Here is a 56,626-nt window from a genome sequence, read left to right as displayed (position 1 = left end):
CATGGCGCAGCCGCCGGGCAAGCGCCTCGGCACGCTGACGCTCCTTTCGGGCGGCGAGCAGGCGCTGACCGCGGTGGCTCTGATCTTCGGCCTGTTCCTCACCAACCCCGCGCCGATCTGCGTCCTCGACGAAGTCGATGCGCCGCTCGACGACGCGAATATCGAACGCTTCTGCGACCTGCTCGACCGCATGGCGCGCGAAACCAACACCCGCTACCTGATCGTCACCCACAATGCCGTCACGATGGCGCGCATGCATCGCCTGTTCGGCGTGACGATGGTCGAACGCGGCGTCAGCCGCCTCGTCTCGGTCGACCTCGGCGGCGCCGAGGAACTGCTCGCGGCGGAATAATCATCCCCATGGCTTCGCCACAGGGAGGAGCGAATCAGGGCGCCGTCCCCACCACCAGCATCGCGGCGAACACCAACAACCCCGCAAAGCGATTGCTGCGGAATTTCGCCAGCGCATCCTCTCCGTTCGCGGGTTCGAGCGTCACCACCTGTCCGGTCAGATGCACCGCCGCGGGCAACAGCGCGGCGAGCGCCAGCGAATCGGGGCGCACAGCCCAGACGGCGCCGCCCCAACAGGCGAGCGCGGCGGCGTAGCAGATCGCAACCCCGCCCTTCACATGGTGGCCCATCGCGCGCGCGCTCGACTTCACGCCGATCAGCATGTCGTCCTCGATATCCTGCAGCGCATAAATGGTGTCATACCCGATCACCCACGCGATGCAGCCGGCATAGAGCAAAGGCAGCCCGAGCCCGTCCGGCCCGCCCACCGCGACCCACGCGACGAGCGCGCCCCAGCTGAACACCAGCCCCAGCCACGCCTGCGGCCACCAGGTAATGCGCTTCATGAACGGATAGCCCGCGACGAGGATCAGGCTCGCGAGCGCGACGATCTGCGCCGGCCGCGGCAGCTGGAGCAGCACCAGCAATCCCACCAGCGACAGGGCTATGGTCCACAGCAGGGCATAGCGCACCGACACCGCGCCGCTCGCCACCGGCCGCGATGCGGTGCGCGCGACCTTCGCGTCGAGGTCGCGGTCGACGATGTCGTTATAGACGCAGCCCGCCCCCCGCATCGCGATCGCGCCGAGCAGCAGCCAGAGGAAGAGCGGCCAGTGGCTCACCGCCCCGCCACCCAGCGCGACGCCGAAAGCGCAGGGCCAGTAAAGCAGCCACCAGCCGATCGGCCGGTCGAAACGCGCGAGCAGCGCATAGGGCCGCGCCGCGGCGGGGAGCAGCGCGACGAAGCCGCGTAGCTGGCTGTCGGGGGGATGGGTCGCCGTCATCGATGCGCGGGCGATAGCAGGCGGAGCTTCGCGAATAAATGCCCGATCGACGCTGCCTTCACTCGCGCCGGCGTGCGCGCCGTCAGTCGCAATCGGCCCTGTCGCCGGGCGACTTCACGCCCGACAGGTCGCGCGCCTCGCGGATATTATAGGCCGCGGTCGAACGGATGGTCTGCGGGCCGAGCCATTTGCCGAACAGCAGCGGCTCATATTCATAGGTGACCTCGACGAACATGATCGCCGTGCCCGCCGCCGCGGTCACCTCGCGGCCCACCGGGCCCATGCCTGGGAAATCGGTGCCGGTCGCGCCGGTGCCTTCGACGCCATAGGCCGAGGCGACCTCCATATTGCCGAAACAGCGCTGCCATTTGATCGTCTGGCCGCCATCATTGTTGCGCTGGAGGCTCGACAGGATGATGCGGCCGTTATTCTCGAAATTCAGGCCCGCCGCCTGCCGCTCGGCGCCCGCGAACACTTCGTTGATATCGACCTCGCGCACCTGCGGCTGCGTTAGGTTGCTGCCCGCCGCGATACGCGCCGCATTGTCGGCGGTGTTGAGTCCGAGCTGGCTGACGCGCGTGTGCGCCAGCGTCAGATTGGCGATTTCCAGCCCGCCGAAACCGACGAGCACGAGGAAGGGAATGGCAAAGGCCATTTCGAGCATCACCGCGCCGCGGACATTGCGCGCGAAACGGCGCGCGACGATCCGCGCCCGGCGACGAAGGGGGCGGGGCAGGGTCATCCGCACGTCTCCGCGAGCACTTCGCCGTCGGCGGCGAAGGGCTGGTTGCGCAGCAGCGTCGTCGAGGTCAGCGTCTTGGACTGCGGCTGGCCCAGCATCCTCCACACCGGCAGCACGCGGTCGAAACGCATCGACACCGTATATTGGACGACGTCGTCGGCGCCGCCGTTGCCCTGCTTGCCGCCATCCTCCCAGCAATCGTCGGGCGAGGGATCCTGGACGCCGTTGCCGTTGGTATCGACCCAGCGCAGCGGCTTGATGTCGCTGTAATCGTCGAACGTGCGGCGGTTGAAACTCACGGTCGCGTTCTTGAAGACCTTCTTCACCTCGGCCTCGACCCGCTCGTCGAGGGCCTCCTGATCGGCGGCAAAGCCTTCCAGCGTCGCATCGCGGCCCGCCTTGGCGACCACGCCTTGCAGCACTTGCTGCCCATACATCTGCCAGCAGTAATCGAAGATGCCGAGCAGGATCAGCAGGAACACCGGCGCGGTCAGCGCGAATTCGACGAACGCGGTGCCGCGCTCGCTCCGCCGCAGCCGGCGCAGCAGGGTGCGGACGCCGGTCATTGCGACAGCCTCAGCTTGGAAATCTGTCGTGCGATCGCCTGGAACTGTTCGTTGAGTTCGGCGGCATTGTCGGCCTCGAACGCCGCGCCGGAGGAAGCGCAGCTGTTCAGGCTGGCATCGCTGCCTATCCCGAAGGATACGACCCAGATGGTGATCCCCCGCTGGCGCGCCGCTCGGCACAATTGCTGAAAGCGGTTGTTGTGATGATCTCGAAGCTCGCCGTCGGTCGTTCCGCCGACGCGGTGCATCAGATACTCATAGCCCTGAAAAGTCAGGTTCCCCATGTTCGGCGCCATCGCGCCATCGGTCATGAAGACGATGTGGCGGCTGATCGGCCGCTCGTTCGGCGCCGTCGCATTTTCGTCAGCGAACAGGCCTGTTGGCGAGAGCAGCCGCGCGCCCCAAATCATCCCGGCATCGTGATAGGTGCCGCCCAGCGGCTGAAGCGACTGGACATAGGTATTGAAGGTGCTGCGATTATCAGCGGTCATCGTCGTCAGCTTCATGGCGGGGGCCGGACAGACACCCCAGCCATCGCCCCAATATTTCGAATAACGCTGCCACCGGCCTTTGGAACTGGTATCCAGCGTGATGTTCCGGCTGCCATTGCTGTTGAACTCGTTGACCGTGATCGGGTCGCTCGAGGCCGGCTGATTGGCCGGATGGCTCGCTCGCGCAAATGCGATTTCGGGGATCAAAAGTCGCCACTGGGTATCGACATCGGCGTCGGGTACCAGGTCGATATCCATGTCGAGCGCGTCCGATGGCGCGGTCTCATCGGAATCGAATTCAGCCGTGGCGCGTTCGATGAGGCAGCCGCCCCAAGTATAGCTGACGCTGGTTCCCGAATCGCCCGTATCGGTGACGATAGCCGCGCCGGTCTTGGCCAGACTGACGTCGAAATCGCGATCCTCATAGGTATATCGATTGTCGAAAACGTCGGTTTTCGTCTCGGTCACCGTCGTCTCGTAGGTGCGCGTAAAATAGCCCTTGCGATATTGCTTGCGGCAGGTGCTGTTGCTGCTCCGCCACGAGTATCGATAGGTACGGAACGTATATGTCTGTTCTTTATCATAGGTCGTGACGCGCGTGTCACCGTCGACATATTGGCCCGTCTGGTTGTAATCCGGCGATCCGCTCGGCGACGGCGTGGTATTTGCCGGCGGGGTCCGCGATTCACATGCCGAACTGCTGCTTGCCGATACCGTGCCGTCGTTGGTCCAGCTTGAATCGTAGGTCGTAGCGCTGTCGGTATATTCGTCGCTCGTCTCGGTCCCCGTTTCGGTATAGACTTCGCGGAATATCGGCGTCCGCGACGGCAGGGTCACGTTATTGGCAAGCCACGCCGGATTTTCGGCGGAAAGGATCGCGCCGACATTCGCGGTCGAGCTGTACGGCACGACGCCAAAGCGCAGCCGTCCGTCGCCGATATCGGCGGTCGTCAGCGTGTCGAAAAAATCCATCGTCGCGTCTTTGAGCGCGGTGATGCGATCGACCGAATCGCCCGAATTGGTCTGCGCCATCGATCCCGTGACGTCGAGCACCATCATCACATCGACGTTCGAGATTTCGAGCTTCGCGGTGCAATTCGCCGACAGGCGGAACTGGTCCTTGCCGAACATGAACATGAGTTCGGTGGGCAAAACCGCCGAGGCCTGTCCGGCGACGTCCGAGGCGTTCAGGGCCTGCGAGGAGAAGAGAATGCCCGACGCGCCATATTTGGCTTCGGGAAAGTTGAAGTTGAACATCTTGTTCGCTTCGGACTGCGCCGCTTCGGAATAGCTGGCGCCGCCCATCGCGCGCCGCCCGGCGAGCACGCCCGCGTCGCATGCCTGCTGCAGGCGCAGCTGCGTCATATAGGCGCGGCCGATGTCGACCGCCGACCCGACGATGCCGATCACCGGCACGATCGCCGCGGCGGTCAGCATGAAGGCGTTGCCGCGCTGGTCGCTAATGAGCGATTTGGTGCCGGCTCGCAGCCGGCCGATCCAGGTCCCTCGCATGGTCTAACCCCTCTTCGGCCCGCAGCACTCCCCAACCGATGTGCCGCTGGTAATCTCGCACCTAGGGGAGGACTGCTTACCAAAACGCTAATCGGCGCGGCGCCGACGGGCGCGGATCGGCGCTTTTGACCCGGATCGGGACAGGGAAGCGCGTTTGGCGGCAAAAGATGCACAACAGGCCGCCTTCTGTTATCGCGCGCCCCATGCCCGCGACTCCCGCCTGGCCGCCCGCCAGCACGCCCCGCCTGTTCATCGACCTGCCGCTCGGCCCCGACGCCGCGCCCGTGATCGACGGGCCGGCGGCGCATTATCTGCTCGGCGTCATGCGGCTGAAGGCGGGCGATCCGGTCCTGCTATTCGACAGCCGGACGGGCGAATGGCTGGCCACCGTGGCCGACGCCGCGAAGCGTTCGGCCACGCTGCGTATCGAGCGGCAGACGCGCGCGATCGAACGCGTGCCCGACCTCTGGCTCTGCTTCGCTCCGGTGAAGAAGGCGCGGCTCGACTGGATCATCGAAAAGGCGACCGAGCTGGGGGTGGCGCGGCTGCAGCCGGTGATCACCGAACGCACGATCGTCGAGCGCGTCAAGAGCGAGCGGATCGAAGCGCAGATCATCGAGGCGTGCGAGCAATGCGGCCGCACCGCGCTCCCCGAACTGGCGCCGCCGGTCAAGCTGCCGCAGCTGCTGCGTGACTGGCCCGCGGAGCGCGCGCTGCTCTTCGCCGACGAAGCCGGGGGGCGCCCGCTCGCCGATGTCGCGGCGCCGGCCCCCGCCGCGATCCTCACCGGCCCCGAAGGCGGCTTCACCGGCCGCGAGCGCGACCTGCTGCTCGCCCACGCCGCGGTGCGCCGTATCGCGCTCGGCCCGCGCATCCTGCGCGCCGAAACCGCCGCGATCGCCGCCGTCAGCCTGTGGATGGCCCAGCACGGCGATTGGGCGAGGCCAATCGACGCAGGATGATGCCGCGGCTGCTGGGGGAGGAGCCCCAGACCGCTGCTATCCCTCGACCGGCCCCTCGAACTGTTCGATGACCCAGTCCTCGGCCTGCGCGCCGCCGATCCATTCCTGCATGCACGGATGGCTGATGACGGCCTGCGCATAGGCGGCGGCAAAGCGCGGCAGCGGGATCGAGTAAGTGACGAAGCGCGTGACGACCGGCGCGAACATGATGTCGGCCGCCGACCAGTCGCCAAAGAGGAAATCGCCTTCGCCGCCGAACCGCGCGCGCGCCTCGGCCCAGATCTGGAAGATACGCACGACATCGGCCTGGACTTCGGGGAGCAACTCGGCGGCCGGATAGATACGGCGGATGTTCATGCTGTGGTTGCGGCGCAGCGCGGCGAACGAGCTGTGCATTTCGGCCGCCATCGACCGCGCCATTGCGCGCGCGGCCATGTCCTCGGGCCAGAAATGCTTGGTGCCGCCGGTCTTTTCGTTGAGATAGTCGATGATCGCGAGGCTGTCCCACACGACGATATCGTCGCCGTCCCACAAGATCGGCACCTTGCCGCCCGACGGCGCGAACTCGTCGCCCTCGCGGCGGTTCGACCAGTCCTCGTCGTAAAGCGGGACGGTGACCTCCTCGAAGGGCAGCCCGCTATGCTTGACCGCCAGCCAGCCGCGCAGGCTCCAGCTCGAATAGGCCTTGTTGCCGATGAAGAGTTTCATGGAGTCTCCATATTCCCCTCCCGCTTGCGGGAGGGGCTAGGGGAGGGCCTGTTCCGGCCCGAAGGTCCCCATGACATGCCCTCCCCCGACCCCTCCCGCAAGCGGGAGGGGAGAAAGTGAGCCTCAAACCTCCACCGCCTCCAGCACCGCGGTGCGCAGCTCGGCAATCCCCATGCCCTTTTCGCTGCTCGTCGCGATCACCTGCGGATGCGCGGCGGGATGCTTGCGCGCCTCGGCCTCGGTCGCGGCCTGCACGGCTTCGAGTTCGGTCGCCTTGATCTTGTCGGCCTTGGTGAGCACGAGGCGATAGCTGACCGCCGCCGTGTCGAGCATCTCGAGCACGTCGCGGTCGACGTCCTTGATCCCGTGGCGGCTGTCGATCAGCACCAATGTGCGTTTCAGCACCGCGCGCCCGCGCAGATAATCGTTGATCAGGAAGCGCCATTTCTTGACGACATCCTTCGGCGCCTTGGCAAAGCCATAGCCCGGCATGTCGACCAGCCGGAACGCCAGCGGTTCGCCGACGTCGAAATAGTTGAGCTCCTGCGTCCGCCCCGGCGTCACCGACGTGCGCGCGAGCCCGCCCCGGTTCGTCAGCGCGTTGAGCAGCGACGACTTGCCGACGTTCGAGCGTCCCGCGAACGCGATCTCGGGCACGCTCGGCGCCGGCAGGTGCTGAAGCGCGGGCGCCGATTTCAGGAAGGCGATCGGCCCCGAAAACAGCTTGCGCGCGCGCTCGGCCCGTTCGGGGTCGTCGCCGGGATCAAGATCGACTTCGCTCACTTGGCCGGTGCCGCCTTCAGCTGCGGGAACTTGCGGTACATCCACTGCTGCTGCGCGATCGACAGGATATTGTTGGTGATCCAGTAGAGCAGCAGGCCCGCCGCGAACGGCGCCATGATGAACATGAACAGCCACGGCATGATCTTGAACACCTGCTGCTGCACGGGGTCGGTCGCCTGCGGGTTCAAACGGAACTGCAGGAACATCGTGATACCCAGGATTACCGCGAGGATGCCGATCGACAGGATCGACGGCGGGGTAAAGGGCAACAGGCCGAACAGGTTCAGGATATGCAGCGGATCGGGCGCCGACAGATCCTTGATCCACAGGATGAACGGCTGGTGCCGCATTTCGATCGTCAGCATCAGCACCTTGTACAAGGCATAGAAGATCGGAATCTGGATCACGATCGGCAGGCAGCCCGCCAGCGGATTGATCTTCTCGTCCTTATAGAGCTTCATCAGCTCCTGCTGCATCTTGGGCTTGTCGTCCTTATAGCGGTCCTGCAGCGCCTTCATCTTGGGCTGGACGAGGCGCATCTGCGCCATCGATCCGAACTGGCGCTGCGCGATCGGGAACATCAGCAGGCGGATGATCAGCGTCAGCGCCATGATCGCGACGCCGAAATTTCCGACCATGCGGAACAGCCAGTCGAGCAGCTTGAAGATCGGGACCTCGAAAAATTCGAACCAGCCCCAGTCGATCGCGTTCGACAGGCGCGTGATGCCCTGATCGTCCTGATAGCGCGACAGCGTGCTGACTTCCTTGGCGCCGGCGAAGACGCGGCTGGTGGTCGTCACCTGCCGACCCGGCGCGACTTCGACGAGGTCGCGGGCAAAGGCGGCGCGATAGGCTCCGCCCGGCAGCGAATTGAACGCGGCGGAGACTTTTTCGCCCTTCGCGGGGATCACCGCGGCGAGCCAATATTTGTCGGTAAAGCCAAGCCATCCGGCCGAGGTGTAGGACAGCGTGTCGCCGGTCGCCTCTTCCAGCTCGTCATAATTGGTGAAGTTCGACTTGCCGTCGAGATAGCCGGTCGGGCCGACGTGGATCGTCCAGCTGTCCTGCTCGTGCGGGTCGGTCGGCTTGCCGGTGCGGTCGATATAGGTGCCGCTGCGCACCGCGACGGGGGCGGCGCCGGTGTTGGCGATCGTCTGCTTCGCGGTGATCAGATAATCGTCGTCGATGCTGTATTCGATGCGGAAATTCTGGCCCGCGCCGTTGGTCCAGTTCAGCGTTACCGGCGTCGTCGGGGTCAATTTGGTGCCCGTCGCGGTCCAGACCGTGGTCGGACCCGGAACGACGATGCCCTGCGCCGACCAGCCGATGCTCGCGAAATAGGCCGCCTTGGTGCCGCCGGGCGCGAACAGGCGCACGGGGGGCGAATCCTTCTTGATCGTCTGGCGATATTTGCTGAGCGTGATGTCGTCGATGCGCGCGCCGACGAGGTTGATCGACCCCTTGATCGCGGGGGTGTCGATCGGGATGCGGTTGCCCTCGGCCAGCACGGCCTCGATCGGGCGGATCGCCTGCGCCGTGGTGGGCGCGGGCACGCCGGGGGCGGGCAGGGCCGCCGGCTGGCCCGGCGTCGCGGCCGGCGCGGCGCCGTTGGTGCCGGCGACGGTCGTCGTCACATCGGGCTTGTCGGGAGTCGGGAAGAATTTCTCGGAGACGAAATTCCAGCCCAGCAGGATGGCCACCGACAACAGGATTGCCGCGATCAGGTTACGCTTGTCGTCCACGCTCTTCGGTCTCTCTTCGTCTCAAAAAAATCGGGGATGATGCCGGCGCCGAAGGCCTATGGCACCGGGTCATAGCCGTGGCCCCCCCAAGGATGGCAGCGCAATAGCCGCTTTGTCGCCAGCCAGCCACCCTTGATCGCACCATGGCGGCGCAGCGCGATAATCGCATATTCGCTGCACGACGGCGCATAGCGGCAGGTGGGGGGAAGGATGCGCGACGGACCAAGCTGCCAACCGCGCGCGATCAGGATCAACAGGCGGGCGATCATGCAGGAAGCCCGGAAAACGGTGGAAGTTTATTCGCGATTGGCCCCACTTCGTCACCCCGGACTTGATCCGGGGTCCATGCGGCGCCGGTGGCAATGGACCCCGGATCAAGTCCGGGGTGACGATAAGAGGCAGTGGGCGTAATCACGACGCCTTCGCCGCGAGCTTCTTCGCCGCGCGCTTCAGCGCCGAATCGAGATGCTCGCCCAGCTCGGCAAATTCCATGTCGTTGGCGCCGGGGCGGCCGATCAGCACATGGTCGGCGCCGGCGATTCCGGCCTGCGGCAGCGCCGCGCGCGCGAGTTCGCGAAAGCGGCGTTTCATCCGGTTGCGCGTGACCGCGTTGCCGACTTTCTTGCTGACCGTATAGCCGATGCCCAGCGCATCCTCATCGTCGCCGCGCGGACGGACGAGCAGGACGAAGCCGGGCATGGGAAAGCGAAGGCCGCGATTCGCGGCCAGAAATTCGCTACGTTTTGAAAGCGTTCGCACCAGACGCGCTGGCGGCGAAGCGTGGGCGATCAGGCCGACAGCTTCGCGCGGCCACGGGCGCGGCGGGCGGCCAGGACCTTGCGGCCACCGACGGTGGCCTTGCGGGCGCGGAAGCCGTGACGGCGCTTGCGCACGAGGCGGCTCGGTTGATAAGTGCGCTTCATCGCGGTTTTCCCTAGATCTCGTCAAATGCTGCAACAGAAAAGGGCCGCCAAGCGTGGGCGGCCACTGTTGGAGGCGCGGATAAGCAAGAGTCGGTCGAAAGTCAATCGCCATCTGGCGTGTCCAGCGCCGCGCGCGCGCGGCGCCGCGCGGCGCTGACGCGGCGCATGATCCGGTCGGCCCAGGCACCATATCTGGGGTGCCGCCATTTGAAACGGACATAGACGCGCTTCGCCCACGCGCTGTTCTGCAGGCAGAGCATCAGCCCCAGCGGAAAGACGATCAGGAATCCGGGGCCAGGCAACGGCCCGATCGCGATGCCCGTGATCATCAGCAATATGCCGAGCGCGAACAGCGCGGTACGCATCTGCGCATTCGACCGCATTCGCTGATAAAGGCTCCGCTTCGCCATAGGGGGCGATGTGGGGGAGCGGGCGGCGTGTTACAAGGCTAAAGCAGCTTGGCGGGCGAGGGCGGCGATCGCGAGCGGTGGCTTTGGGGTGGGGAGCCGACGTTAGCAAATTGCCGTATATTAGGGTCTGTCAGTAAGGCCGAACACAGGATGACCTACCATGCATTATCGCTTTGGATCGAAGATCGCTCTTATCGTGTGTGCGGGGGCGTGTGTGATCACTTCGCCTGCAAGAGCTAATAGCGACGCAAAAAATTCCGACGAAGATGCGTTGGTTCGTGATTTCCTCCTAGGCGATATGACTGCGTGGAAGTTCAGTTCATTCTGCTTCAACACTACCCTGCGAGGCCTCGACGCCAAGACGATGGAATGGCAGCAAAAGCTGCCCGGTCCGGATCGTAGAAGCGACGAAGAGCGAAAATATCTGAAAGACTTAAAATCAGTTTCAGCGGAGATGGCGCCGCTCCCGACGCGAGTGGTGTCGGCGGAGGGGCTTGATGCCGGCAGGTTCAGCGTGCGGACCGCAAAGATTGAGGATTGTCAGGCTTCCGCAACGTTCAGACTCTACCGCGTCGTGAAGAAAAACGGGAAGGCATTTCTGTCAGGCGTTTTGGCTACGCCGTGTGCCGGGGTGCCGTTTGGAATAAGCTTTCGGAAGCGTGGCGCAAGATGGGAGAGGCTGCACACGGCATACTATTATTCCGCAATGGGACCTCCGGGCTGCGGTTATATATCCAAGGCGGTCCCAGGGGATCCGACGGATTCCTTGATCATTCTGGAGAAGAAACCCCCCGTCTGATCATCGACCAAATGGAATGGCCGCTTCTGGTCGTTAGCTGTCGATCCGGTCATCCTGCCCGAAAAGACGGACGCCTAGAATTTTTTGCCGGTGATCCGGCTGATTTCCTTCGCCACCATCGCCTCGACGAGCGGCGGCAGGTTGGTGTCGAGCCAGTCCTTGAGCATCGGGCGCAATGCTTCGAGCACGACATCTTCCATCGTGCGGCCGGCAGCCGCAGGTGCGGCGGCGACGGGGGGGGCGGCTGCGGCCGGCGTGATGGCGGCGGTCAAGGCTTCGAGCGACTGGCGCGCGGCATCGGCGCTCGCTTCGGAGACCAGTTCCTCCGCCTCGGGGGCTTCCTCGGCGGCCGCACCGGCAGCGCGATCTTCCTGATCCTGAAGGTCGAGGATATCGTCGGCTTCGGCGACGCGCACCTCGCGCGCCGCGCCCGGCGCCTCGTCGCGGGCGATCACGCGCCGAATCGACGACAAGATATCTTCCATCGACGGTTCCCGCGACATATCGCCCATCACCAAGCCCCCTCAGCCCACGAAAACAGGGCAGTTAACCATCTTCTTACCGGTTCGGGGCGGCTTTTGCCAAGCCTTATTGTGGCGCGAGCGACGGCGGGCCTTCGGGAACCCCCGCATTCGCCGCGGCAACGGCGCGCGTGTCGGTCGCGACCTGCTGCGGCGCGGGATCGTCGGCCCAGTCCCAAAGCTCGCCCTTCACGCGCTTGTAATTGACCTCGGGGTCATAGAGCGCGCCGCCCTCAAGCCCCAGGTCGCGCGCCTCGGCCTTGCCCATCGCGGCGAGCACCGAGAAGGCCGCGACATAGGAATTGCGCTGCGCCGAAACGAGCTGGACCTGCGTGTTCAGATATTCCTGTTCGGCGTTCAAAATGTCGAGGATCGACCGCGTGCCGACGCTGTTTTCGGCGCGCACGCCCTCGAGCGACAGCGCGTTTGCGCTCACCGCCTGCTGCGTCGCGGCGATGATGCGTTCGTTCGCCTGCCACGCGGCATAGGCGCCGCGCGTCTGGGCGATCACGCCGCGTTCGACCTCGACATATTGTTCGATCGCCTGGCTGCTGCGCGATTGCGCCTGACGCACCTGCGCCGAGCGGCGGCCGCCGGTGAAGATCGGCAGCGTGACCTGAACCCCCGCCGCCGCGCTCGACGTTTCCTGCGTGACGCTGACGCCGGGAACGCCGCTGTCGAGCGAGCCGAGATAATTGTTGTAGCCGCCATTGAGGATCGCCGACACCTTGGGCGCGCGCGACGATTTGGCGGTGCCGATGTCGGCTTTCGATGCGTTGACCAGTTCGTTCGCCGATTCGATGTCGGGGTTGCTGTTGAGCGCGATCGCGACCGCGTCCTCGGCGGTGGTCGGCAGGTTCGGGAGCTGCGGCGGCGCCTCCAGATCGACCGGTGCCTCGCCGACGAGGCGGATATAGCCCTCGCGGCTGGCGATCAGATTGGCCTCGGCGGTCCGCAGGTCGCCCTCGGCAAGCGCGAGCCGTGCTTCGGATTGCGCGACGTCGGTGCGGGTCAGGTCGCCGATCTCGAACCGGTCGCTCGTCGCCTGCAAATTGGTGCGCAGGACCGAGACATTCTTCTGGTTGAGCTGGACGATCGCCTGGTCGCGGATGACGTCCATATAGGCACCGACGACTTGCGAGAAGATGCTCGCCTCGGTCGCGCGAAGGTCGGCCTGCCCCGCCTCGACGCGAAATTTCGCGGCGCGCACCGCGTTGCGCACCGCCCCGCCCTGATAAAGCGGCACGGTCAGCTGGCCGCCGGCGCTCAGCGAGCGCGCGGGCGCGTTGAAGCTGTTGCCGGGAACGATGATATTTTCGTCGTAGCTCGCCTGCGTCCCGATATCGGGAAGGCCATAGCTCTTCTGGATCGGGACATTTTCGTCGTTCGCGCGCTGGCCCGCGCGCGCGGCGGTCAGCGTCGGGTTGTTTTCATACGCCTTGGCGAGCGCCCCCTGCAATGTTTCGGCCTGCGCCGTCATCGGCAGCATCAGCGCGCCCGCGGCAAGGCCGGCGAGCCAGCGGGCACGACGAAGGCACTGTTTCTTGTCGGTATCGGTCATCGTGGTGTCAGCCTGGAACAAGGAGGGGTGGGCCCGATCGTCAGAATCGGAAGCCCGCGGGCGCGGCGAAGCCGGGTAAGGGTGCGACGTCCATGTCGGCGAAGCTGCGCAGCGCGACGGTGCCGCCGACCTTGACGCCTTCGACCAGCCGCGCGACCGCACCTTCGCGGCGCGCGGCGACGAGGCGGCCGCCCTCGGCGAGCTGCGCGACGAGCGCGGCGGGAAGCGTTTCGATCGCGCCTTCGACGATGATGCGGTCGAACGGCGCGGCGTCGGGCGCGCCGGCCGCGAGCGGGCCCTGGACCCAATGGATATGGGCGTCGGCGACCGCAGCCTGCGCCGCCGCCATCAGCTGCGCGTCTTCCTCGACCGCATGAACCTCGGCGCCGAGCCGGGCGAGCAGCGCCGCGGTATAGCCGGTCGCGCTGCCGATGAGCAGGATGCGCATGCCGGGGCGCACGGCCGCGGCGACCAGCATGCGGCCGGCAACGAGCGGGGCGTTGAGCGCGCGGCCATTCGCCAGCGCGATCGCACGGTCCATATAGGCGACGCCGGCGAGCGCGGCGGGCACATGCGCCTCGCGGGGCACCGCGCCCATCGCGCCGATCACCGCGGGATCAATGACGTCGTTCGTCCTGAGCTGGCTGTCGACCATGGCGGAGCGCATCTCCGCCGCCGTGATTTCGCTAAACTTCGTCGCCATCAGTCTTTTCCGATTCCCTGGAATTTGAGCCTGTGCGGGGCCGCTTTAGCCGAAGCCATGCTGTATTGCAATGATAATACAGCCAAGCCGCCGCATGCTGCCGCGCATAGCTGGCAACAGGGGTGCCGCCAACCCCGCATCGCCCGCGCGGCGCGGCGCTTCCGGCGAATCCTTGACAAGCCAGCGAAAGCCCCTCACTAGCGGCGCCGTCCAACACCCGGCCCATCCCCCGAGGATGCGGCAGTTCGGCATGAGGCCCGATGGCGGAGTGGTGACGCAGCGGACTGCAAATCCGTATACGCCGGTTCGATTCCGGCTCGGGCCTCCAAAGTTCCCCAGATTTCATGCATGCCCCCCCGTCGGGGGTTTAGCGCGCTTTCTTGACGGTAACCTGACGGCGTTCGCCGCGCCGGGCCTTTGGCCTTGCCGTTTCAGCGCCGCGCGGAATAGAAAAGCGGCTCCACGAACAATGAGGACCCCGCATGGCCCACGGAACCGCGCGCATCGGCAGGGATCGCTATCGCACCGAGATCAACGTCAGCGGCCACGCGCTGGTCGGCGACGAAGGGCCGGGGCTGGGCGGCAAGAATCTGGGGCCCGCACCTTATGATTTCCTGCTGGCGGGACTTGGCGCCTGCACCGCGATCACGCTGCGCATGTACGCCGACCGCAAGGAGTGGCCGCTCGACTCGGTCGAGGTGGGGTTGCGGCTGGTCAACAAGGACGGGCTGCGCATCGACCGGGTGCTGACGATCGCCGGGCTCGACGAGGAGCAGAAGGCACGGCTCGCCGACATCGCCGAGCGCACACCGGTCACGCTGACGCTGAAAGGCGGCCTGCCGATCGACACGCGGATCGCCTGACCGGACCGCCACTGGACATTTTGCCCCACCCCACTTATATACCAGCCGTTATGGAAATCGAAGCCGCCACCGCTGCCACGCCGCACAAGGGCCGTCCGCGTGAATTCTGCGTCGACGCCGCGCTGGCGGCAGCGCTGCGCGTCTTCTGGTCGAAGGGCTATGAAGGCGCGTCGATGGCCGATCTGACCGAGGCGATGGGGATCACCAAGCCCAGTCTTTACGCGGCCTTCGGCAACAAGGAAGCGCTCTTCAACAAGGCGCTCGACCTGTATGAGCGCGAGAAGCTCGATTATATGCAGACGGCGCTGGCAGCGCCGACCGCGCGCGGCGTCGCCGAACGGCTGATGTACGGCGCGCTCGATATGTATTGCTGCCCTGAAAATCCCAACGGCTGCCTCGGAGTGATCACGTCGGTCGCTTGCGGGGCGGAGGCCGAGTGCATCCGCCAGGCCGTGCTGGAACGCGGCGCGGCGGCGAAACGCGCGATGCTTGACCGTTTCGCGCGCGCCAAGGAGGAAGGCGACTTTCCGCCCGACACCGACGCCGAGGGGCTCGCCGCCTTCCTGACCGCGGTGAACCAGGGCATGTCGGTGCAGGCCGGCGCAGGCGCGACGCGCGCCGAGCTTGAGCGGCTGGTGGAAACCAGCCTGAAGCTGTGGCCGGGGCGTTGATCTGAGCATTTACCCGCCGAAAAACCGGCGACCACTTTTTCGGTAAACGCTCTGAAAGAAAAATTTCTACTGCCCGGTACAGAATGCGCTTGACGCAGCGCAACATGACTTATATACCACTCAGTATACAAAGAGGCTCTCCCCCGAGACCGGCCGCCACATGACAAAGAGCGTGCGGCGGCCGGAACTGTCACCATCGAATCATTTCCCGGGAGAGGGTCTTGCTCCGGTCGGGCGCCCGGTGGCGTTCGCCCGCAAGATATAAACAGGGACCCCGCGCGCGCATGGGATGCGTGTGACGGGACGGAGCGGTCGTCTCTTCGCAGAGGCACTCCGGCAACACGGACCAATTGCGACACCAGCCGGAGGCATGCGCTTCCGGCACCGGCCGCCTGCGCCCCCCTCCCCTCCCCCGGGGCGCGGGCGGCCGAAACGAACGAAAAGAAGAGGGCATTCCATGACCGTCCACACCCCGATCGAAAAGCTCGACCCCGCAGACGCGAAGGTCCGCCGCGAACTCAGGACCCTGCTCCATCCCGGACGCGGCCGCCGCGCCGCGTGGATCGGCGCGTTCCTCGTGCTGATCGTCGGCGCCTGGTGGCTGCTGCGCGACGGCCCGCCGCAGGCCACCGCCGCGCCCGCGCCCGTGCTGACCGTCGCCGCGCCGATCGCGCGCGACGTCACGCTATGGGACGAATATATCGGCCGCTTTGAAGCGTCGAAGGCGGTCGAAGTGCGCCCGCGCGTTTCGGGCGCGATCACCGCGATCCACTTCACCGACGGGCAGATCGTCCGCAAAGGCCAGCCGCTCTTCACCATCGATCCGCGCCCCTATCGCGCCGCGCTCGCCGAAGCGCGCGCGTCAGCGGCGAGCGCGCGCAGCGACCTTGCGCTCGCCAGGCTCGAACTCGACCGCGCAAGCCGCCTCGTCGATATCGAGGCGGTGTCCCAGAGCGAGATCGACCGGCTGCGCGCGCGCGTCAATGCGGCCAACGCCGCACTCGCCGGTGCCGATGCCCGTATCGCGGCGCGCGCGCTCGACGTCGAATTCACCACGGTTCGCGCGCCGCTGAGCGGCCGGATTTCGGACCGTCAGATCGACGCGGGCAACCTTGTATCGGCGGGCGATGCCGGCGGCACCCTGCTCACCACGATCAATGCGCTCGACCCCATTTATTTCACCTTCCAGGGGTCCGAAGCGCTGTTCCTCAAGACCAAGCGCGAGGGTGGCGACAAGGGCGCCGACGTCGAAGTCCGGCTGCAGGACGAAAGCGATTATCGCTGGAAGGGCCAGCTCGACTTCACCGACAACGGGCTCGACCCGCGGTCGGGCACGATCCGCGCGCGCGGCCGCTTCGATAACCCCGAAATGTTCCTGACCCCCGGCATGTTCGGCAACATGCGCCTGTCGACCGGCCGGACGGCGCACGCCTTGCTCGTCCCCGCCGCCGCGGTGCAGACCGACCAGGCGCGCAAGATCGTCTATGTCGTCGGCCAGGACGGCATGGTTGCCGCGAAGCCGGTCGAGATCGGTCCCGATGTCGATGGCCTGCGCGTCATCCGGTCGGGCCTGACGCCGACCGATCGCGTCGTCATCAACGGCTACCAGTTCGCGCGTCCCGGCACCAAGGCGGTGACCAAGGCGGGCAAGATCGCCGCCGATGCGCCGGACAAGGCGCCGGCAGGTCCGAACGAACCGGTGTCGGCGCAGGCGACCTTCGCGAAATAGCTTATTCGTCATCCCGACGAAGGCCGGGATCTCCACGGTGCGTTCATCCTCAACGTCGAGATCCCGGCCTTCGCCGGGATGACGTGAGGGATTGAGGTTCCGACTCCGTTTCGATTTTCCAGACAGGGGCTCTCCCATGCGCCTATCACGCTTCTTCATCGACCGGCCGATCTTCGCCGCCGTGCTCGCCGTCATCATCACCATCGTCGGCGCGGTCGCCTATATCGGGCTACCCGTGTCGCAATATCCCGACATCGTCCCGCCGACGGTGACCGTGTCGGCCAGCTATCCGGGCGCGTCGGCCGAAACCGTTGCCGATACGGTGGCGGCGCCGATCGAGCAGGAAATCAACGGCGTCGACAATATGCTCTATATGAGCAGCCAGTCGACCGGTGACGGCAATGTCACGATCACCGTCACCTTCAAGATCGGCACCGACCTCGACGCCGCGCAGGTGCTGGTGCAGAACCGTGTCGCGATCGCGACCCCTCGCCTCCCCGAAACGGTGCAGCGCCTGGGCGTCGTGACGCGCAAGACGTCGCCCGACTTCCTGATGGTGGTGAACCTCGTTTCGCCCGACAAGTCGCTCGATCGCGCCTATATCTCCAACTATGCGCTGACCCAGCTGCGCGACCGGCTCTCGCGTATCGACGGCGTCGGCGACGTGCGCCTGTTCGGCAGCCGCGACTATGCGATGCGCGTGTGGATCGACCCCGGCCGCGCCGCCGCGCTGGACCTGACGGCGGGCGAGATCGTCGCCGCGCTGCGCCGCGAGAATGTCCAGGTCGCCGCGGGGACGCTCGGCCAGCCCCCGTACGCCAACGGCAGCGATTTCCAGCTCAACGTCGAAACGCAGGGCCGCCTCTCCGATCCCAAGGATTTCGCCAACATCGTCATCCGCAGCGATGCCGACGGGCGGCAGGTCCGCGTGTCGGACGTCGCGCGCGTCGAACTGGGCGCGTCGGACTATAACAGCAACACCTATCTGTCGGGCGACCCGACGGTCATCATGGCGGTGTTCCAGCGCCCCGGTTCGAACGCGCTCGCCGCCGCCGAAGCGGTCGAGGCCGAAATGGCGGCCTCGTCGAAGAATTTCCCCAAGGGCCTCGAATATCGCGTCATCTACAACCCCACCGAATTCATCGCCCAGTCGATCGACGCGGTGATGGACACGTTGCTCGAAGCGGTCGTGCTCGTCGTGATCGTGATCCTCGTTTTCTTGCAGAAATGGCGCGCGGCGATCATCCCCGTGCTCGCGATCCCCGTGTCGCTGATCGGCACCTTCGCGGTGCTCGCGGCGGTCGGCTACAGCCTCAACAATCTGTCGCTGTTCGGGCTGGTGCTCGCGATCGGCATCGTCGTCGACGACGCGATCGTCGTCGTCGAGAATGTCGAACGCAATCTTGAAAAGGGCATGAGCGCCCTCGAAGCCGCGCGCACATCGATGGACGAGGTGTCGGCGGCGCTCGTCGCCATCGTGCTCGTGCTCTGCGCGGTGTTCGTGCCGACCCTGTTCCTGACCGGGCTGTCGGGCGCCTTTTACCAGCAGTTCGCGGTGACGATCTCGACCGCGACGATCATCTCGCTGATCCTCTCGCTCACCCTGTCGCCCGCGCTCGCGGCGATCCTGCTGCGCGGCCATTCGGCGCCCGCGAACGAAGGCAAGGGCATGCAGATGCTCCGCCGCGCGGGCGACGCGTTCAACCGCGCGTTCGAGCGGATGAGTGATGGTTATGCGCGGCTGACCGGCCGGCTCGTGCGCGCGCCGAAGAAGATGATGGTCAGCTATGCGGGGCTGATCGCCGCCACCGCGGGGCTGTTCTGGGCGACGCCGACGGGCTTCATACCAGCGCAGGACCAGGGGTATTTCCTTGTCGTCGCCAAGCTGCCCTCGGGCGCTTCGGTCGAGCGCACCGACGCGGTGCTGCAAAAGGTCGCGCGGCGCGTGCTGCCCGTCGACGGCGTGCTCGGATCGGTGATGCTCGCGGGCTTCGACGGCCCGTCGCAGACGCTCGCGCCCAATTCGGCCGCCGCTTACTTCCCGCTAAAATCCTTCGAGGAGCGCAAGAAGCTGGGCGTCAAGCTCGACGACATCATCAACGAGGCGCGCAAGCGCACCGCCGACATCACCGAGGCGCAGATCGTGATCATCCCGCCGCCGCTGATCCAGGGCATCGGGTCGGCGGGCGGCTACCGGATGGTCGTTCAGGATCGCGGCGGCCACGGCTATGCGGCGCTGGCGACCGAGTCGAACAATCTGATCGGCAAGGCGAACCAGACCTCCGGCCTCGCCAATGTCTTCACCTTCTTCGATCCCACGAACCCGCGCGTTTTCGCGGACATCGACCGGGCGAAGGCGAATGCGCTCGGCGTGCCGCCCGAACGCGTGTTCGAAGCGTTGCAGGTCTATCTTGGCTCGGCGTTCGTCAACGACTTCAACCTGCTCGGTCGCACCTATCGCGTCACCGCGCAGGCCGACGCGCCCTTCCGCCAGAGCGTCGCCGACATCGCGAACCTGCGGACCCGGTCCGATTCGGGCGCGATGGTGCCGATCGGCTCGGTCGCGAATTTCGAGGACCGCACGGGGCCGTATCGCGTGACGCGATACAATCTTTTCCCCGCGGTCGAGATCGACGGCGACACGGCGCCGGGCGCATCTTCGGGCGCGGCGCTGACGACGATGGAAAAGCTGGCGAGCGAATCGCTGCCCGCGGGCTACGGCACCGAATGGACGGGCATCGCCTTCCAGCAAAAGGCGGCAGCGAACACCGCGGGAATCGTCTTCGCGCTCGCGGTGCTGTTCGTCTTCCTCGTCCTCGCGGCGCAGTATGAGAGCCTCGTGCTGCCACTGGCGATCATCCTGATCGTGCCGATGTGTCTGCTCGCGGCGATGATCGGCGTGAACCTGCGCGGTATGGACAATAATGTCCTGACGCAGATCGGGCTGGTCGTGCTCATCGCGCTCGCGGCGAAGAATGCGATCCTGATCGTCGAATTCGCCAAGCAGGCCGAGGAACAGGATGGGCTGTCGCCGATCGACGCCGCGGTGCGCGCCGCGCGCGACCGCCTGCGCCCGATCCTGATGACGAGCTTTGCCTTCATCCTCGGCGCGGTGCCTTTGCTCATCGCGACCGGCGCGGGAGCGGAGCTGCGCCAGGCGCTCGGTACCGCGGTGTTCTTCGGGATGCTCGGGGTGACGGCGTTCGGCCTCATCTTCACGCCGACCTTCTACGTCGTCTGCCGCGCGCTCGGCGACTGGTTCGCCGCGCGCCGCAAGCGCGGCGCGGGCGACCATGGCGCGGCGCTGCCCGTGCCGGCGGAATAGGGAGAAAGACCATGATGCTCCGCAATATCCTCACCGCCGCATCGGCGCTCGCGCTTGCCGCCTGCGCCGTCGGCCCCGACTACAAGGCGCCGCAATCGGCTTCGGCGCCTGCCGCTGCCGGCCCGTTCGTTTCGGCGAACGGTCCCGCGGTGTCGCTCGCCCCGGTCGCAGCCGACTGGTGGCGCCTCTATGACGATCCCGTCCTCGACGGCCTCGTCGCCGACGCGCTTGCCAACAACACCGACGTGCGCGTCGCGGTGGCGAATATCGCCAGGGCGCGCGCCGCGCTGCGCGGTGCGCGGTCGGATCGTTTGCCGCAAGGCGAGATCGGCGCCGGTGCCAATTACGGCCGCAATCCCGAAGGCCAGCGCCTCCCCGGCGCCGATCGCGAGGATTGGACCGTCGATGTCGGCGCCAACATTTCGTACGAGGTCGACCTGTTCGGCCGCGTCAGCCGCTCGATCGAGGCCGCGCGCGGCGATACCGAAGCCGCCGAAGCCAATGCCGACGCGGTGCGCGTGATCGTCGCCGCCGACACGACGCAAGCCTATGCAGACGCCGCATCGGGCGCGGCGCGGCTCGACGTCGCGCGACGCATCGTCGGACTGCTCGACCAGCAGGTGAAGCTGACCGAGCGCCGCAAGGAGGTCGGCATGGCGACCGGGCTCGACCTCGCGCGCATCACGACGCTGCGCGACCAGCGGGCAGCCGACATCCCCTCCATCGAAGCTGAACGGCAGGCGGCGCTTTTCCGCCTCGCGACTCTGACCGGTCGTGCTCCTGCCGCGCTGCCGGCCATCGCGGCCGACCGCAATATCAGCCTCGAAATCACCGATCCCATCCCGGTCGGTGATGGGGCGGCGCTATTGAAGCGCCGTCCCGACATTCGCGCCGCCGAGCGCCGCCTTGCCGCCGATACCGCGCGCATCGGCGTCGCGACCGCGGACCTCTATCCGCGAATCACCCTGGGCGGTTCGGCCGGTTCAACCGGCACGGGCTTTGGCGACGTGTTCGGCGGCGGGCCGCTGCGCTGGCTGCTCGGCCCCTTGCTCAACTGGGCGTTCCCGAACCAGGAGCCCGCGCGGGCGCGGATCGCGGCGGCCGAAGCCGATACGCAGGCGTCGCTCGCCGAGTTCGACGGCACGGTGCTGCGCGCGCTCGAGGAAACCGAGACGGCGCTCTCCTCCTATGCCCGTTCGCTCGAACAGCGGCAGGCGCTGCGCGCGGCGCGCGACCAGGCCGAGCGCGCGGCGCGAATCGTGCGCGCGAAGCGGCAGGAAGGCGCGTCGGATTCGCTGGAATGGCTCGACGCCGAGCGCACCTTTGCCGAGACCGAAGCGGTGCTCGCGGCGCAGGACGGGCAGATCTCGCGGCGCCAGGTCGCGCTGTTCCGCGCGCTTGCGGGGGGCTGGTCGAGTTAAGGCCGCGCGGCCCGCGGGTCGCGCCCCACCATCGTTTACGCCGCTTTTACCAGTCCTGGTGCATAGCATTTACCAATGCTTATGGCTGGGGATGAATGATGGACAGCATGCGCGGACTGCTTTCGGGCAGCCACGACCAGGAGGATGGGGCGATCGATGCGCCCGCGTCGGTCGGCGTCGATGAACGGCGGATGCAGGTCCGGGCCTATAATTACTGGGCGTCGCTGCTCGCCGATCGCGCTTATCCGTCGGTCGAGGACCTCGATCTCGAAAGCGCCGATTTCGGACCCAATTCGGTTCTGCTCGATTTCACCGCGGGCGTCGAAAATCCGGGCCTGGCCTATATCGGCGAGACGCTGCGCACCGAGTCGCAGATCGATGAGGATGTCCATTATATCAGCCAGATTCCAGGGCGTTCGCTGCTCTCGCGGCTGACCGACCATTATCTGCAGATCATCGCCAACCGCGCCCCGATCGGCTTCGAGGCCGAGTTCGAAAGCGAGCGCGGCGCGACGATCATGTACCGCGGCATCCTGCTGCCCTTCTCGTCCGACGACGACACGATCGATTTCATCATGGGCGTGATCAACTGGAAGGAAGCCGCGCCCGCCGATCAGGCCGAGGAACTGCAATTGTCGGTCGAACAGGCGCTGCGTAGCGCCGCGCCGCTGACCGCGCCGGTGCCGGTGTGGGCCGACGGCCCCGACTCGGGCCATCTGGGCGACGAGGTCGCGGCCGACGCCGCCCCCGGCTTTGCCGCGCTGCAGGGCGACGGCGACCTGTTCGCCGATAGTCCCGCCGACAGCGATGTGCCGGCCGATCCCGGCACGGATGCCGAACTCGCCGACTGGCTGGCGCTGGCGCGCGAAACCGCCGAGCGCGCGGTCGCCGCCGACAGCCGGAGTCGCGGCGCGCTCTATCAGGCGGTCGGCAAGGCGTGGGATTTCGCGCTGGCGGCCGAGGAGCAGCCCGACGCCTTCGCCGCGTTGCTCGACGACGCCGGGCTGGCGGTGCAGGACCGCGCACCGATGACGCCGATCGTGAAGCTGGTTTTCGGTGCGGCCTATGACAAGACGCGGCTCGCCGAATATGCCTGCGTGCTCGGTCACGCCAAGGACGAGGCGGTCGGCCGCGGCGAACTTGCCGCCTATCTCGATCGCTATCCGGGCGGGCTCAAGGGTCTCGTCAAGGACGCGCGCGCACGCCGCAAGCCGGCCGACAGCCGTGAGCGGCCGGATGAGAAGCTCGAAGCGCTTCGCCGCGCGCAGCCCGCGCTGATCCTCGAACATGATGCGGGCGACGCCGAATTCGTCGTGCTGATCGCGCGCGCGATGCCCGGCGGCCATATCGGCATCGTCGCCAAGGCGGCCGACGATCCGGCGCTCGTCGCCAAGCTGGCGAAAAGGGCGATCGCCATCACCCCCGGCACCTGACCGCGGAACGGCTGAGAGCGTTCACGCAACAGACAACCCCAAAATTGAAATATTTTTACGCGGGACCCCGAACGAGGCCTTGAGCCACGGCGCGCTGAGGCGCATAGGAGGCGGCAGCGAACGGACCCCCGCCGATCGTCGGCTGGGATCCCCCTCTTTTGGTTCGGGATGCTGCATTTTATGTCTCAGAAACTGTCCGACACGCCGGAAACGGACACGCCGACCCCCTCCACCGTCAAAATCCCGCCGAAAGTCGCCGCCGCCTATCTGGCCGCGCTCGCCGGCAGCGCGCTGCCCGGCGAAGGCGACGATATGGACAAGGCCGCGCTCAGCGACGCGAGCCAGTTCGCCGCGCGCGCCGCGCTCGACCGCGCCGCCGAAACCCCGTCGCTCCTGCTCGAACCGATCGCCGCCGACGGCACCGATCGCCGGATGCGGCTCGCCATCATCAACGACGACATGCCCTTCCTCGTCGATTCGACGTCGCAGGCGGTCGCGGCGCAGGGGCTCGTCGTTCACCGCATCCTCCACCCCGTCGTCGCGGTGAAGCGCGATGCGAAGGGCCATTTGCAGGAAGCGGGCGAAGGCCCCGCGCGCGAGTCGGTCATCTATATGGAGCTCGAACGCGGCGATGCGCGCGCGCGCCGGCGCCTGCTCGACGGGCTCGAAGCGGCGCTGCGCGACGTGCGCGCCGCGGTGCGCGACTGGCGCGCGATGCGCGCGGCGATGCTCGCCGACGCCGCGATGCGCGTCGAGGGCGAAGGCGCCGAGCTGCTGCGCTGGTTCGAAGGCGGGTCGATGACCCAGCTCGGCCACGAATGGCGCACGCGCGATGGCAAGGTTCAGGATCCGCTCGGCATCAGCGACAGCAGCGACGGCCAGCTCCTGTCGCCCGCCGCGCTCGATGCCGCCTTCGCCTGGTTCGACAAGGGAGGGCACACGCCGCTGCTGATCAAGTCGAACCGTTTATCGGCGGTCCACCGCCGCGTATTGCTCGATCTGGTTGTCGTTCCCGAACTGAAGGGCAAGAAAGTCGAACGGCTGTCGATCCACGCCGGCCTGTGGACCAGCCAGGCCCTGTCGACCCCGCCGGCGAAGGTCCCGGTGCTGCGCGCGCAGCTCAATGCGCTGATGGCAAAATTCGGCTTCGATCCCTCGGGCCATGCGGGCAAGGCGCTCGCCCATGCGCTCACCGCGTTGCCGCATGACTTGCTGATCGCGTTCGACAGCGCCTCGCTCGAGGAACTGGTGCTGACCTCGATGTCGATCACCGACCGGCCCCGGCCGAAGCTGGTGATGGTGCGCAGCGCGCTCGGCCGGCATCTGTTCGCCTTCGTCTGGCTGCCGCGCGACGAGGTATCGACCGGACGCCGCATCGCGGTCGAGGCGATGCTGGTGCGCGAAGCGAAAGCCGGCGTCATCGGCTGGACGATGGTGCTCGAGGATGGCGGCGCGGCGCTGCTGCGCTACACGCTCGACCTGCGCAGCGGCGGTGTCGTTCCCGACACCGAAGCGCTCAACGCGCAGCTCGAACAGATGGTGCGCGGCTGGCAGCCCGAGGTCGAGGCGGCGCTGGCGAAGCGCGGCGACCCGGGCCGCGCCGCGGCGCTGGCGTCGCGTTTTGCGGCGACCTTTCCGCCCAATTACCGAAACCTCTATAACCCCGAAGAAGCGGCGCGCGACATATTGCGCCTGCGCGATCTCGACGCGGACAATCCGCGCAGCGTGCGTCTGGCGCGCAAGACCCTCGACGGCGACGACCGGCTGCGGCTCAAGGTCTATAGCGCGGCGGGTCCGCTCGCCCTCTCCGACGTCGTCCCCGCGCTCGAACATTTCGGTTTCCAGGTGCTCGAGGAAATCCCCACGACGCTCGGCCAGACGCGCGCGCCGGGCACCGAGGGCGATGACGAACCGCCGATCGTGATCCACGACTTCACGCTGCGCCTGCCCGCCAATGTCGACGAACTCGCGCTGCTTCCCTACGCCGAGGTGCTCGAAGGCGCGATCGCCGCGGTGCTGGACGGCCGCGCCGAAAATGACGCGTTCAACGAACTGGTGCTCACCAACCAGACCGACCCGGGCGCGATCGTCTGGCTGCGCGCCTGGTTCCGTTACCTGCGTCAGGGCGGTTCGGCCTATGGCATGGACACGGTGGTCAGCGCGCTGCGTCACGCGCCCGCGCTGACCTCCGCGCTGATCGAGCGCTTCCGCGCGCTCCACGACCCCAAGGCGCGCGATGCGAAGCGCGCCGAAGCGCTCGAAGCCGAGATCCTCGCCGATTTCGCCGACATCAAATCGATCGACGAGGACCGCATCCTGCGCCTGTTCCATGCCGTGGTCAGCGCGACCCTGCGCACCAACGCCTTCGCGCCCGCGGCCGAAGAGGCGCTGGCGTTCAAGATCGATTCGAGCCTGATCCCCGGCCTTCCCAAGCCGCTGCCGTGGCGCGAAGTGTGGATCTATTCGCCGCGCGTCGAGGGCATCCACCTGCGCGCCGGCCCGGTCGCGCGCGGCGGGCTGCGCTGGTCCGACCGCCGCGACGACTTCCGCACCGAAATCCTCGGGCTGATGAAAGCGCAGCGCGTGAAGAATGCGGTGATCGTGCCGACCGGCGCGAAGGGCGGCTTCTATCCCAAGGCGCTGCCCGACGCGGCGCTCGACCGCGATGCCTGGTTCGCCGAAGGCACCGAATGCTATCGCATCTTCATCCGATCGCTGCTGTCGATCACCGACAATCTCGTCGGCGGCAAGGTCGTGCACCCGAAGGGCGTGGCGATTCTCGACGGCGACGATCCCTATTTCGTCGTCGCCGCTGACAAGGGCACTGCGACCTTCTCCGACGTCGCCAACGCGCTGGCGATGGAGCGCGACTTCTGGCTCGGCGACGCGTTCGCGAGCGGCGGGTCGAAAGGCTATGACCACAAGGCGATGGGCATCACCGCCAAGGGCGCATGGCTGTCGGTCCAGCGCCACTTCGCCGAAATGGGCGTCGATGTGCAGACCGATACGATCCGCGTCGTCGGTTGCGGCGACATGTCGGGCGACGTGTTCGGCAACGGCATGCTGCTGTCGAAGGCGATCCAGCTGACCGCCGCGTTCGATCACCGCCACATCTTCCTCGACCCCGATCCCGATCCGACGAAGAGCTGGAAGGAACGCGAGCGGATGTTCAACCTGCCGCGTTCGAGCTGGGAGGATTATGACAAGAAGCTGATCTCGAAGGGCGGCGGCGTTTTCCCGCGCAGCCAGAAGAGCATTCCGCTTTCCCCCGAAGTGCAGGCGTTGCTCGGCCTCTCGGTCTCCGAAATCGATCCAAGCTCGCTGATCTCGGCGATTTTGAAGGCGCCGGTCGACCTGCTGTGGTTCGGCGGCATCGGCACCTATGTGAAGGCGGCGGGGCAGAATAATGCCGAGGTCGGCGACCCCGCGAACGACGCGCTGCGCGTGGATGCAGAGGATCTGCGCGTCAAGGCGGTGGGCGAAGGCGCGAACCTGGGCGTCACGCAGGCGGCGCGCATCGCCTTTTCGGCCAAGGGCGGACGGATCAACACCGACTTCATCGACAATAGCGCGGGCGTCGACTGTTCGGATAATGAGGTCAATATCAAGATCGCGCTCAATCGCGAGATGGCCGAAGGGCGCCTGTCGCAGGACGACCGCGACGCGCTGCTCGTGCGGATGACCGACGATGTCGCGGAGCTTGTGCTCGAGGACAACCGGCTGCAGGCGCTCGCGCTGTCGATTGCCGAAAAGGGCGGATCGGCCGCGGTGCCGTCGCTGGTGCGGATCATGGAAACGTTCGAGGGTGCGGGCCGGCTCGACCGCAAGGTCGAGGGGCTGGCGGCGAACGACGAATTGCTGCGCCGCGCAGGCGAAGGGCGCGGACTGACGCGCCCCGAACTCGCGGTGCTGCTCTCGACCGCGAAGCTCGCGCTGCAGGATGCGATCGAGCACAGCGACCTGCCCGACGACCCGGCGCTGGCGAGCGACCTCGCCGCGGCCTTCCCCGCCGAGATGCAGCGCGACTTTGCGCAGGCGATCGCCGACCACCAGCTGCGCCGCGAGATCATCGCGACCAAGATCGCGAACCGCATCATCAACCGCATGGGCATCGTCCATCCGTTCGAGCTGGTCGAAGAGGAAGGCTGCGCGCTCGGCGACATCGCCGCGGCGTTCGTCGCGGTCGAACGCCTGCTCGAAATGCCGGCGATCTGGGACGCGTTGGACGAGGCGAAGATCGACGAGGGCGTTCGCCTGTCGCTTTTCGCGCAGGCAGCGTCGGCGATGGCTTCGCAGATGGCGGACCTGCTGCGCGTCACCCAGACGCTGTCGCAGGCCGGGCCGGTCGTGGCGCGGCTCGAACCGGGCGTCGACCGCCTGACCGCGGGCGTCGATGCGCTGCTCAGCCCCTCGGTCAAGCGCCAGTGGGACATGCTCGCACAGCAATTGCTCGATGCCGGCGCGCCCGAAACGCTGACCGCCGCGGTCGTCCGCCTGTTCAAGACCGACGGCGCGATCGGCATCGTCGACCTCGCCGAGCGGCGCGGCGACGACGAGGTCGCGGTGACACGCGCCTTCACCCATTTGGGCGAGGCATTGGGGCTCGACTGGGCGCAAACGCTGGCGGCGCATATGAGCCCCGCCGATCCGTGGGAACGGCTGCTCGTCAACAGCCTCGCGCGCGATTTCCAGCAGATGCGGCTGGCATTCCTTGGCGGGCTGCCGAAGGGCGACCTCGACGCCGCGGTGACCAAATGGCTCGCCGACCATGCACCGCGCGTCGAACAGTTCCGCAGCACCGTCGACCGCGCGCGAATGATCCCGAACCCGAACGGCGCGATGCTGTCGCATATCGCCGGGCAGGCACGCGGATTGCTGGCGCGATAAGAGACCCACCCTTCCCTGAAGGGGAGGGGCTTCAGGAAAGCTCCCTCAATGCCGTTTCAGCCGCGCGTCGCGATCCTGACCCCGGCGCCCGATTATGACGAGAAATGGCAGCCTGCCTTTGCGCGCAAGGCGGCGGCGCTGACTGCGGCCGGGCTGGTCGTCGAGTCGCGCGTGTGGACCGATCCCGGCGACCTCGCGGGCTTTGATCTGGTGCTGCCGCTCTTCGCCTGGGGCTATCAGCGCGACGTCGCGGGCTGGTATGCGCTGCTCGACCGGCTGGAAGGCGAAGGGTTGCCCGTGGTCAATCCGGTGCCGGTGCTGCGCTGGAACAGCGACAAGGCGTATCTCGCCGAACTCGCCGCGAAAGGCGTCGCGGTCGTGCCGACGGTCGAGGTCGCGGCGCTGGACGATGCGAGCCTTGCCAAGGCGACGGCGGAATTCGGGACCGACGACATCGTGATCAAGCCCGCGATTTCGGGCGGGGCGGACGGGACGCACCGCATCGCGCCCGGCGCGCCGATCCCCGGCGATGCCGCCGGCCGGCGCCGCCTCGTCCAGCCGTTGATGCCGGGCATCCTGACCCACGGCGAATTTTCGATCTTCTTCTTCGCTGGCAAGTTCAGCCACGCAATCGTCAAGCGCCCCGCAACGGGCGATTTCCGCGTGCAGGAACAGTTCGGCGGGCGCGAGGAGCCGTGGGAGGCGAATGATGGGGCGCAGGCTCTTGCGGCGGCGGCACTGGCGGCCGCGCCCGCCGCGCCAGTCTATGCGCGCGTCGACATGGTCGGCGACGCAGCGGGCGCGCTCCACATCATGGAACTCGAATTGATCGAGCCGTCGCTGTTTCTGCACCATGCCCCCGACAAGGGGGCGGCGTTCGGATCGGCGGTCTACGGCGCGATCTGACCGGGCCGGCCGCGCCACAGCCATTGCCGGATCGCCGAAGTCAGGTTCGGCGGGTCGTCGGCGTCCATCCGTTCGACGTCGATCCGCGCGACCAGCGCGTTGACGGGAAGCCCCTGCCGCGCCGCTTCGGCCTCCAGCGCGTCCCAGAACATCGGCTCGAGGCTGATCGAGGTCGGGTGGCCCGCGATCGTCACCGAGCGTTTGACGGGGGGGTGAAAGGGGGAACTCATCACGGGATTGTAGCGCCCCTGCTGGCGACAGCAAAGCCGCCGCCCGCCGTCAGGCGGGTTCGGCGATCTTCTGGGATCGCCGCCCCGCTGGCCGTGCCGATGGCTGCCGCTTTGCGGCACCGGCGCCTAACCGCGTCGTTCGCTGCGCGAACGGCTTGGTTACGCGCCTGCCATCGTCAATACATATGCTGCCCGCCGTTGATCGACATCGTCGATCCGGTGACGAAGCCCGCATCCTCGCTGCACAGGAAGGCCACGCCGCGCGCGATCTCGTCGGCCTGGCCGAGGCGGCCGACCGGAATCTTGGCGACGATCTTTTCGAGCACCGGGGCGGGGACCGCGGCGACCATGTCGGTATCGATATAGCCCGGCGCGATCGCGTTCACGGTCACGCCCTTTTTCGCGCCTTCCTGCGCCAGCGCCTTGGTGAAGCCGTGGATGCCCGATTTGGCGGCGGCATAATTGACCTGGCCGTACTGGCCCGCCTGCCCGTTGATCGAGCCGATGTTGACGATGCGGCCCCAGCCACGCTCGACCATGCCGCCAAAGGTCGCCTTCGCCATGTTGAAACAGCCGCCGAGGTTGACGCGCATGACATCGTCCCAATCGTCATAGCTCATCCGTGCGAGCGTGCCGTCGCGGGTGATGCCGGCGTTGTTGACGACGATGTCAACGGGTCCGAATTCTTCAGCGATGCGGGCGCAATTGTCGAGGCACGCCTGATGGTCGCCGACGTCCCATTTCAGCGCGGCGATGCCGGTCCGGTCGGTGAATTCGCGCGCCTTTTCATCGTTGCCGGCATAGTTGGCGACGACCGTGACGCCCTGTTCCTTCAGCTTGAGCGAAATCGCTTCACCGATGCCGCGGCTGCCCCCGGTGACGATTGCTATACGTGTCATAAATCCAGCTCTCCCACAGAGTTATCGCTTCATGATTAGGCTGCGGGGCGAAGCGCCGCAAGTTGACCGGAACGTCAATCGCAAAGCTATTCGGGAAGCTGGGCGAAGGGTCGGAGCCCCAGGGTAAGGACCTAGCTGTCGAGCCGGGCCCGCACCTTCGAAAAATCCCCGATCGCTAGGTCGCCCCGGTCGATCGTCACCACCAGATTGTCGCCGTCGCCGAATTTCCGGCTCATCAGCCCGCTGCTCGGCAGGTCGAGCAGGACCGCCTCGCGGTCTTCGTCATCATCGCGACGGGGACGGTGCGGTTCGCCGCCCATCGCCGCGATCTCGCGCACCGCCATCTCGCGCCACCAGGGCTCGAAAAAGGCGCGCGCCGGCCCCGACAGATTGTCGGGGTTGGCGCACCAGGCATGTTTGGCGCGGTCGAACAGGATCGTCTGATAGTCGTGGACCCACAGATCGGCGTCGGGGCGATGCGTCGTCAGCGGCAGCGTGATCGTCTCCGCACGCTCCTCGCCGCTTTCGGGGTCGATCGTGCGAATCGTCCTGGCCCAGCGGATGGCGTGAAGCGCCGCCATCACGGCGGTCGCGTCGCCCGGCGAAAAGGGGTCGCGCGCCGCGCTGTCGTGGACGATCGCGATGATTTCGCGCGCGCGTTCGCAGGCTTCGCGGTTGAGCGCGGCACAGGAATCCGGAGCGCCATCGTCGCTGGCGCCTGTCCCCGCGTCATTTTCGAGCTGGCTTAGCCGCATTTCGAGGAGCGCGACCATCGCGGTCATGCTGCCCCAGTCGAACGGGTGGAAAGCGGGATCGGCAATGTCATAGCTGCGGGCATGGCCTTCGCCGGCCATCGCATCGGCATCGGCGGCGCCGCGCGGATCGGCATCGCCCGCGCGAACGGCGACGAGATCGACCGGCCATTCGGGAAAGGCGCGGACCGCGAAGGAGGCGAGATCGCCGAGGTCGAGTCCGCCATGCGGGCCGAACCAGCCTTCGGCATCGTTGAGTGTGAAAGGGGGCTGGGACGGAATGCCGGTGTCGCGAAGATGGAGGACGCGCACTTCGGGCTTGCGGCGATGGATGAAGAAGGCGAGCGCGCCCTCGCGCGGCCCCAGCCCGCCCCACAGCTCGGGCGGCAGGGCGGCGCAATCGACCTGCGCCAAAAAGTCCGCCGGCTGGCCGTCGATTTTGGGCCATTCCATGCCCACGCCGAGACGCGGGCGGCCGCCGAGCCAGCTGTTGGTCGAAATCGCATCGCGCGGGGGAATCTGGGGAAGGAGACGAAGCGCGATGGCTTCGGCATCATGGGCCCTCTCTGTCCGATGCGCCTTTTCCTCGACGTCGGACGCGATCGTTTCGAGCGCCGTTTCGACGGCGACGGGCGGCGCGGCCGGAAGATCGGCGCCGATGGGTTCGCGGGATTCAGCCGGCGAAACGGCGTCGGGCACGGTGTCATATTCGCCCTCGGCGGGCATGTCGGGCGGCGCCTTGCGGCTGATCCGCGCCAGCCGCGACGGGGAAATTTCTACGTCGTCGGGTTCGTCCTTCACCCGGCGCGACAGTTTCGGCAGGCGATATTCGCGCACCGCGGGCGCGGGACCGGGCGCCGCCGTGGCTGCTCGCGGATGCCGCGATCGCCAGACGGCATAGGCGATCCCGGCAAATACCAGCGTGAGTCCCGCCAGCGTCAATGCCGCCGTCAGAATCTCGTCCATCGACCGTCTCCATATGCCGCGGGGGTTGCGCCCTTTTGGCGCCACGCCGGATCAAGTTAGCGCATGGTCCTAAACAGTTGGTAAGCAGCGCCGCAAATGCGGGAAAGTCAGAGCCACCCCGCGAGTTCGCGCCGTACCAGCGCCTCGATCATCGCCACGCCGGGCGCTTCGGCGTTGAGGCAGGGCAGATAGGCGAAATGCCCGCCCCCCGCGTCGGCGAATTGCTGTTTGCCGCGAATCGCGAGTTCTTCGAGCGTTTCGAGGCAGTCGGCGGCGAAGCCCGGCGCGAAGACGGCAACGCTCTTGCCGGCCTTTCCAAAGGCTTCGAGCTGGCTGTCGGTTGCCGGTTCGAGCCATTTGGCGCGCCCGAATCGCGACTGGAAGGCGACCTCGACCGGGCGCCCGAGCATGTCCGAAAGCATGCGCGCGGTCTTGCGGCACTGGCAATGATAGGGATCGCCCAGCTGCAATGTGCGCTCGGGCATGCCGTGGAAGCTCGCAAGAAGCACATCCGGCACGAAATCAAGCGCAGCCAGCCCCGACACGACCGACGCCTTGAGCGCCTTCAGATAGGCGGGATCGTCGTGATAGGGCGGCAGGAAGCGCAGCGCGGGCTGCCAGCGCAGCGTCTTGAGATGATCGCCCACCGCATCGACCACGGTCGCGGTCGTGGCGGCGCAATATTGCGGATAGAGCGGCGCCACCAATATCCGGCGGCATCCCGCTGCGACCAGCGTATCGATCGCCGGGCCGATCGCCGGCTGACCATAACGCATCGCATAAGCCACCGCCGCAGCGTCGCCCAAGGCGCGCTGCATGGCCGCGCTCTGCGCGCGCGTGATCGCGGCGAGCGGCGATCCCTCGTCGGTCCACACCTGGGCATAGGCGTGCGCCGATTTTTTCGGCCGGGTGGTAAGGATGATGCCGCGCAGGATCGGCTGCCACAGGATTTGCGGGATCTCGACGACGCGGCGATCCGACAGGAATTGGCCGAGATAGCGCCGAACCGAGCGCGCGTCGGGCGCGTCGGGCGTCCCGAGATTGACGAGCAGCACACCGACGCGCGGTGCCGCGACGGCGGGATGATCGGCCGGCAAGGTCACAGCGGATGCGCCGACAGCGGGATGCGGCGGATACGCCGCCCGGTCGCGGCGAACATCGCATTGGCGAGCGCGGGGGCGACGACGGGGACGCCGACCTCGCCGAGCCCGCCGGGTTCGCGGTCGCTCTCGACGAATTCGACGAGTATCCGAGGGGTCTGCGACAGGCGCGGCAGGCCGAGCTGGCCGAGTTTGCGCGCGGTCGCAACACCGCCTTCATAATCGGTCGTCGCGCCGACCGCGGCGGCGAGGCCGAAGATCAGCCCGCCTTCGACCTGCTGGCGCGCAATCGCCGGGTTGACGAGCCGCCCGGCATCGACGACCGCGACCAATTGTTCGACCTGAAGGCCCCGGTCGCTCTGCCGCGCGGTCGCCATCAGCGCGATATGGCTGCCGCGCATCGAGTGGCAGGCGAGCCCCTGCGCGCTCCCCGACAAGCCGCCTTCCCAGCCGCCGAGGCTGGTCGCGGTGAGCAGGCAGCGCGCGAGCAGCGGCGCATTGCCGAGCATCGCCATGCGATAGGAGAGCGCGTCGCTTCCCGCCCGCGCCGCCATTTCGTCGATGAAGCATTCGGTAAAAAATGCGGTGTAGCTGTCGGCGTTGCCGCGCCAGCGGCCCGTGGGCAGCCCGATGTCGGCGGGGCAATGATCGACCGCCCGGTGCGGGATCGCATAGCGGGTCATCGCCCCTTCGACCGCAGCGGCGTCGGCGCGGCCCGCGGCGGCGCGCTGCGCCTCGTCGGCGGGGATATTCTCGAACAGCCGCGCGCGCACCTCATGGTTGGTCGCGGGCACCGCGATGCGCGTCACCAGCGCGTCGATCCCGCCCGCGGCGTTGAGCGTCGCGGTCAGTTTCGCGCGGGCCGGCGCGCGCGGCGGCAGGCGCATGATCTCCTCGGCGCGCGACCAGGCGAGCTGGACCGGGCGCTTTATCTGCAGCGCGACGATCGCCGCCTGAACCGCGACGCTGTGATCGAGGCAGGCGTCGAACGATCCGCCCGCCATCATCGGGAATAGCGTGACGTTCGCCGCCGCGAGGCCGGTCGCGCGCGCTACCGCGTCGCGGCACTGGGCGGGCGCCTGCGTCGCGACCCAGAGGCGCAGCCCGTCGCGGTCGGGGGCGGCGGTCGCGGTGCGCGTTTCCACGGCGGCGTGGAGCGCCGGGGCGACCGCATATTCGGCGGCGATCGGCTTTCGCCCGTCCATCGCCCCGGCCACGTCGCCCTCGCTCGCGATGCGGTAGCCGTCGTCTTTCAGCGCCGCCTTCAGCGCGGCGTCGATGCCGTCGCTCGAAACCGGCGTGCCTTCGGTTTCGAACACCGGAGCGAAGCGGTCGAGGGCGCGGTTCGCCGCCCACCAGTTGCGCGCGACGGTGGCGACCCAGCGGTCGTGCGTGACGACATGCAGCAGGCCGGGCGCGGCCATGCCCGCCTTGCGATCGATGCTCTTGAGCCGCGTCGCGCCAAGCGGCCCCTGCCGGATCGCGGCGAAGACCATGTCGGGCAGGCGGATGTCGCCGGCATAATTGGCCGACCCGTCGATCTTTGCCGGCAGGTCGAGCCGCGTCAGCTCCTTGCCATAAAGCGGATCGGGGCTGTGCGCGCGATAGACGGGCTCGGCGGGCGGATCGAGTAGCGCAGCCGCGGCTGCCACCTCGCCAAAGCGCAGCCTTTTCTTGCCGTGGATGACGAACCCGTCCTGCGTGTCGCATTCCTGCCAGTCGGCATCCCACCGCTCGGCCGCAGCCATCATCAAGAGCGCGCGCGCCTGCGCCGCCGCGGCGCGGCACGGGCCTTCGAACATGCGCACCGACGAGCTGTTCGCGGTCAGCATCACCGCGTGGCGCACCGCCCATTCGCGGCGCGCCCAGCTGCGCACGTCGGACACGAAATCGGGGACGCCCGATCGCGGCGTGAAGGTCGCGCTATCCTCGTCGACGAGCAGCGTATTGGCGTAGAGCGGGCTGATCGGGGCGGTTTCGACCGCGATCGTCCGCCAGTCGGCACCGAGCTCGTCGGCCATGATCTGCGGCAGCAGCGTCGTGACGCCCTGCCCCATTTCGCATTGCGGAACGACCGCGCTGACATGTCCGTCGTCGCCGATCTTCAGAAAGGCGTTGAAGACATGCTCGTCGGGCGCGGCGGTCAGGTTCGGCTGATAATCGCGCGGCCAGAGGCTCCACGCGATCGCAAGGCCGCCCGCGGCGGTCGCGCCGATCAGCATCTGACGCCGGCTGACGTGCGGCCGGCGCGATTTGTCTTTCCCCACAGTGTCGCGAATGCCCGCCATCGGCGATGCTGATAATCGGCGCGAGTCGGCGAAGCAAAGGCTTTCCGATCCGGCCGCCTGAAGGCGCGAGCGGTGGCCGCCTCAGCGCAGCAGGCCGAGACGCGGAATCTCGACCTTGGGACAGCGGTCCATCACGACCACCAGCCCCGCGGCGGCGGCGCGCTTCGCGGCGGCTTCGTTGACGACGCCCATCTGCATCCACACCGCCTTCGCACCGTGGACGATCGCTTCGTCGACCGCGGAGCCCGCGTCTTCGCTGTTGCGGAAGATGTCGACGATTTCGGCGGGCGGCTCGACATCGGCGAGCGTCGCGACGACGGGCGCGCCGTGGATGGTCTTGCCAGCATGGCCGGGGTTGACCGCGATCACATTGTGCCCCTGCGCGATCAGGAAGGCGAGCACACCGTTCGACGGCCGCGCCGGGTTGGGCGAAGCGCCTACCACGGCGATGCGGCGCGGCTGGCCCAAAAGCTCACGGATCTCGCCTTCGTCGTTGATCGCCATCATTTGCCCTTTCGTGCATCCAGCCATTCGGCGACCTTCGCCGCTATCGCGTGGAATGGTTCACCGGCCGGATCGGTTCCCGCCGCCGGGGGCACGCCGCCGTCGCTGGCGAGGCGGATGCCCATCGACAAGGGCACGCGGCCGAGGAAGTCGAGGCCCATCGTCGCCGCCGCCGCCTCTGCGCCGCCGCTGCCGAACGGGTCGCTGACCTCGCCGCAATGCGGGCAGGCATAGCCCGCCATATTCTCGACCAGCCCGATGATCGGCACGTCCGCCTGTTCGAACAGGCTGATCGCGCGCGTCGCGTCCATCAGCGCGAGGTCCTGCGGGGTCGAGACGATGACGGCGCCTGCGGGCTTGTGCCGCTGGATCATCGTCAGCTGGACGTCGCCGGTGCCGGGAGGCAGGTCGACGACGAGCGTGTCGATATCGCCCCAGCTCGCGTCGACAAGCTGTTCGAGCGCCTTGCCCGCCATCGGGCCGCGCCACGCGATCGCCTGTCCGGGCGCCGCGATCTGTCCGGTCGACAGCATCGGCACGCCATAGGCGTTGGGAACGGGAACCAGCTTCGATCCGCGCGATTCGGGCTTCACGCCCTCGCTGTCCATCAGCCGGGGCTGCGACGGGCCGTAGATATCGGCATCGACCAGCCCGACCTTGACGCCCAGCCGGTGGAGCGCGACGGCGAGGTTCGCGGCGAGCGTCGATTTGCCGACCCCGCCCTTGCCGCTGCCGACCGCGATGATCGTCAGCGCCTTTTTCTCGGCGGTCATCGCGATGCGCACCTCGCGCACACCGGGTTCAGCAAGGAGGCCGGCACGCAGCCTGTCTTCGAGCGGCCCCCGTTCCTCGACCGCCAATCCGGAGACGTCGAGCACCACCGCGAGCAGGCCCGAGTCGTCGAGCAATCGCAGACCGGAGGAACGACCTTCGCTAAGGTCGGCGGCGGCGGCGGTCAGGCGGGCGAGTTCTGCGCTATGTTCGGTCATGTCCGCGGCAGATAGGCATGATCGGCACGTTTGCCAGCCATTTTCGCGCGCACCCCCTGTTAATCGCGCCCGCCGCCCCTATAAAAGCAGCATGAGCAACGAAAATGAAGCCAACATGGCCGGCCGCGGTCCGGGGGGATTGCGGCAATTTCTTCAACAGATCAGCCAGATGGCGAACAGCCCGTGGGGGAGCGGTCCCAAAGACGGCGACGACGGCAAGAAGCCGGGCCCGCGCAACCCGTGGGTGACGCCCGATCCCGCCGACCAGCGGCGCGGGCAAAAGCCGCGCGGCCCCTCGGCGCTTGACGAGCTGCTGCGCAAGGGGCGCGGTGGTTTCGGTGGCGGCGGCTCGGGCGGCGGCGGCGGTTTCGACTTCGGCGAGTCGGCGAAGGTCTGGAAATGGGCGATCCTCGGCCTTGTCGTGATCGTGCTGGGCTTTTCGATGATCCACGTCATCCCGCCCGAAAAGGAAGGCGTAGTGACGCGCCTCGGCAGCTATTCGCGCACCATGGGCCCCGGTTTCAAGATCACGCTGCCGGCACCGATCGAGCGCGTGCGGATGGAAGACGTCCGCGCGATCCGCACGATGGCGATCGGCTCGCCCAACGCGACGGACGAGAATTTCGTGCTGACCCGCGACCAGAGCATCGTCGACCTTGCCTATGAGGTCCGCTGGTCGGTTCGCAGCCCCGAACTTTTCTTCTTCCAGCTCGCCAATCCCGAAGACACGATCCGCGAGGTCGCCGAAAGCGCGATGCGCGCGACGGTCGCGAATTTCGACCTCGTGCAGGCGATCGGTCCGGGCCGCGTCGAGATCGAGGCGCAGGTGCAGCGGCGCATGCAGGCGCTGCTCGACGAATATCGCGCGGGCGTCACGATCCAGGGCATCGCCATCCGCCAGGCCGATCCGCCGAGCCAGGTCGACGAGGCGTTCAAGGAAGTCACCGCGGCGCGGCAGGAGCGCGAAGCGGCAATCAACCTTGCCCGCGCCTATCAGCAGCAGGTGCTGGAACGCGCGCGCGGCGACACGTCGGCGTTCGACCAGATTTACGCCCAATATGAGCTGGCACCCGAAGTGACGCGCCAGCGCCTTTATTATGAAACGATGGAGACGGTATTGTCGAACGTCGACAAGACGATCATCGAAGCGCGCGGGGTGACGCCCTATCTGCCGCTCAACGAAGTGCAGAGGCGCCTCAAGGCACCCGAAGCGGCGACGAAGGGAGGCGAATGATGTTCGGCTCGCTTTTCCGCAACCCCGTGCGCCTGCTCGTCGGCATCGTCGCGGTGCTGGTCGTGCTGATGATGACGGTGACAATCGTTCCCGAGGATCGCCAGGCTGTCATCCTGCGCGTCGGCGAAATCTATGGAACCAAGAACGCCTATAAAAAGGGCGAGCAGTTCGGGCGTTCGGGCGCCGGCGTGTTGATCACCATGCCGTTCGCCGATTCGGTCCAGCTGATCGACAAGCGCATCCTGGGCATCAACATGGAGCGTCAGCAGGTGCTCTCGACCGACCAGCAGCGGCTGCAGGTCGATGCCTTCGCGCGCCTCCGCATCACCAACCCCGTGCGCATGTACACCGCGATCCGCACCGAGGAACGGCTGCAGCAGCAACTCGCGACCATCCTCGGCTCGTCGCTGCGCAACGAGCTTGGCAAGCGGACCTTCGCCACCCTGCTGTCGGCCGAACGCGGCGCGGTGATGGACAATATCCAGGTCGCGCTGAACCGCGAGGCGCAGAAATATGGCGCCGAGATCATCGACGTGCGGATCAAGCGCGCCGACCTGCCCGAAGGCGCCACGCTGGAGGCGGCCTATAACCGCATGCGCACCGCGCGCCAGCAGGAGGCGATCTCGATCCGCGCCGAAGGGCAGAAGGAGGCGCAGATCATTCGCGGCAGCGCCGACGGCGAAGCCGCGCGCATCTATGCCGCGAGCTTTGGCAAGGACCCCGAATTCTATGATTTCTATCGCGCGATGCAGAGCTATCGGCAGACCTTCCTGGGTGAAAACAACCAAGGCGGAACGTCGATCATCATGTCGCCCGACAATGAATATCTGAAACGTTTCAGCGGCGGTTGACGCGTTCGCGGCAAGCAGGCGACCGATGAATGGAACCTGCAGCGTCCGTTCATGTTCAAACACCATTCAGCCAGCCCGACGCAGACCGCCGCAGCCGGGGTTATTGAGTTTTTTTAAAGAACGAAGAGGATTTCCGATCGTGCGTTATGTTTATGGCATCACTTCGGCCTTGCTGGCGGGTGGCACCGCGCTGGCGCTGGTCACCCAGTCCCCCGTCGGGGCGCAGGTCGCGCAGAACGAAAAGAGCGAGATGGCGAGGGCCGTGCCGCGCGCCGGCGCGCCCGAAAGCTTTGCCGACCTGGTCGAACAGTTGCAGCCCGCGGTGGTCAACATCTCGACCAAGCAGGAAGTGACGCTTGGCGTCCGGCTCAACCCCTTTGCCGGGACGCGCGAGCCGATCACGCAGGAACAGCAGGGCGGCGGGTCGGGCTTCCTGATCTCGGCCGACGGCTATATCGTCACGAACAACCACGTCATTTCGGGCGGCCCGCGCGGCGAGGCGGTGAACGAAGTCACGGTCACGCTGACCAACCAGCGCGAATATAAGGCGAAGATCGTCGGCCGCGATGCGGCGTCCGATCTGGCGTTGCTCAAGATCGATGCCACCGGAATGCCCTTCGTCAAATTTGCTGACGGCAGTCCGGCGCGCGTCGGCGACTGGGTCGTCGCGATCGGCAACCCGCTCGGCCTCGGTTCGACCGTGACCGCGGGCATCATCTCGGCGGTCCAGCGCAATATCGGCCAGGGCGGCGCCTATGACCGCTATATCCAGACCGATACCGCGATCAACCGCGGCAATTCGGGCGGCCCGCTGTTCGACCTGGAAGGCAATGTCGTCGGCATCAACAACATGCTGATCTCGCCCGTCGGTGCCAACATCGGCGTCAACTTCGCGATTCCGGCCGAGGCTGCGATCCCGGTGATCGAAGCGCTGCGCGCCGGCGAAGCCCCGCAGCGCGGCTATCTGGGCATCGGCATCGCGCCGGTAACCGAGGATTTCGCCTCGGCGCTCGGCCTGCCCAAGGATCGCGGCGAATTCATCCAGCGCGTCGAACCGGGCGAAGCCGGCGAGAAGGCGGGGCTGAAGCGCGGCGACGTCGTGCTGAAGGTCAACGGCAAGGATGTGACGCCGCAACAGACGCTGTCGTATATCGTCGCCAACACCAAACCGGGCACGCGCATCCCGCTCGAGGTCGTGCGCGACGGCAAGACGATGACGCTGAATGCCGTTGTCGGCACGCGCCCGCCCGAAGACGAACTCGCGGGCGCGAATTTCGACCCCGAGGAAGAACAGACGATGCCCGAGGATCCGTCGGGCGCGCATGACGAGACGATCCAGAACAGCCTCGGCATGGCGGTGCAGCCGCTGACCCCGGACATCGCGCGCGCCGTCGGCATCGAGGCGAACAGCAAGGGACTCGTGATCGGCGCGGTGTCGGGCAACAGCGACGCGGGGCGCAAAGGTCTGCGCCGCGGCGACGCGATCCTGACCGCGAACCGCACACCGGTGACGTCGAGCGAGGCGCTGGCGAAGGTCGTGAACGATGCGAAGAAGGCGGGCCGCGACGCGGTGCTGCTCGAAATCCTGCGTCGTGGGGGGCCCTCGGCCTTTATCGCGATCCGCATCAAATAGGCGCGCCCGCCGCGTCGACGAAAGGGGCGTCGGGCCATGTGTCCGACGCCCTTTTTCTTTGCTTCGATCTATTTTGTTCCTATTATGTTCATCTCTGCGAGTCGGGAGATGGATGATGATCGGTTATGTGACGCTGGGGACGCGGGATCTGGCGAAAGCGGCGGTATTTTACGATGCGATCGCCGCCGAGCTGGATACGCCGCGGATGATGGAATTCGACGGCTTCATAGCATGGGGCAAGCCGGGCGGCGGCGCCGGCATCGGCCTGACCAAGCCGTTCGACGGCAATCCCGCGACCGTGGGCAATGGCGTGATGGTGGCGCTCGAGGCGAAAGACAAGGAGCAGGTCCAGCGCCTCTACGACATTGCGCTGGCGAACGGCGGCAGCTGCGAAGGCCCGCCGGGACCGCGCGGCGAGGGTTTCTACGCCGGCTATTTCCGCGATCCCGACGGCAACAAATTGAACGCCTTCATCATGGGGTAAGCAAGCTGGCATGGGCGTCGGTTTTGGGGTGGGAAGCGGACGCTGAGGCCACGAACCGATTTTCCCCTCCCGCAAGCGGGAGGGGAGAAGGATGGCGCCTTCCGGCCGCCTTCTGCCTTAGATCAATCCCGCCAGCGGGCTCGAAGGGTCGGCATAGCGCCTGAGGCCCATGCGCCCCGCCAGATAGGCGTCGCGTCCCGCCTCGACCGCCTGGCGCATCGCGCGCGCCATGCGAACCGGGTCCTTCGCCTCGGCGATCGCGGTGTTCATCAGCACGCCGTCGCAGCCGAGCTCCATCGCGACCGCAGCGTCGCTCGCGGTGCCGACGCCCGCATCGACGAGCACCGGGACCGACGCGCCTTCGACGATCAGGCGGATCGTGACGCGGTTCTGGATGCCCAGCCCCGATCCAATGGGGGCGCCCAGCGGCATGATCGCGACCGCGCCCGCATCCTCGAGCTGCTTCGCCGCGATCGGATCGTCGACGCAATAGACCATCGGCAGGAAGCCCTCTTTCGCGAGCACCTCGGTCGCCTCGAGCGTCTCGCGCATATTCGGATAGAGCGTTTTCGCCTCGCCCAGCACCTCGAGCTTCACGAGGTCCCAGCCCCCCGCCTCGCGCGCCAGCCGCAGCGTGCGGATCGCATCGTCGGCATTGAAGCAGCCCGCGGTGTTCGGCAGGTAGGTGATCTTCTTCGGATCGATAAAGTCGGTCAGCATCGGCGCCGTGGGGTCGGAGACGTTGACGCGGCGAACCGCGACGGTGACAATCTCGGCCCCCGACGCTTCGACCGCCGCGGCGTTCTGTTCGAAATCCTTGTATTTGCCGGTGCCGACGATCAGCCGCGACGTAAATGTCCGGCCGGCAACGCTCCACTGGTCTGCTGACAACTCAACCGCCTCCTACGAAATGAACGATTTCCAGCGCATCGCCCTCGGCGAGTGCGACGTCGGCGAGCGTCGATCGCGGCACGATCGCGCGATTGCGTTCGACCGCGACCTTCTTCACGTCGAGGCCGAGCGAGGCGACGAGGTCGGCGATGCTGCCTTCGCGCACCTGCCGCGGTTCGCCGTTGAGGATGACCGAGATCACGTGAAATCCGCCTTGCTTTGCCTTTTGCCGAGCAGCCCATATAGGGGGAGCCCGCAACGTCGCAACCGAAAGACCGCCCCTTGCCCGACCTTCCGACCGTCTTTGTCCTCTCTGGCCCCAATCTCAACCTGCTCGGCACGCGCGAGCCCGAGATCTATGGCCACGACACGCTGAACGATATTCACGCGCGACTGGAAACGCAGGCGGAAGGGCTGGGAATCAGGCTCGAATGCCGGCAGACGAACCATGAAGGCGTGCTGATCGACTGGCTGCACGAAGCCTATGTGGCGGGCGCGAAGGCCGTTTTGCTCAACGCCGGGGGCTATACGCATACATCGATCGCGATCCACGACGCGATCAAATCGATCAAGGTGCCGGTGATCGAGGTCCATCTGTCCGACCCGATGCAGCGCGAGCCGTTTCGCCACATCAGCTATGTCGGCATGGCCGCTGTCGCGCATTTTGCGGGGCATGGCGCGAACAGCTATACGCTGGCGCTGGACGCCGCCGCCCGTCTCTGACAAAGGGGGCGCATCAAAAATCGGGGTCCGGGCGTTGAAACGACGACGCCGCAACAGCAGGAAAAATTCTCATGGGTGACCATAAAGACAATGGCATCAACATCGATCCGGCGTTCGTGCGCGCACTCGCCGAACTGCTCGACGATACGCAGCTTTCCGAAATCGAAGTCGAGGACGGCGACCGCAAGGTTCGCGTCGCGCGCACGCTGACCGCCGCCGCCCCCACCCACTATGCACCCGCGCCGGTCGCCGCGCCTGCCGCAGCAACCCCCGCGGCTCCGGCTGCCGCCGCCGCAGCAGCCCCCACCGCCGACAATTTCGCCGACGCGGTTAAGTCGCCGATGGTCGGCACCGTCTATCTCGCGCCCGAACCCGGCGCGCCCAATTTCGCGGCGGTCGGCTCGGCGGTGAAGGCGGGCGACACGATCCTGATCATCGAGGCGATGAAGGTGATGAACCCGATCACCGCAACCGCCGCGGGAACGCTCAAGGCCGTGCATGTCGAGAACAGTCAGCCGGTCGAGTTCGACCAGCCGCTGTTCACCATCGGCTGAATCGACGATGGCCATTGAAAAGCTCCTGATCGCCAACCGCGGCGAGATCGCGCTGCGCATCCATCGCGCGTGCCACGAAATGGGCATCAAGACGGTCGCGGTCCACTCGACCGCCGACACCGACGCGATGCACGTCCGCCTCGCCGACGAGGCGGTGTGCATCGGGCCGCCCGCGGCAAAGGACAGCTATCTCAATATCCCCGCGATCATCTCGGCAGCCGAGATCACCGGCGCCGACGCGATCCATCCGGGCTATGGCTTCCTGTCCGAGAACGAGCGCTTCGCCGAGATTATCGAAGCGCATGACATGATCTTCGTCGGGCCGAAGCCCGAGCATATCCGCACGATGGGCGACAAGGTCGAGGCGAAGCGCACCGCGGTCGCGCTGGGTCTTCCCGTCGTTCCGGGCTCGCCGGGCGCCGTCACCTTCAGCGAGGAAACCAAGAAGCTCGCGAAGGAAATCGGCTATCCGGTGCTGATAAAGGCCGCCTCGGGCGGCGGCGGGCGCGGCATGAAGGTCGTCCCCGACGAGGGCAGCCTCGAAAGCCTGATGGGCCAGGCGTCGAGCGAAGCGGCGGCCGCCTTTGGCGATCCGACCGTCTATATGGAAAAATATCTCGGCAATCCGCGCCACATCGAATTCCAGGTCTTCGGCGACGGCAAGGGCCATGCGATCCACCTCGGCGAGCGCGACTGCTCGCTGCAGCGCCGCCACCAGAAGGTGCTCGAGGAAGCGCCTTCGCCGATCATCTCGGCCGACGAACGCGCGCGCATGGGCAAGGTCTGCGCCGACGCGATGGCCGCGATGAGCTATCGCGGCGCGGGCACGATCGAATTCCTGTGGGAAAATGGCGAATTCTTCTTCATCGAGATGAACACGCGTATCCAGGTCGAGCATCCGGTGACCGAAATGATCACCGGCTTCGACCTCGTCCGCGAACAGATCCGCATCGCGGGCGGCGCGGGCCTGTCGGTCAAACAGGAAGACCTCGAATTCCGCGGCCATTCGATCGAATGCCGCATCAATGCCGAGGATCCACGCACCTTCATGCCCTCGCCGGGCAAGGTGACGAGCTATCACGCCGCGGGCGGCATGCACGTCCGCGTCGATAGCGGGCTTTACGCCGGCTATTCAATCCCGCCCTATTATGACAGCATGATCGGCAAGCTGATCGTCTATGGCCGCAGCCGCGAAAGCTGCATGATGCGGATGCGCCGCGCGCTCGACGAGATGGTGATCGGCGGGATCAAGACCAACATTCCGCTTCACCAGGCCTTGCTGGCCGACCCCGACGTCATCCACGGCGATTATACGATCAAGTGGCTCGAGGAATGGCTGGCGCGGGAGGATGAGGGCGGCGCGGCCTGACCCCCCTTTGAACAACTGCGCCGAGCTGTGCGGCGCTTCACTTTCGCTAGCCCTTCTTTTTGGCTATGGGCTTTGACCATGGCCAAAAACGCTTCCTTTTCCGCGCGTCCCGCTGCGGTTCTCCTCCTCCCGCTGACCCTGTTCGCGGCCCCTGCCTTCGCGCAAACCGAGGTGAAGGAGGATTCGGTCATCCTCCAGCCCGACAAGGTAAGGGATGACGCGCCGGTCGTCGCGGTGCGGATCGACATGCCGAGCTGGTCGGAGGACAATGCGACCGCGCTTTTGAGCTTCATCGAAAAGGTCGGCGACGAGGGCCTGTTCGCCAGGGATTACAATCCTGACGGCCTCGCCGCGGCGATCCTGGGCGACGATCAGGCGGCGCTCGACAAGGCCGCAACCGACAGCTTCCTGCTGCTCGCGACGCACCTGCGCGACGGCCGGACGCCGAACGCCGCGCGCAAGCAATGGTTCATGACCGACAGCGACGGCGACAGCGAACCCCTGCTGTCGCTGCTCACCGCCGCGCTGGGCGCCGGAACGGTGTCCGAAACGCTCGCGAGCCTCGATCCCGTGCATCCCGATTTCGCGGCGCTCAAGGCGTCGCTCAAAAAAGCGAAGACGCCTGCCGAGGCCAATGCGATCCGCGTCAACATGGAACGCTGGCGCTGGATGCCGCGCAGCCTCGGCGACCGCTATGTCGTCAGCAACGTCCCCGAATATGTGACCCGCGTCGTCCATGGCGGCACGACCATCGCGACGCACAAGGCCGTCGTCGGCAAGAATTCGACTCCGACGCCGCAGCTCAATCCGATGGCGACCGGCATCATCGTCAACCCGACCTGGACGCTGCCGCGCAGCATCATCAACGAAGGCATCGGCGCGACGATCGCGCGCAACCCCGCCTCGGCGCGTGCGCAGGGCTATACCTGGACGGGCAGCGGCAAGACGCTGTCGGTGGTGCAGCAGCCGGGGGCGAACAATGCGCTCGGCGTGATGAAGATGGAAATGCTCAACGAGCATGCGATCTACCTCCACGACACCCCCTCGAAGGGCGCTTTCAACGCCGCCGCACGCGCGTTCAGCCACGGCTGCATCCGCACCGAGCGCGCGCTGCACTTCTCGGGCCTGATGGCGGTGATGTTCGCGGGAAAAAGCCCCGAGGAATTCGGCGAGGCGATCGCGAGCGGCAAGACGACGCGCTTCGGCTTCGACCAGCCCTTCCCCGTCTATGTCGCTTATTGGACCATGGTTCCCGACGGCAAGGGCGGTGTGAAGAAGCTCGCCGACATCTACGGCCGCGACGCGCCGGTGGTGGCGAGCTTCGCCAAGCCCGGTCGCCCGACCGCGACGGTCATTGCGCCGGAGCCGCCGCCGGTCGTCCCGACGGTGCCCACCGCCGCACGCGTGACGACGCCGGCGACGAGCGGGATTTATTGAGCGGAAGTCGCTTTCGGCCCATATTTGCGCAGGGACCGGCCTATCGACCGCTCCCCATCCCAAAGCCAACGCTGCGCTTAATCCGCGGTCGTGGGGAGCGTCCCGCTGAACGTGCTCGCGCGCCGCAAATTCTCCGTTCCCGGCAGCGGGTCGGCGGGCGGCAGCTGGAAGGGCGTCGGCATCGGCGGGGGAGCGCTCAGCCGGTCAGCGAACAGCAGCCGGCCGGGCCCGAGCTTGTAGAGAATCATCGGCAGCAGTTCTTCGCCAAAGACGAAGCAGCCCTCGCTGCGCCCGAGCTTGCCCTGCGTCGCGATCAGCGCCGGGTCCGCATACCAGGCGCCATGCACGACGATCGCGCGCTGGTCGGCGGTATAATTGTCGGGTTCCAGCCCGGCGAGGCGCATCGACGATCCGTTGGCGCCCCAATAATAATCGCTGGTGCGATAGGCGCCGCGCGAGGTCGCGAGGCTGCCGACGCGGCTCGAAAAGCTCTTGAGCCAGCCATCGTGCTGCGGGTCCGAGCCGCGCCCGTGGGTCACCGGGAACATGTCGACCTTGCCCGCGACCATATCGACCAGTGCGAAGCGCGGGCGCGACGAGGGCAGGCCGAAATCGACGACACCGACGCGATCGGTCTGGGGGATATTGCGCGCCTGCAGCGCCAGCTGCCGCTTTGCCACGGCGAGATAGTCGACGGGCGGCGGCAAGGGCAGGGCCGGTTGCTGCACCCAGTTCGGAAGCTGTGCACGCGTCGGAACCGCGGCCAGCGCCCCCGCTCCCGCGATCCCGGCGAGCAGTCTCCTGCGATCGATCAATTCATTCACTTGCAACCCAACCCCGCATTGGCCGCCTTTGGCGTTCCCTCGACTTTGCATAAGTCGTGTGTCGGCCGCGAAGGCAAGCTGGTGGTTCCCCTTCATGCGGGAAGATGTGCCATATATGCCATGAATAGCGCGTTTACGCGGCAGTAAGGCTGCGTTAGGGCCGAACCCATGAAAGCGATCATCTGGCACAACCCCGCGTGCGGCACATCGCGCAAGACGCTGGCGATTCTTCAGGAAACCCCGGGCGTCGAGCTGAGCGTCGTCGAATATCTCAAAAATCCCTACAGCGCCGACAAGCTGCGCCAGCTGTTCGGCGACGCCGGCCTCGCCGCCCGCGAAGCGCTGCGGCTGCGCGGCACCGACGCCGAAGAGCGCGGCCTGAAGGATGCGAGCGAGGATGATATCATCGCCGCGATGGCCGCCAACCCCGCTTATGTCGAGCGCCCGATCGTCGAAACCGACAAGGGCGTGCGGCTGTGCCGTCCGCAGGATGTGGTGCGCGAGATTCTTTGATCGACGGCCCGCCGCTTTCGGGAGGAGGAAGCAACTGCTCCTCTATTCTCGTAATCCCGGACTTGATCCGGGATCATCCTCCGGCGCTGCACGGACCCCGGATCAAATCCGGGGTGACGATGATGAATCGGGCAGCCGCCGGTCGAAAACAGCCGGAAGGCAAATATCTACCCCGCCGTAATCCGCCCGCCCGCAACGCGAAAGCGCGTTACCGGCCCGGGCATGTCGTCGAACAGCCCCGCCTCGGTCCCGGTGAGCCAGGCCTGACCCCCTTGCCCGGCAAGGCGCTCATAAAGCGCGCGACGGCGCAGCGGGTCGAGATGCGCGGCGACTTCGTCCAATAGCAGCACCGGGCGCTGCCCGCGCGCGCGCGCGACGCAGTCGCTGTGCGCGAGGACGAGCGAGAGCAACATCGCCTTTTGCTCGCCGGTCGAGCAGCGCGCCGCCGCGCGGCCGGTCGCGGCGTGCATGGCGGAGAGATCGTCGCGGTGCGGCCCCGCGGTCGCGCGGCCCGCCGCGGCATCGATCCGGCGGCGCGATGCGAAAAGCTCCTTCAGCGCATCGACCGCGTGCGGCGCCTCGCGCGCCTTTCCGTCGGAATCGACGAGCGTCAGCAGCGGCCGCGCGAATGGCGCGTCGGGCTGACCCGCGAGTTCGGCCGACAGGCCCGCGAGCATTGCCTGCCGCGCCGCATCCATCGCCGCGCCATGTTCGGCGAGTTGCGCCTCGAGGCTCGCCAGCCATTGCCCGTCGGCGCCGGCGGGGTCGGCGAGCAGCTTGCCGCGCGCGCGCAGCGCCGCTTCATAGCGGTTGCCGTGCTGCGCGTGGCGCGGGTCGAGCGCGAGCACGAGCCGGTCGAGGAAGCGCCGCCGGTTTCCCGCAGTCTCGACGAACAGCCGGTCCATCGCGGGGGTCAGCCACAATATCGCCAACCATTCGCCCAGCGCCGTCGCCGCGGCCGGGGCGCCGTTGATGCGCACGATCCGCCGCCCCGGCTGCGCGGGCTCCATCCCCGTTCCCAGCGCGACCGGGGGCAGGTCGGCGCCCGCCTGGACCTCGGCAAAAACGGCGAAGCCCCCGCTCGCCCCGTCGCGCACCATGTCCGCCAGCGCGGCGCGGCGCAGTCCGCGCCCCGGCGCGAGCAGCGAGATCGCTTCCAGGATATTCGTCTTGCCCGCGCCATTGTCGCCATGCAGCGCGACGAGCCCCGGCCCGGCGGCCATATCCGCAGCGGCATGATTGCGAAAATCGGTCAGCGATAAGCGGGTCAGCGTCATCCTGTGCCGCGCCTACCGCAGCCCATCGGCCGAAGCCAGCCCGTCGCGCCCAGAACTGTCATTGAAAATTTTCCGATGAACGGGAATTTTTGCCATCCTGGCGCATTTTTTGCGCTGAAATAATATTTCGGGAACCAAAAAACCGCGCTTAACCGCCAATGAATGAAATTGGCACGGTCCCTGCAATACTGTCGGCATCCACCGGATGGTCCGGATGGAAGGTTCAAGGAAGGAAAATATCATGGCCCATTTCAACGTCGAATCGTTCAAGAGCTACGCGATCGCCGCGGTTGCCTCGCTCTACTGCTCGCTGATGTTCCTCGCCGCTGTCGGCCCGAACGCTGCGCACTTCGGTGGGCTGGTCGCCTGACCAGCCGCCTCCCCCAAAAAACGCCGGCCTGAAGGCCGGGATCGAAAGGAAAGAAATGAACCAGGGTTTTCGCAAGAATCGCCGTAACGGGATGATCTTCGGCGTGTGCGCCGGGATGGCGGACCAGTTCGGCATCGATGTCTTGTGGACGCGCGTCGCCTTTGTCGCCCTGACGCTGTTGGGCTTCGGCCTGCCTCTGCTGCTGTACCTCGCCGTCGCGATCCTCGCGCCATAGGACAGCCCGGGCCGGACGCTTTCGAAGCGCAGTCGCACCGGCCCGCATATTCCCAGGACCAGGGGCTCACCGGCCGGACCGGTGGGCCCTTTTCATTGTGGGGACTTTGGCGATCCACAGCTTCTTCCGACCAATCGCGCCGCGTCGACGCAAGCCTTTGCCTTGGCGCGCCAGCCTTGCTATCGGCTGCAAACAATGGCCAGCACGACAGACGACCTTCCTCCCTCGCAGCCCGGTGACAGCATTGATACCCCGTTCGACAGCGCGCTGTCCGAACGCTATCTCGTCTATGCGCTGTCGACGATCACTGCGCGGTCGCTACCCGACCTGCGCGACGGGCTGAAGCCCGTCCACCGCCGGCTGCTGTGGGCGATGCGCGCGATGCGGCTCGACCCGTCGCAGGGCTACAAGAAATCGGCGCGCGTCGTCGGCGACGTCATCGGCAAATTCCACCCGCACGGCGACACGGCGGTCTATGACGCGATGGTCCGCCTCGCGCAGGATTTCTCGCTCCGTTACCCGCTCGTCGACGGCCAGGGCAATTTCGGCAATATCGACGGCGATAATGCCGCGGCCTACCGCTATACCGAGGCGCGGCTGACGCGCGTGGCGGTCGACCTGATGCAGGGACTCGACGAGGGCACGGTCGATTTCCGCCCGACCTATAACGGCGAAGACGAAGAGCCCGAGATCATGCCGGGGCTGTTCCCCAACCTGCTTGCCAACGGCGCGAGCGGGATCGCGGTCGGCATGGCGACAAACATCCCGCCGCACAATGCCGCCGAGGTCATCGGCGCCGCGCTGCTGCTGATCGAGAAGCCGAATGCCGAGCTGTCGGAACTGCTCGACCATGTGAAGGGACCCGATTTCCCGACCGGCGGCATCGTCGTCGACAGCGCCGAGACGATCGCGCACGCCTATGAAACCGGACGCGGCGGTTTCCGCGTCCGCGCGCGCTTCTCGACCGGCAAGACGGCCGACGGCGACTGGGAAGACAGCGGCATCGAGAAATTGTCGGGCGGCACCTGGCATCTCGTCATCAGCGAAATCCCGTACGGGGTCGCCAAGGGCAAGCTGATCGAGCAGATCGCGCAGCTGATCGCCGACAAGAAATTGCCGATTCTGGAGGATGTCCGCGACGAAAGCGCCGAAGATCTGCGCATCGTGCTCGAACCCAAGAGCCGCAATGTCGATCCCGATGTGCTGAAGGACAGCCTGTTCCGGCTCACCGAGCTCGAGAGCCGTTTCGCGCTCAACCTCAACGTCCTCGACGCGACGCGCACGCCGAAGGTGATGGGGCTCAAACAGCTGCTCACCGAATGGCTGCAGCACCAGATCATCGTCCTCGTGCGCCGCGCGCAGCACCGCATCAGCAAGATCGACGACCGGCTCGAGCTGGTCGCGGGCTATATCATCGCCTTTTTGAACCTCGACCGGATCATCGAGATCATCCGCACCGAGGACGAACCCAAGCCGGTGATGATCGCGGAGTTCGTCCTGACCGACCGGCAGGCCGAGGCGATCCTCAACATGCGCCTGCGCTCGCTTCGCAGGCTCGAGGAAATGGAACTCAAGCGCGAGCAGTCCGACCTCACCGCCGAGCGCGAGGAGCTGGCGAAGCTCGTCGAAAGCCCGGCGCGGCAGAAGACGCGGCTGCGCAAGGACCTCGAGAAGCTGCGCGACGTCTATGGGCTCGACACATTGCTCGGCGCGCGGCGCACGACGATCGCCGAAGCCGCTCCGACGCGCGAAATCCCGCTCGACGCGATGATCGAGAAGGAGCCGGTGACGGTGATCCTGTCGAAACGCGGCTGGATCCGCGCCCAGCGCGGCCATGTCGCGGAGGGTCAGTGGGGCGAGTTCAAGTTCAAGGAAGGCGACGAGCTGCTATTCGCCGCGCACGCGCAGACGACCGACAAGCTGCTGGTCGCCGCGAGCGACGGGCGCTTCTTCACCGTCGGCGCCGATAAATTGCCCGGCGGGCGTGGCTTTGGCGAGCCGCTGCGCCTGATGGTCGATATCGATCCCGAGGCGCGGATCGTCGCACTGATTCCCGCGACGAACGAAGGCCGTTTGCTGCTCGCCTCGACGAGCGGCCACGGCTTCGTCGCGCAGATGGCCGAAGTGGTCGCCGAAACGCGGAAGGGCCGCAATGTCGTCAACCTGAAACCCAAGGCGGCGCTCGCCGTCGTCCGGTCGATCGGCGCCGATGACGACAGCGTCGCGGCGGTCGGAGAGAATCGCAAGCTCGTCGTCTTCCCGCTCGCCGAGGTTCCGGTCATGGCGCGCGGCCAGGGCGTGATGCTGCAACGCTATCGCGACGGCGGCCTGTCCGACGCGGTCAGCTTCATCTTTGCCGAGGGCTTGAGCTGGGCGATGGGCGGCGACACCGGCCGCACGCGCACTGAAACCGACCTTGTCCCCTGGCGCGTCGCGCGCGGCGCGGCCGGCCGGATGCCACCGACGGGATTCCCCCGCAACAATCGCTTCGGCTGACCTCATTTCGATGTAGCCGTAAATCCCTTCTTTACTTCCCATGACCTAGGCATTGGGTAATGGGGAAAGGTCGCACAAAACCCGCTGTTATGCCTATCGATAGAACCGGCGAAGACCGGCCCTTATTGTTCGTCGGCTGGATCGACGCGCTCCCTGTACCGGCCGCGCTGATCAGACCGATGGCGCGCGGCAATTTCCGGCTTCACGCAAGCAACGCCGCCTTTGATCGGCTGAGCCTGTCACCCGTCGGCGCCGACGCGCCGATCGAATTGCTGCGCGCGATCGAGTGGGCCTCCCAATATCCCGAGGAATCGCAGGAATTCTCCTGCCAACTTGGCGAGGGGCCCGCGGCGCGCGACCTGCGCGGGTCGATCGGACCGCTGCCCACCGAATCGGGCGACGACGGGCTGTTCCTGCTGACGCTGATCGACCGGACGCAGGAGATGATGACCGAGCGCAATCTGCGCCGCGAACTCGTATCCGACAGCCTGACCGGGCTTCCCAACCGCGCCGGGTTCGAGGAACTGGTCGAACAGCGCACCCGCGCTGAAGGGGCGGGCGGCGACCATGCGATCCTGCTGCTCGACCTCGCGCGCTTTTCGCGGATCAACGAACATATCGGCCCCATGGCGGGCGACGAGTTGATCATCACCGTGGCGCGCCGCCTGAAATCGAGCCTGCGTAGCGGCGATATCCTGGCGCGCACCGGCGGCGACGAATTCGCCATTTCGACGCGCATCGCGGGCGGCCGCGCCGACGTGCGCGAAATGGCGCGGCGCATCCGCGGCTGCTTCGATCATCCGTTCCGCATCGGCGAACTCAAGGTCAGCGTCGATTGCGCGCTCGGCTGCGCGATCCAGCCGGCGATTGACACCGATATCGCGGACCAGATCCGTCACGCGCAGATCGCGCTCAAGCGCGCGAAGCAAACCGACCGCATCGAAATCTATGAACCCGAAGCCGCGATGCTGTCGGACAATCGTTTCGGGCTCGAGACCGAGCTTCGCAACGCCATCGAGGAAGACCGGCTCCACCTTGCCTTCCAGCCGCTGATCGAATTGTCGAGCGGCCGGGTTGCCGGGTTCGAGGCGCTCGCGCGCTGGGACACCAGCAGCGGCCATGCAGTCTCGCCCACCGAATTCATCCCGATCGCCGAGGATTCGGGACTGATCGTCCCGCTCGGCCAATGGGCGATCGGCAAGGCGGCGGCGGTGCTCGCCGAATGGGACAAGCAGAACGGCGGCAAGGTCGTCGACGCCTATTTCTCGGTCAATGTCTCGGCGATCCAGCTGGTCCGCGACGATGTCGCCGGGGTCGTCCGCCAGGCGCTCGAAAAACACCGGATCGGCGGCGAGCGGCTGATGATCGAACTCACCGAAAGCGCGATCATCGGCGATCCCGACCTCGCGCTGTCGGTGCTGAGCGAGCTGAAGGCGCTCGACGCACGCGTCGCGATGGACGATTTCGGCACCGGCTATTCGAACCTCGCCTATCTTCAGCGCCTGCCGATCGACGTGCTCAAGATCGACCGCAGCTTCGTCGAGCATATGGTCGACGACCGCGACAAGGTGGCGATCGTCCGTACGATCCAGAGCCTCGCCGAAGTGCTGGGGATGAAGACGACCGCCGAAGGGGTCGAGACCACCGACCAGGCGCGGCTGCTGTCGGCGCTGGGCTGCGATTTCGGACAGGGTTTCCTGTTCGCGCGGCCGATGGATAGCAAATCCGCGCTCGACTATTGGCGTCAGTCGCTGGTGCGACCGATCTTCTGATCGACGAGCTCGCCGACGCGCGCCGCGCCGGGGAAATCCTCCGCCACCCATTGGGCCTCTACCGCTTTCAGAATGCGCGCGACTTCGGGGCCAGCGGCGATGCCGCGCGCGACGATGTCGCCGCCTTTCAGCGGCAGTTGGGGAAGTTGCCAGTCCGCCAGCGCCGCGACCGCGGCGGGGTCGCCGGCGAGCAGGTGGACGTCGCGCGCGGCCTCGATGCCGATCGCGTGCGCAAGCTGGCGGATCGGGCGCGCGACGTCGGCGCGATTCCCGCCGAGTGCCATCAGATGCTTGCGCTGCCGCGTCGAGAGGCGGAGCCGGCTCGCGACCGTTTCGGCGACCGCGGCATCGGCGGGCAGCAGCGCCGCGAGACGGCGGAGCGGCGCGATGGATGCAGCGGCCGTTCGTTCGTTCGTCGCGAGCCGGTCGAGCGCGGCGGCAAAGCCCGCATCGAGTTCGGGGAGGAGCACTTCGAAAATACCGTCCGCCGCCATTTGGCGGACGATCGCGCGCGGGTCGGGCAGCGCGAGGATCTTGAGCAGCTCGTCGGCGATGCGCTCGCGCGAAAGGCTTTTCAGCGACTGGCGCGCGGTCACCACCGCGGCGTGGCTGGCAGGGTCGAGGTTGCCGCGCCCGAAACGCGCCGCGAAGCGATAGAAGCGCAGGATGCGCAGATGGTCCTCGGCGATGCGCATCGCCGCGTCGCCGATAAAGGCCACCCGCCCCGCGTCGAGGTCGGCCAGCCCGCCGAACCAGTCGTCGATCACCCCCGTATCGGGATCGGCGTAGAGCGCGTTGATCGTGAAATCGCGGCGCGCGGCGTCGTCGCGCCAGTCCTCGGCGAAGGCGACCGTCGCGCGGCGGCCGTCGGTTTCGACATCGCGGCGCAGCGTGGTGATTTCGTGATGGTCGCCGCTGGCGATCGCGGTGACGGTGCCGTGCACGATGCCCGTCGGAATGACCTTGATATCGGCGGCCTCGAGCCGCCGCGTGACCTCTTCCGGCAAGAGCGGGGTCGCGAGATCGATGTCGGCGACAGGCAGGCCAAGCAAAGTGTCGCGCACCGCACCGCCGACCGCCTTGACCGCGCCGCCATCGGCGGTCAGCGCCGCGACGATCCGGCGAAGCCCCGGACGCTCGCGCCATTCGGCATCGGGCAGCGCCGTCACCGGTGCCATCCCGCGGGCAGACGCCGCGCCAGATTGATGATGATTCCCGCCGTCACGCCCCAGATCCGCCGCCCCTGCCAGTCCATGTCATAATAATGGCGGTCGTGCCCCTGCCAATTGGCATGCTGGCGCGCATAATTGTCGGGGTCGAACAATATGTCGAGCGGCACCTCGAACCAGTCCTCGACCTCGTCCGGATTGGGATCGAGCGGCAGGTCGGGCGGGATGACGCCGAGCACCGGGGTGATGATATAGCCGCTGCCCGATCGATAGGGCTCGGTCGCGCCAGCGATCATCACGTCACGGCGGCTGAGGCCGATTTCCTCTTCCGCCTCGCGCAGCGCCGCGTCGATCGCATCGCGATCGCCCGGATCGATCTTGCCCCCGGGGAAGGCGACCTGCCCGGCGTGGCTGCGCAGCCATTGCGGGCGCTGGGTCAGGATGACGCCGGGATCGGGCCGATCGGTGAACGCGATAAGCACCGCGGCATCGCGCAATGTCGGGGTGCCAAGATAGGCCTCATCCTCGCCCGCATCGGGAAGCAGATTGTCGAGCGCGTCGCGCAACTTTTCGGACAGCATCAGGCGTCCACCAGCGGGAAGCACATGCCGTTCGACCAGATCGCGGGCCTCTCCATTCCCTCGGCGAGCGCCATCTCGACGATCTCGTAATAAAGCGCGCGGTCGATCCGCGCTTCGAGCCCGTTGCCGATCGCACCGCGCACGTGCAGCCGTGGGTCGGGATTCTCGGCGTCGTTGCCGAAGCTGAGCGGATGGTCTGCGCCGGCGATCACCAGATCGTCGGTGTCGAGGCGAAAAACGAGCTTGCGCGCCGCGCCGTCGCCTTCGCTCTTAATCTCGACCGCGCGGAACGGCATGTCTTCGACGGCAATGCCCAACTTCTCCGCAGGCGTCACGAGCGCGTGGCTGCCGTCGGGTTCGCGGCGCAGGATCGTCGAGAAGAGCCGGACCATCGCAGGCCGGTTGATCCGCCCGCCTTCATGATACCAGCTGCCGTCGGCGCGGATTTCCATCGCGCTATCGCCGGTTCGTTCGGGATGCCATTGCTCTACCGGCGGCAACTGGCGCGCGGCGAGCAGTTCGACGGTCTCGGCGAGCGAGAGCTGCGAAAAATCCTTGGGAACCGGGGGGACGGGGCTAACCATCTATCCGACATAGGCGGAAGGGCGCGCTGTGCAAGTCGAGTCAGTCCAATCGACCTTCTCCCTTGATGGGAGAAGGGTATGCGGCTTTGGTCGCGAAGCGGCTTAGGCGAAGTGGATGCGGGTGATAGTGCCTCTCGCCATCGAGCGGGAGGAACTCAGCGCGGACCGATCATCCCCGCACCCGCCGGCAGGTCGTGCCCGTTCACCGCGCGCGCGAGCAGGCGGCGTTTCTCGAACGGGCCGGGCAATTCCCATTCGCCCGTGGCATCGGCGTCGAAGCCGAAAAAGCGACCGTAATATTCGGGATCGCCGATCATCATCAGCGCGCCGTCAGCGCCGGTTTCGGCGGCGTTCAGCATATGCGTCATCAGCATGCGGCCATATCCGCCGCGCTGGACCTCGGGACGCACCGCGACGGGACCGACCATGACCAGCGGCGTCGCGGTACCATCGGCGGCGCGGTGCGCGACCGGCCAGCACTGGATCGTGCCGATCAACACACCGTCCACGAACGCCGCGAAGCTGAGCGACGGCACCGCATCCACGCCTTCGCGGATGCGATAGGCGGTTCGTCCAAAGCGATCCGTTCCGAAAGCGGCGTCGAGGAGCGCCTCGACCGCCTGCGGCTCGATATTCGACAATGGAAGTAACTCGACCAACGCGCACCCTTTCGCTAATGCGGCGGCGCTTTAGGGGTGCGGCACGGCGATGGAAAGCCGAATGTCGCGCTCGTTCGACAGGATTTTCTTGTGACCGATATATTGTGGCTGGAGGTGGACGGGCTGACCGCCCAGGTGCTCACCGGCATCTATTCCGAAGAGACGCATTTGCCGCAGCCGCTGCGCATCTCGGTGCGCGCGAAGCTGGCGATGGCGGATCATTACGATCCGACCACGCCGCTCAGCCGCTCGAAGAACTATATGCACCTCAAATTCGCGGCGACCGAGG

Annotated in this window: 54 protein-coding genes and 1 tRNA gene (2 of these 55 running past the window's edge); 26 read left to right on the top strand and 29 right to left on the bottom strand. The window is 66.7% G+C overall.

Annotated features, from left to right (window positions below; all coding sequences use genetic code 11):
* Positions 1–352, top strand: partial view of a chromosome segregation protein SMC gene (gene smc, locus HDC29_RS13405; RefSeq protein ID WP_179498313.1) — the 3' end only. Its footprint begins 3,092 nt before the window's first position; only the last 352 of its 3,444 coding nucleotides appear in the window; the start codon falls outside the window, past its left edge; it ends in the stop codon at positions 350–352.
* Positions 353–386: 34 nt separating this feature from the next.
* Here smc and ubiA read toward each other — a convergent pair whose 3' ends face one another.
* The 4 genes from ubiA to HDC29_RS13385 form a co-directional block, all read right to left on the bottom strand.
* Positions 387–1,295, bottom strand: coding sequence for a 4-hydroxybenzoate octaprenyltransferase (gene ubiA / locus HDC29_RS13400; RefSeq protein WP_179498311.1), 909 nt, complete (start codon positions 1,293–1,295; stop codon positions 387–389).
* An 82-nt stretch (positions 1,296–1,377) separates the two neighbouring features.
* Positions 1,378–2,037 carry a TadE/TadG family type IV pilus assembly protein gene (locus tag HDC29_RS13395; RefSeq protein ID WP_179498309.1) on the bottom strand — a complete coding sequence of 220 codons (660 nt, stop codon included), beginning with the start codon at positions 2,035–2,037 and terminating at the stop codon, positions 1,378–1,380.
* Positions 2,034–2,603 carry a TadE/TadG family type IV pilus assembly protein gene (locus HDC29_RS13390; protein ID WP_179498307.1) on the bottom strand — a complete coding sequence of 190 codons (570 nt, stop codon included), beginning with the start codon at positions 2,601–2,603 and terminating at the stop codon, positions 2,034–2,036. Before HDC29_RS13390 ends, HDC29_RS13395 begins: the two co-directional genes overlap by 4 nt.
* A complete protein-coding gene (locus HDC29_RS13385; RefSeq protein ID WP_179498306.1) occupies positions 2,600–4,606 on the bottom strand; it encodes a TadE/TadG family type IV pilus assembly protein in 2,007 nt (668 codons plus the stop codon). Before HDC29_RS13385 ends, HDC29_RS13390 begins: the two co-directional genes overlap by 4 nt.
* A 203-nt stretch (positions 4,607–4,809) precedes the next feature.
* Here HDC29_RS13385 and HDC29_RS13380 point away from each other — a divergent pair, with 203 nt between their 5' ends.
* Entirely contained in the window at positions 4,810–5,568 is a 759-nt protein-coding gene (locus HDC29_RS13380) for a 16S rRNA (uracil(1498)-N(3))-methyltransferase (RefSeq protein WP_179498304.1), read from the top strand.
* Between the two features lie 36 nt (positions 5,569–5,604).
* On the opposite strand, the gene HDC29_RS13375 is transcribed toward HDC29_RS13380, so the two are convergent.
* From HDC29_RS13375 to HDC29_RS13345, 7 genes are all read right to left on the bottom strand, one after another.
* On the bottom strand, positions 5,605–6,276 hold the full coding sequence (locus HDC29_RS13375) for a glutathione S-transferase family protein (protein ID WP_179498302.1): 672 nt from the start codon (positions 6,274–6,276) through the stop codon (positions 5,605–5,607).
* Between the two features lie 123 nt (positions 6,277–6,399).
* Positions 6,400–7,059 (bottom strand): ribosome biogenesis GTP-binding protein YihA/YsxC, encoded by a 660-nt coding sequence (yihA, locus tag HDC29_RS13370; RefSeq protein WP_179498300.1) that lies wholly within the window; start codon positions 7,057–7,059, stop codon positions 6,400–6,402.
* A complete protein-coding gene (yidC, locus tag HDC29_RS13365) occupies positions 7,056–8,801 on the bottom strand; it encodes a membrane protein insertase YidC (RefSeq protein WP_179498298.1) in 1,746 nt (581 codons plus the stop codon). Before yidC ends, yihA begins: the two co-directional genes overlap by 4 nt.
* A 56-nt stretch (positions 8,802–8,857) precedes the next feature.
* Positions 8,858–9,070: a membrane protein insertion efficiency factor YidD gene (yidD, locus tag HDC29_RS13360; RefSeq protein WP_179498297.1), complete on the bottom strand. Its 213-nt coding sequence runs from the start codon at positions 9,068–9,070 to the stop codon at positions 8,858–8,860.
* 142 nt (positions 9,071–9,212) lie between these two features.
* On the bottom strand, positions 9,213–9,500 hold the full coding sequence (rnpA, locus tag HDC29_RS13355) for a ribonuclease P protein component (protein ID WP_326914099.1): 288 nt from the start codon (positions 9,498–9,500) through the stop codon (positions 9,213–9,215).
* An 89-nt stretch (positions 9,501–9,589) separates the two neighbouring features.
* Positions 9,590–9,724, bottom strand: coding sequence for a 50S ribosomal protein L34 (rpmH, locus tag HDC29_RS13350; RefSeq protein ID WP_037554958.1), 135 nt, complete (start codon positions 9,722–9,724; stop codon positions 9,590–9,592).
* Positions 9,725–9,825: 101 nt separating this feature from the next.
* Entirely contained in the window at positions 9,826–10,089 is a 264-nt protein-coding gene (locus HDC29_RS13345) for a PGPGW domain-containing protein (protein WP_257018273.1), read from the bottom strand.
* 205 nt (positions 10,090–10,294) lie between these two features.
* Here HDC29_RS13345 and HDC29_RS13340 point away from each other — a divergent pair, with 205 nt between their 5' ends.
* Positions 10,295–10,933: a hypothetical protein gene (locus tag HDC29_RS13340; RefSeq protein ID WP_179498294.1), complete on the top strand. Its 639-nt coding sequence runs from the start codon at positions 10,295–10,297 to the stop codon at positions 10,931–10,933.
* 74 nt (positions 10,934–11,007) lie between these two features.
* Here HDC29_RS13340 and HDC29_RS13335 read toward each other — a convergent pair whose 3' ends face one another.
* The 3 genes from HDC29_RS13335 to HDC29_RS13325 all read right to left on the bottom strand — a co-directional run bounded on the left by HDC29_RS13335 (position 11,008) and on the right by HDC29_RS13325 (position 13,718).
* On the bottom strand, positions 11,008–11,418 hold the full coding sequence (locus HDC29_RS13335) for a DUF2497 domain-containing protein (protein ID WP_257018272.1): 411 nt from the start codon (positions 11,416–11,418) through the stop codon (positions 11,008–11,010).
* 103 nt (positions 11,419–11,521) lie between these two features.
* Entirely contained in the window at positions 11,522–13,015 is a 1,494-nt protein-coding gene (locus HDC29_RS13330; RefSeq protein WP_179498292.1) for a TolC family outer membrane protein, read from the bottom strand.
* 40 nt (positions 13,016–13,055) lie between these two features.
* Positions 13,056–13,718 (bottom strand): protein-L-isoaspartate O-methyltransferase, encoded by a 663-nt coding sequence (locus HDC29_RS13325; protein ID WP_179498291.1) that lies wholly within the window; start codon positions 13,716–13,718, stop codon positions 13,056–13,058.
* 254 nt (positions 13,719–13,972) lie between these two features.
* Between HDC29_RS13325 and HDC29_RS13320 the strand changes: the two genes are divergently transcribed.
* The 9 genes from HDC29_RS13320 (at position 13,973) to HDC29_RS13280 (ending at position 28,953) form a co-directional block, all read left to right on the top strand.
* Positions 13,973–14,046 (top strand) — tRNA-Cys (locus HDC29_RS13320).
* 154 nt (positions 14,047–14,200) lie between these two features.
* Entirely contained in the window at positions 14,201–14,581 is a 381-nt protein-coding gene (locus HDC29_RS13315) for an OsmC family protein (RefSeq protein ID WP_179498290.1), read from the top strand.
* Between the two features lie 50 nt (positions 14,582–14,631).
* Positions 14,632–15,252, top strand: coding sequence for a TetR/AcrR family transcriptional regulator (locus HDC29_RS13310; protein ID WP_179498288.1), 621 nt, complete (start codon positions 14,632–14,634; stop codon positions 15,250–15,252).
* Between the two features lie 457 nt (positions 15,253–15,709).
* A complete protein-coding gene (locus tag HDC29_RS13305) occupies positions 15,710–16,981 on the top strand; it encodes an efflux RND transporter periplasmic adaptor subunit (protein WP_179498286.1) in 1,272 nt (423 codons plus the stop codon).
* A gap of 136 nt (positions 16,982–17,117) precedes the next feature.
* On the top strand, positions 17,118–20,306 hold the full coding sequence (locus HDC29_RS13300) for an efflux RND transporter permease subunit (RefSeq protein ID WP_179498284.1): 3,189 nt from the start codon (positions 17,118–17,120) through the stop codon (positions 20,304–20,306).
* 14 nt (positions 20,307–20,320) lie between these two features.
* On the top strand, positions 20,321–21,727 hold the full coding sequence (locus HDC29_RS13295; protein WP_179498922.1) for an efflux transporter outer membrane subunit: 1,407 nt from the start codon (positions 20,321–20,323) through the stop codon (positions 21,725–21,727).
* A gap of 98 nt (positions 21,728–21,825) precedes the next feature.
* Positions 21,826–23,160, top strand: a complete 1,335-nt coding sequence (locus HDC29_RS13290) for a hypothetical protein (RefSeq protein WP_179498920.1) — start codon at positions 21,826–21,828, stop codon at positions 23,158–23,160.
* 180 nt (positions 23,161–23,340) lie between these two features.
* Positions 23,341–28,047: an NAD-glutamate dehydrogenase domain-containing protein gene (locus HDC29_RS13285; RefSeq protein ID WP_179498282.1), complete on the top strand. Its 4,707-nt coding sequence runs from the start codon at positions 23,341–23,343 to the stop codon at positions 28,045–28,047.
* 48 nt (positions 28,048–28,095) lie between these two features.
* Positions 28,096–28,953, top strand: coding sequence for a RimK family alpha-L-glutamate ligase (locus tag HDC29_RS13280; protein ID WP_179498280.1), 858 nt, complete (start codon positions 28,096–28,098; stop codon positions 28,951–28,953).
* Here the strand turns inward: HDC29_RS13280 and HDC29_RS13275 are convergent.
* The 7 genes from HDC29_RS13275 to HDC29_RS13245 form a co-directional block, all read right to left on the bottom strand.
* Complete coding sequence (locus HDC29_RS13275) at positions 28,938–29,183, bottom strand: ribbon-helix-helix domain-containing protein (RefSeq protein ID WP_179498918.1); 246 nt, start codon at positions 29,181–29,183, stop codon at positions 28,938–28,940. The two genes, HDC29_RS13280 and HDC29_RS13275, sit on opposite strands and share 16 nt — an antisense overlap.
* A gap of 176 nt (positions 29,184–29,359) precedes the next feature.
* The gene (gene phbB, locus HDC29_RS13270; RefSeq protein WP_179498278.1) at positions 29,360–30,082 is read right to left on the bottom strand and encodes an acetoacetyl-CoA reductase; all 723 of its coding nucleotides are present in this window, start codon (positions 30,080–30,082) and stop codon (positions 29,360–29,362) included.
* Between the two features lie 131 nt (positions 30,083–30,213).
* Positions 30,214–31,800, bottom strand: a complete 1,587-nt coding sequence (locus HDC29_RS13265; protein ID WP_179498276.1) for a DUF1963 domain-containing protein — start codon at positions 31,798–31,800, stop codon at positions 30,214–30,216.
* A gap of 107 nt (positions 31,801–31,907) precedes the next feature.
* Entirely contained in the window at positions 31,908–32,903 is a 996-nt protein-coding gene (hemH, locus tag HDC29_RS13260; protein WP_179498273.1) for a ferrochelatase, read from the bottom strand.
* The gene (locus HDC29_RS13255; protein WP_179498272.1) at positions 32,900–35,188 is read right to left on the bottom strand and encodes a xanthine dehydrogenase family protein molybdopterin-binding subunit; all 2,289 of its coding nucleotides are present in this window, start codon (positions 35,186–35,188) and stop codon (positions 32,900–32,902) included. The genes hemH and HDC29_RS13255 overlap by 4 nt, the downstream gene beginning before the upstream one ends.
* Before the next feature lie 81 nt (positions 35,189–35,269).
* Positions 35,270–35,692 carry a CoA-binding protein gene (locus HDC29_RS13250; protein ID WP_179498916.1) on the bottom strand — a complete coding sequence of 141 codons (423 nt, stop codon included), beginning with the start codon at positions 35,690–35,692 and terminating at the stop codon, positions 35,270–35,272.
* Positions 35,692–36,681, bottom strand: a complete 990-nt coding sequence (locus tag HDC29_RS13245) for an Mrp/NBP35 family ATP-binding protein (RefSeq protein WP_179498271.1) — start codon at positions 36,679–36,681, stop codon at positions 35,692–35,694. The genes HDC29_RS13250 and HDC29_RS13245 overlap by 1 nt, the downstream gene beginning before the upstream one ends.
* A 91-nt stretch (positions 36,682–36,772) precedes the next feature.
* Between HDC29_RS13245 and hflK the strand changes: the two genes are divergently transcribed.
* The 4 genes from hflK to HDC29_RS13225 all read left to right on the top strand — a co-directional run bounded on the left by hflK (position 36,773) and on the right by HDC29_RS13225 (position 40,883).
* Entirely contained in the window at positions 36,773–37,915 is a 1,143-nt protein-coding gene (gene hflK / locus HDC29_RS13240; protein WP_179498270.1) for a protease modulator HflK, read from the top strand.
* The gene (gene hflC / locus HDC29_RS13235; protein ID WP_179498914.1) at positions 37,915–38,766 is read left to right on the top strand and encodes a protease modulator HflC; all 852 of its coding nucleotides are present in this window, start codon (positions 37,915–37,917) and stop codon (positions 38,764–38,766) included. Before hflK ends, hflC begins: the two co-directional genes overlap by 1 nt.
* Positions 38,767–38,905: 139 nt before the next feature.
* Positions 38,906–40,399, top strand: coding sequence for a trypsin-like peptidase domain-containing protein (locus HDC29_RS13230; RefSeq protein WP_179498269.1), 1,494 nt, complete (start codon positions 38,906–38,908; stop codon positions 40,397–40,399).
* A gap of 115 nt (positions 40,400–40,514) precedes the next feature.
* On the top strand, positions 40,515–40,883 hold the full coding sequence (locus HDC29_RS13225; protein WP_179498912.1) for a VOC family protein: 369 nt from the start codon (positions 40,515–40,517) through the stop codon (positions 40,881–40,883).
* A 117-nt stretch (positions 40,884–41,000) separates the two neighbouring features.
* Here the strand turns inward: HDC29_RS13225 and HDC29_RS13220 are convergent, their stop codons facing one another.
* Positions 41,001–41,774 (bottom strand): bifunctional sulfur carrier protein/thiazole synthase protein, encoded by a 774-nt coding sequence (locus HDC29_RS13220; protein WP_179498268.1) that lies wholly within the window; start codon positions 41,772–41,774, stop codon positions 41,001–41,003.
* 1 nt (position 41,775) lies between these two features.
* The gene (gene thiS / locus HDC29_RS13215; protein WP_058804940.1) at positions 41,776–41,976 is read right to left on the bottom strand and encodes a sulfur carrier protein ThiS; all 201 of its coding nucleotides are present in this window, start codon (positions 41,974–41,976) and stop codon (positions 41,776–41,778) included.
* 80 nt (positions 41,977–42,056) lie between these two features.
* On the opposite strand from thiS, the gene HDC29_RS13210 reads away from it, so the two are divergent.
* From HDC29_RS13210 to HDC29_RS13195, 4 genes are all read left to right on the top strand, one after another.
* Positions 42,057–42,497: a type II 3-dehydroquinate dehydratase gene (locus tag HDC29_RS13210; RefSeq protein ID WP_179498266.1), complete on the top strand. Its 441-nt coding sequence runs from the start codon at positions 42,057–42,059 to the stop codon at positions 42,495–42,497.
* 71 nt (positions 42,498–42,568) lie between these two features.
* Complete coding sequence (gene accB / locus HDC29_RS13205) at positions 42,569–43,051, top strand: acetyl-CoA carboxylase biotin carboxyl carrier protein (RefSeq protein ID WP_179498264.1); 483 nt, start codon at positions 42,569–42,571, stop codon at positions 43,049–43,051.
* 7 nt (positions 43,052–43,058) lie between these two features.
* Positions 43,059–44,420 (top strand): acetyl-CoA carboxylase biotin carboxylase subunit, encoded by a 1,362-nt coding sequence (gene accC / locus HDC29_RS13200; protein WP_179498262.1) that lies wholly within the window; start codon positions 43,059–43,061, stop codon positions 44,418–44,420.
* A gap of 78 nt (positions 44,421–44,498) precedes the next feature.
* Entirely contained in the window at positions 44,499–45,857 is a 1,359-nt protein-coding gene (locus tag HDC29_RS13195; RefSeq protein WP_179498260.1) for a L,D-transpeptidase family protein, read from the top strand.
* A 77-nt stretch (positions 45,858–45,934) separates the two neighbouring features.
* On the opposite strand, the gene HDC29_RS13190 is transcribed toward HDC29_RS13195, so the two are convergent.
* Positions 45,935–46,681, bottom strand: coding sequence for a murein L,D-transpeptidase catalytic domain-containing protein (locus HDC29_RS13190; RefSeq protein ID WP_179498258.1), 747 nt, complete (start codon positions 46,679–46,681; stop codon positions 45,935–45,937).
* Between the two features lie 168 nt (positions 46,682–46,849).
* Between HDC29_RS13190 and HDC29_RS13185 the strand changes: the two genes are divergently transcribed.
* Positions 46,850–47,194 (top strand): arsenate reductase family protein, encoded by a 345-nt coding sequence (locus tag HDC29_RS13185; protein WP_179498256.1) that lies wholly within the window; start codon positions 46,850–46,852, stop codon positions 47,192–47,194.
* Between the two features lie 167 nt (positions 47,195–47,361).
* Here the strand turns inward: HDC29_RS13185 and recF are convergent, their stop codons facing one another.
* On the bottom strand, positions 47,362–48,471 hold the full coding sequence (gene recF, locus HDC29_RS13180; protein WP_179498254.1) for a DNA replication/repair protein RecF: 1,110 nt from the start codon (positions 48,469–48,471) through the stop codon (positions 47,362–47,364).
* A gap of 241 nt (positions 48,472–48,712) precedes the next feature.
* Between recF and HDC29_RS19285 the strand changes: the two genes are divergently transcribed.
* The 4 genes from HDC29_RS19285 to HDC29_RS13165 all read left to right on the top strand — a co-directional run bounded on the left by HDC29_RS19285 (position 48,713) and on the right by HDC29_RS13165 (position 53,344).
* Positions 48,713–48,841 (top strand): hypothetical protein, encoded by a 129-nt coding sequence (locus HDC29_RS19285; RefSeq protein ID WP_257018269.1) that lies wholly within the window; start codon positions 48,713–48,715, stop codon positions 48,839–48,841.
* Between the two features lie 55 nt (positions 48,842–48,896).
* Complete coding sequence (locus tag HDC29_RS13175) at positions 48,897–49,076, top strand: PspC domain-containing protein (protein ID WP_058816939.1); 180 nt, start codon at positions 48,897–48,899, stop codon at positions 49,074–49,076.
* A 195-nt stretch (positions 49,077–49,271) separates the two neighbouring features.
* Complete coding sequence (gene parC / locus HDC29_RS13170) at positions 49,272–51,572, top strand: DNA topoisomerase IV subunit A (protein WP_179498252.1); 2,301 nt, start codon at positions 49,272–49,274, stop codon at positions 51,570–51,572.
* 89 nt (positions 51,573–51,661) lie between these two features.
* Complete coding sequence (locus HDC29_RS13165) at positions 51,662–53,344, top strand: bifunctional diguanylate cyclase/phosphodiesterase (protein ID WP_257018267.1); 1,683 nt, start codon at positions 51,662–51,664, stop codon at positions 53,342–53,344.
* Here the strand turns inward: HDC29_RS13165 and HDC29_RS13160 are convergent.
* From HDC29_RS13160 to HDC29_RS13145, 4 genes are all read right to left on the bottom strand, one after another.
* Positions 53,317–54,522: a CCA tRNA nucleotidyltransferase gene (locus tag HDC29_RS13160; protein ID WP_179498248.1), complete on the bottom strand. Its 1,206-nt coding sequence runs from the start codon at positions 54,520–54,522 to the stop codon at positions 53,317–53,319. The genes HDC29_RS13165 and HDC29_RS13160 overlap by 28 nt on opposite strands.
* Positions 54,510–55,094 carry a CoA pyrophosphatase gene (locus HDC29_RS13155; RefSeq protein WP_179498246.1) on the bottom strand — a complete coding sequence of 195 codons (585 nt, stop codon included), beginning with the start codon at positions 55,092–55,094 and terminating at the stop codon, positions 54,510–54,512. The genes HDC29_RS13160 and HDC29_RS13155 overlap by 13 nt, the downstream gene beginning before the upstream one ends.
* A complete protein-coding gene (locus HDC29_RS13150) occupies positions 55,094–55,678 on the bottom strand; it encodes a DUF1285 domain-containing protein (RefSeq protein ID WP_179498244.1) in 585 nt (194 codons plus the stop codon). Before HDC29_RS13150 ends, HDC29_RS13155 begins: the two co-directional genes overlap by 1 nt.
* Before the next feature lie 155 nt (positions 55,679–55,833).
* Positions 55,834–56,337, bottom strand: a complete 504-nt coding sequence (locus HDC29_RS13145; protein ID WP_179498242.1) for a GNAT family N-acetyltransferase — start codon at positions 56,335–56,337, stop codon at positions 55,834–55,836.
* A 90-nt stretch (positions 56,338–56,427) separates the two neighbouring features.
* Between HDC29_RS13145 and HDC29_RS13140 the strand changes: the two genes are divergently transcribed.
* A protein-coding gene (locus HDC29_RS13140) for a dihydroneopterin aldolase (protein WP_179498240.1) crosses the window boundary here: on the top strand, positions 56,428–56,626 show its 5' portion. The gene runs 173 nt beyond the window's last position; only the first 199 of its 372 coding nucleotides appear in the window; its start codon is at positions 56,428–56,430; the stop codon falls past the right edge of the window.

It is taken from the genome of Sphingopyxis sp. JAI108, from assembly GCF_013410105.1.
GTDB classification, from domain to species: Bacteria; Pseudomonadota; Alphaproteobacteria; order Sphingomonadales; family Sphingomonadaceae; genus Sphingopyxis; species Sphingopyxis chilensis.
This window is presented reverse-complemented; position numbering and strand designations above follow the sequence as displayed.

Excerpts from the sequence above, each read along its gene's own strand:
- HDC29_RS13155 (WP_179498246.1), bottom strand. The coding sequence starts at position 55,094 with ATGCTGTCCGAAAAGTTGCGCGACGCGCTCGACAATCTGCTTCCCGAT.
- HDC29_RS13150 (WP_179498244.1), bottom strand. The coding sequence starts at position 55,678 with ATGGTTAGCCCCGTCCCCCCGGTTCCCAAGGATTTTTCGCAGCTCTCG.
- HDC29_RS13160 (WP_179498248.1), bottom strand. The coding sequence starts at position 54,522 with ATGGCACCGGTGACGGCGCTGCCCGATGCCGAATGGCGCGAGCGTCCG.
- HDC29_RS13395 (WP_179498309.1), bottom strand. The coding sequence starts at position 2,037 with ATGACCCTGCCCCGCCCCCTTCGTCGCCGGGCGCGGATCGTCGCGCGC.
- HDC29_RS13390 (WP_179498307.1), bottom strand. The coding sequence starts at position 2,603 with ATGACCGGCGTCCGCACCCTGCTGCGCCGGCTGCGGCGGAGCGAGCGC.
- ubiA (WP_179498311.1), bottom strand. The coding sequence starts at position 1,295 with ATGACGGCGACCCATCCCCCCGACAGCCAGCTACGCGGCTTCGTCGCG.
- HDC29_RS13380 (WP_179498304.1), top strand. The coding sequence starts at position 4,810 with ATGCCCGCGACTCCCGCCTGGCCGCCCGCCAGCACGCCCCGCCTGTTC.
- HDC29_RS13315 (WP_179498290.1), top strand. The coding sequence starts at position 14,201 with ATGGCCCACGGAACCGCGCGCATCGGCAGGGATCGCTATCGCACCGAG.
- HDC29_RS13250 (WP_179498916.1), bottom strand. The coding sequence starts at position 35,692 with ATGGCGATCAACGACGAAGGCGAGATCCGTGAGCTTTTGGGCCAGCCG.
- HDC29_RS13300 (WP_179498284.1), top strand. The coding sequence starts at position 17,118 with ATGCGCCTATCACGCTTCTTCATCGACCGGCCGATCTTCGCCGCCGTG.
- HDC29_RS13225 (WP_179498912.1), top strand. The coding sequence starts at position 40,515 with ATGATCGGTTATGTGACGCTGGGGACGCGGGATCTGGCGAAAGCGGCG.
- HDC29_RS13255 (WP_179498272.1), bottom strand. The coding sequence starts at position 35,188 with ATGGCGGGCATTCGCGACACTGTGGGGAAAGACAAATCGCGCCGGCCG.
- hflC (WP_179498914.1), top strand. The coding sequence starts at position 37,915 with ATGTTCGGCTCGCTTTTCCGCAACCCCGTGCGCCTGCTCGTCGGCATC.
- rpmH (WP_037554958.1), bottom strand. The coding sequence starts at position 9,724 with ATGAAGCGCACTTATCAACCGAGCCGCCTCGTGCGCAAGCGCCGTCAC.
- HDC29_RS13245 (WP_179498271.1), bottom strand. The coding sequence starts at position 36,681 with ATGACCGAACATAGCGCAGAACTCGCCCGCCTGACCGCCGCCGCCGCC.
- HDC29_RS13295 (WP_179498922.1), top strand. The coding sequence starts at position 20,321 with ATGCTCCGCAATATCCTCACCGCCGCATCGGCGCTCGCGCTTGCCGCC.
- HDC29_RS13310 (WP_179498288.1), top strand. The coding sequence starts at position 14,632 with ATGGAAATCGAAGCCGCCACCGCTGCCACGCCGCACAAGGGCCGTCCG.
- HDC29_RS13175 (WP_058816939.1), top strand. The coding sequence starts at position 48,897 with ATGAACCAGGGTTTTCGCAAGAATCGCCGTAACGGGATGATCTTCGGC.
- HDC29_RS13195 (WP_179498260.1), top strand. The coding sequence starts at position 44,499 with ATGGCCAAAAACGCTTCCTTTTCCGCGCGTCCCGCTGCGGTTCTCCTC.
- hflK (WP_179498270.1), top strand. The coding sequence starts at position 36,773 with ATGAGCAACGAAAATGAAGCCAACATGGCCGGCCGCGGTCCGGGGGGA.
- HDC29_RS19285 (WP_257018269.1), top strand. The coding sequence starts at position 48,713 with ATGGCCCATTTCAACGTCGAATCGTTCAAGAGCTACGCGATCGCCGCG.
- rnpA (WP_326914099.1), bottom strand. The coding sequence starts at position 9,500 with ATGCCCGGCTTCGTCCTGCTCGTCCGTCCGCGCGGCGACGATGAGGAT.
- HDC29_RS13165 (WP_257018267.1), top strand. The coding sequence starts at position 51,662 with ATGCCTATCGATAGAACCGGCGAAGACCGGCCCTTATTGTTCGTCGGC.
- HDC29_RS13265 (WP_179498276.1), bottom strand. The coding sequence starts at position 31,800 with ATGGACGAGATTCTGACGGCGGCATTGACGCTGGCGGGACTCACGCTG.
- HDC29_RS13280 (WP_179498280.1), top strand. The coding sequence starts at position 28,096 with ATGCCGTTTCAGCCGCGCGTCGCGATCCTGACCCCGGCGCCCGATTAT.
- HDC29_RS13325 (WP_179498291.1), bottom strand. The coding sequence starts at position 13,718 with ATGGCGACGAAGTTTAGCGAAATCACGGCGGCGGAGATGCGCTCCGCC.
- accB (WP_179498264.1), top strand. The coding sequence starts at position 42,569 with ATGGGTGACCATAAAGACAATGGCATCAACATCGATCCGGCGTTCGTG.
- HDC29_RS13285 (WP_179498282.1), top strand. The coding sequence starts at position 23,341 with ATGTCTCAGAAACTGTCCGACACGCCGGAAACGGACACGCCGACCCCC.
- accC (WP_179498262.1), top strand. The coding sequence starts at position 43,059 with ATGGCCATTGAAAAGCTCCTGATCGCCAACCGCGGCGAGATCGCGCTG.
- HDC29_RS13290 (WP_179498920.1), top strand. The coding sequence starts at position 21,826 with ATGGACAGCATGCGCGGACTGCTTTCGGGCAGCCACGACCAGGAGGAT.
- phbB (WP_179498278.1), bottom strand. The coding sequence starts at position 30,082 with ATGACACGTATAGCAATCGTCACCGGGGGCAGCCGCGGCATCGGTGAA.
- HDC29_RS13335 (WP_257018272.1), bottom strand. The coding sequence starts at position 11,418 with ATGGAAGATATCTTGTCGTCGATTCGGCGCGTGATCGCCCGCGACGAG.
- HDC29_RS13375 (WP_179498302.1), bottom strand. The coding sequence starts at position 6,276 with ATGAAACTCTTCATCGGCAACAAGGCCTATTCGAGCTGGAGCCTGCGC.
- recF (WP_179498254.1), bottom strand. The coding sequence starts at position 48,471 with ATGACGCTGACCCGCTTATCGCTGACCGATTTTCGCAATCATGCCGCT.
- HDC29_RS13305 (WP_179498286.1), top strand. The coding sequence starts at position 15,710 with ATGACCGTCCACACCCCGATCGAAAAGCTCGACCCCGCAGACGCGAAG.
- HDC29_RS13330 (WP_179498292.1), bottom strand. The coding sequence starts at position 13,015 with ATGACCGATACCGACAAGAAACAGTGCCTTCGTCGTGCCCGCTGGCTC.
- HDC29_RS13275 (WP_179498918.1), bottom strand. The coding sequence starts at position 29,183 with ATGAGTTCCCCCTTTCACCCCCCCGTCAAACGCTCGGTGACGATCGCG.
- HDC29_RS13185 (WP_179498256.1), top strand. The coding sequence starts at position 46,850 with ATGAAAGCGATCATCTGGCACAACCCCGCGTGCGGCACATCGCGCAAG.
- HDC29_RS13340 (WP_179498294.1), top strand. The coding sequence starts at position 10,295 with ATGCATTATCGCTTTGGATCGAAGATCGCTCTTATCGTGTGTGCGGGG.
- parC (WP_179498252.1), top strand. The coding sequence starts at position 49,272 with ATGGCCAGCACGACAGACGACCTTCCTCCCTCGCAGCCCGGTGACAGC.
- HDC29_RS13345 (WP_257018273.1), bottom strand. The coding sequence starts at position 10,089 with ATGCGTACCGCGCTGTTCGCGCTCGGCATATTGCTGATGATCACGGGC.
- HDC29_RS13385 (WP_179498306.1), bottom strand. The coding sequence starts at position 4,606 with ATGCGAGGGACCTGGATCGGCCGGCTGCGAGCCGGCACCAAATCGCTC.
- yidD (WP_179498297.1), bottom strand. The coding sequence starts at position 9,070 with ATGATCGCCCGCCTGTTGATCCTGATCGCGCGCGGTTGGCAGCTTGGT.